The sequence below is a fragment of the Zunongwangia atlantica 22II14-10F7 genome (assembly GCF_002094855.1).
Taxonomy (GTDB): Bacteria; Bacteroidota; Bacteroidia; order Flavobacteriales; family Flavobacteriaceae; genus Zunongwangia; species Zunongwangia atlantica.
In genome coordinates this window covers 57,672-99,684 of sequence record NZ_ARYN01000018.1, presented here as the reverse complement: position 1 = coordinate 99,684, position 42,013 = coordinate 57,672, and the positions used below count along the sequence as shown (strand labels likewise).

The 42,013-nt window shown below is 35.7% G+C and carries 22 protein-coding genes (1 of these 22 running past the window's edge); all 22 read left to right on the top strand.

What is annotated here, in order from left to right; translation table 11 throughout:
- The first annotated feature begins 173 nt into the window (after positions 1-173).
- Positions 174-1,559 (top strand): FGGY-family carbohydrate kinase, encoded by a 1,386-nt coding sequence (locus IIF7_RS17565; protein ID WP_084842992.1) that lies wholly within the window; start codon positions 174-176, stop codon positions 1,557-1,559.
- A gap of 396 nt (positions 1,560-1,955) precedes the next feature.
- Positions 1,956-3,107: an alpha-hydroxy acid oxidase gene (locus IIF7_RS17560; RefSeq protein WP_084842991.1), complete on the top strand. Its 1,152-nt coding sequence runs from the start codon at positions 1,956-1,958 to the stop codon at positions 3,105-3,107.
- A gap of 350 nt (positions 3,108-3,457) precedes the next feature.
- Positions 3,458-4,879, top strand: coding sequence for a purine-cytosine permease family protein (locus IIF7_RS17555; protein WP_084842990.1), 1,422 nt, complete (start codon positions 3,458-3,460; stop codon positions 4,877-4,879).
- Between the two features lie 555 nt (positions 4,880-5,434).
- Entirely contained in the window at positions 5,435-7,660 is a 2,226-nt protein-coding gene (locus IIF7_RS17550) for a fasciclin domain-containing protein (RefSeq protein ID WP_084842989.1), read from the top strand.
- Positions 7,661-7,666: 6 nt separating this feature from the next.
- The gene (locus IIF7_RS17545) at positions 7,667-10,927 is read left to right on the top strand and encodes a SusC/RagA family TonB-linked outer membrane protein (protein WP_084842988.1); all 3,261 of its coding nucleotides are present in this window, start codon (positions 7,667-7,669) and stop codon (positions 10,925-10,927) included.
- A 13-nt stretch (positions 10,928-10,940) separates the two neighbouring features.
- Positions 10,941-12,410, top strand: a complete 1,470-nt coding sequence (locus tag IIF7_RS17540; protein ID WP_084842987.1) for a RagB/SusD family nutrient uptake outer membrane protein — start codon at positions 10,941-10,943, stop codon at positions 12,408-12,410.
- An 11-nt stretch (positions 12,411-12,421) separates the two neighbouring features.
- Positions 12,422-14,095, top strand: a complete 1,674-nt coding sequence (locus tag IIF7_RS17535) for a fasciclin domain-containing protein (RefSeq protein WP_084842986.1) — start codon at positions 12,422-12,424, stop codon at positions 14,093-14,095.
- A 33-nt stretch (positions 14,096-14,128) separates the two neighbouring features.
- Positions 14,129-15,601, top strand: coding sequence for a fasciclin domain-containing protein (locus tag IIF7_RS17530; protein ID WP_084842985.1), 1,473 nt, complete (start codon positions 14,129-14,131; stop codon positions 15,599-15,601).
- 25 nt (positions 15,602-15,626) lie between these two features.
- Positions 15,627-18,830: a SusC/RagA family TonB-linked outer membrane protein gene (locus IIF7_RS17525; protein WP_084842984.1), complete on the top strand. Its 3,204-nt coding sequence runs from the start codon at positions 15,627-15,629 to the stop codon at positions 18,828-18,830.
- 191 nt (positions 18,831-19,021) lie between these two features.
- On the top strand, positions 19,022-20,578 hold the full coding sequence (locus tag IIF7_RS17520) for a RagB/SusD family nutrient uptake outer membrane protein (RefSeq protein ID WP_394335067.1): 1,557 nt from the start codon (positions 19,022-19,024) through the stop codon (positions 20,576-20,578).
- A gap of 47 nt (positions 20,579-20,625) precedes the next feature.
- Complete coding sequence (locus IIF7_RS17515; protein WP_084842982.1) at positions 20,626-21,999, top strand: DUF4998 domain-containing protein; 1,374 nt, start codon at positions 20,626-20,628, stop codon at positions 21,997-21,999.
- A 171-nt stretch (positions 22,000-22,170) separates the two neighbouring features.
- On the top strand, positions 22,171-23,637 hold the full coding sequence (locus IIF7_RS17510; RefSeq protein ID WP_084842981.1) for a glycoside hydrolase family 28 protein: 1,467 nt from the start codon (positions 22,171-22,173) through the stop codon (positions 23,635-23,637).
- A gap of 185 nt (positions 23,638-23,822) precedes the next feature.
- Positions 23,823-26,975, top strand: coding sequence for a SusC/RagA family TonB-linked outer membrane protein (locus IIF7_RS17505; RefSeq protein WP_084842980.1), 3,153 nt, complete (start codon positions 23,823-23,825; stop codon positions 26,973-26,975).
- Positions 26,976-27,014: 39 nt separating this feature from the next.
- A complete protein-coding gene (locus IIF7_RS17500; RefSeq protein WP_084842979.1) occupies positions 27,015-29,114 on the top strand; it encodes a RagB/SusD family nutrient uptake outer membrane protein in 2,100 nt (699 codons plus the stop codon).
- A 212-nt stretch (positions 29,115-29,326) separates the two neighbouring features.
- Positions 29,327-31,723 carry a glycoside hydrolase family 31 protein gene (locus IIF7_RS17495; protein WP_084842978.1) on the top strand — a complete coding sequence of 799 codons (2,397 nt, stop codon included), beginning with the start codon at positions 29,327-29,329 and terminating at the stop codon, positions 31,721-31,723.
- The gene (locus IIF7_RS17490) at positions 31,723-33,099 is read left to right on the top strand and encodes a sulfatase-like hydrolase/transferase (protein WP_084842977.1); all 1,377 of its coding nucleotides are present in this window, start codon (positions 31,723-31,725) and stop codon (positions 33,097-33,099) included. The genes IIF7_RS17495 and IIF7_RS17490 overlap by 1 nt, the downstream gene beginning before the upstream one ends.
- 36 nt (positions 33,100-33,135) lie before the next feature.
- The gene (locus tag IIF7_RS17485; protein ID WP_084842976.1) at positions 33,136-34,140 is read left to right on the top strand and encodes a family 43 glycosylhydrolase; all 1,005 of its coding nucleotides are present in this window, start codon (positions 33,136-33,138) and stop codon (positions 34,138-34,140) included.
- Complete coding sequence (rhaM, locus tag IIF7_RS17480; RefSeq protein ID WP_084842975.1) at positions 34,137-34,451, top strand: L-rhamnose mutarotase; 315 nt, start codon at positions 34,137-34,139, stop codon at positions 34,449-34,451. The genes IIF7_RS17485 and rhaM overlap by 4 nt, the downstream gene beginning before the upstream one ends.
- Before the next feature lie 81 nt (positions 34,452-34,532).
- Positions 34,533-35,810: a rhamnogalacturonan acetylesterase gene (locus IIF7_RS17475; RefSeq protein ID WP_084842974.1), complete on the top strand. Its 1,278-nt coding sequence runs from the start codon at positions 34,533-34,535 to the stop codon at positions 35,808-35,810.
- Positions 35,811-35,816: 6 nt separating this feature from the next.
- Positions 35,817-38,672 carry a glycoside hydrolase family 2 TIM barrel-domain containing protein gene (locus IIF7_RS17470; RefSeq protein ID WP_084842973.1) on the top strand — a complete coding sequence of 952 codons (2,856 nt, stop codon included), beginning with the start codon at positions 35,817-35,819 and terminating at the stop codon, positions 38,670-38,672.
- Between the two features lie 298 nt (positions 38,673-38,970).
- The gene (locus IIF7_RS17465) at positions 38,971-40,485 is read left to right on the top strand and encodes a rhamnogalacturonan acetylesterase (RefSeq protein WP_084842997.1); all 1,515 of its coding nucleotides are present in this window, start codon (positions 38,971-38,973) and stop codon (positions 40,483-40,485) included.
- A 61-nt stretch (positions 40,486-40,546) separates the two neighbouring features.
- A protein-coding gene (locus IIF7_RS17460) for a sugar-binding domain-containing protein (RefSeq protein ID WP_245801668.1) crosses the window boundary here: on the top strand, positions 40,547-42,013 show its 5' portion. The gene runs 1,443 nt beyond the window's last position; 1,467 of the gene's 2,910 nt are visible here — the first part of the coding sequence; the start codon lies at positions 40,547-40,549; its stop codon lies beyond the right edge, outside the window.

Genomic DNA, 42,013 nt, shown 5'->3' with positions numbered 1-42,013 from the left:
TTTGTATCAAGACAAAATGAACAGGTGAATTCAAAAAAGTCCATTTTCTAAACTCTAAAAGCGAAGCGATCTAAAATCTAAGAAACTGCGCGAGGGATTGCAGCGTAAAGCCTGCCTCGCCGGCAGGCAGGCCCGACCTGTAAGGTCGCGCCCCAAATAAGATTACAATTAAAATGAATAAAAAGAAAGTAACTGCTGTTTTTGATATTGGGAAAACCAACAAGAAATTTTTCCTGTTCGATAAGGATTATCAGGAGGTTTTTCGGGATTATACGCGTTTGCCGCTAACGGTAGATGAGGATGGTTATCCTACCGAAGATATTACGCTTTTACGACAGTGGATCAAAGATACGTTTCATTCGATTTTAGAAAGTGAAGAATATGAAGTAAAATCGATCAATTTTTCGACGTATGGGGCGAGTTTGGTGCATTTAGATCATCACGGAAATGTGTTGACGCCTTTATATAACTACACGAAACCGATTGAGAAGGAAATTACCGATGAATTTTATGCGAAATACGGCGGCGAATTAAAGATCGCCAAAGAGACCGCTTCACCACAATCGGGAATGCTAAATTCGGGATTACAGTTGTTTTGGCTGAAGAAAAAATACCCTGAGATTTTTAACAAAATCAAGTATACGCTTCATCTTCCGCAGTATTTATCGTTTTTATTTACGGGGATTCCGGTGAGCGAATATACCTCGATCGGTTGCCACACCAATTTGTGGGATTTCGATAAGGAAGATTATCACGAGTGGGTTTATGAAGAAGGTTTCGATCAATTATTCGGGCCAATTATTCCGACGGCGAGTAGTATAAACACCTCTTACAAAGGGAAAAAGATAAAAATTGGTGTTGGGATTCACGATAGTTCTTCGGCATTATTGCCCTATATTTTAAGTAAGAAGAAACCATTTTTATTGCTTTCAACAGGAACCTGGAGTATTTCATTGAATCCATTTAACGAAGAAAGTCTAGGAGATGAAGATATTAAAAATAATTGTCTGAATTACCTGCGTGTCGATGGAAAACGTGTAAAAGCTTCTCGCTTTTTTATGGGAAATGAATACCGAATTCAGGTTGAAAAACTCGGCGAATACTACGGAAAGGAATACGGATTTCACCGTGATGTAAAGTTTGATCAGCAGCTATATTTAAGATTGATTGAAAAACCATCGATTTATTTCAAATTTGAAGGGATTTCGCTTCAAAGAAAAGAATTACACCAAACCGATTTGAAACCTTTTCCAACTTTTGAAGAAGCCTATCATCAATTAATGATCGAACTGATGGAATTACAGATTCATACCATTAGAAATGCGATAGGAAACTCGCCTATTTATAAAATTTATATCGACGGTGGTTTTACCGATAATGATGTGTTTATGAAATTAATGGCGCATCATTTTAGCGAATTCAAAGTACTATCGACACATTCACCTTTAGGTTCAGCTTTAGGTGCTGCGATGGTGATATCTAATAAAAAAGTAGATTCCAAATTTTTAAAAGAAAACTACCGAATGAAGAAGTTAGTTCCGCTGCTGTTGACGAAGTAGTTGTTAAGTAGTGAGAAGTTAGTATTGAGAGATTAGATGCTAGAAAATAGACTCTAATTTCTATTTATAGAAGAAAGTAAAATGGCCTATCGAAAGTTTATCGTAAAATTTGAAGTGAAAATGCCGTAAAATTTTAGGCTGTTTGAGCGATAGCGAGTTCCTAAAATTTAGGCATCGAACGATAAATTTAGATAAGTGTTTGTAAGCCTTAATTTTTTGGTTCGTTTTGTATCAAGACAAAATGAACAGATTGAATAAATAAGTTTTGATAAGATTTTGAAAAAAGTTCAGAATGACGAAAATAAAAGAATAATTAAAGCTGAATACATTCAGTTTTAAGCCAAAATAATATCAACTGTTAACTAATAACCGTAAACAGTAAACTAAAATAGACCTATGGCCTTTCCATTTAACACCGAATATCCGTCGATCGAATCGCTTCGTGAGCGTGCGCAAAAGCGTATGCCGCGTTTTGCATTCGAATACCTGGACGGAGGCTGTAACGAGAATATCAATATCAAAAGAAATACCGATGAAATTAGGGAAATTCAGCTTAAACCCAGATACCTCAAAAACTACAGTAAATCGAGGTTAGAAACTGAATTGTTCGGTATAAAATACGATGCCCCTTTTGGGATTTCGCCCATTGGTTTACAAGGCTTAATGTGGCCAAATGCACCCGAAATCTTAGCAAAAGCATCGTTGAAACATAACATTCCGTTTGTTTTGAGTACGGTAACTTCAACAAGTATCGAACGAGCGAGTGAATTAACTGAAGGTCGCGCCTGGTTTCAGCTATATAATCCTACCGAAGATTGGTTACGTGATGATATTTTAAAACGAGCTGAAGCCGCTGAAGTTCCGGTTTTGGTGATTTTATGTGATGTTCCCACTTTTGGCTATCGTCCAAAAGAGATTAGAAACGGACTCGCAATGCCACCGCAAATGAATTTCAGAAATGTATTGCAGGTAATGGGCAAACCCGCTTGGGCGATGGAAACTTTAAAACACGGCGCGCCAAATTTTGCGACAATGAAAAAATATATGGAAAAAGGGATGAGCATTAAACAGCTTGGCGCCTGGATGAATGCTACTTTTTCCGGAAGATTAAATGAAGAAAAAATTAAACCACTTCGTGATCTTTGGAAAGGAAAATTGGTGCTGAAAGGAGTCGTTTCCGATGAAGATGCTGAAGAAGCGATTCGATTAGGTTTTGACGGAATTATTGTTTCCAATCACGGCGGAAGACAATTAGACGCAGGGGAATCGACCATAAAGCCACTTTCTCATATTGCTGAAAAATATAAAGATCAAATTACGGTAATGATGGATAGCGGAATTCGTTCCGGTCCCGACATTGCTAGAGTTATGAGTAGCGGAGCCGATTTTAGCTTTTTGGGACGGTCGTTTATGTACGGCGTTGGAGCTTTAGGTGATAAAGGCGGTGATCATACCATCGCAATGCTAAAAATGCAATTGCAGCAAGTTTTAGAACAAGTTTGCTGCGAAAAAGTAACCGATCTTCCTAAGTACTTGGTGAAGGAGTGATTAGAGTTGAAAAGTGAGATTTTAGATTTTAGAAAAGAAATGCTAGAATATAGAAAATAGACGAGTAATTCTAGATTAGAGATTATTAAAACTGTCATCCCGGACTTGATCCGGGATCTCATCCAGTTGAAAGGATTACGATCTTTCTTATTGCGCAAGAAATTATATTTTAAAAACGTTGAATCGAAAAAGTGCTTCGTGGCCTACTTTTTTTGCCAATAAAAAAAGTAACACTGTCAATATAAAATTAAATAGTTTTAAAAGGTTTTAACTTTTACTAAATCGATTGAAATAAAGTAGTAACAAAATAAAAGCTGAAAGCTAATTGCTGATAGCTAACATCTAAAAAAATGAGTCAGGCACAAATAGAAGAAGAAGTATTAACCGAGGAAGTTTCGGGAGAATTTGAACGCGAACGTGTTCCTGAATCCAAATTAAAAAGTTGGAAAAGCTTTTTAGGAATGTATGCCGGTGAGCACGCCGCCGGAACCGAGTTTGTGATCGGTCCACTTTTTTTGACTACCGGAGTTAGTGCTTTCGACTTGATTATTGGATTGCTTTTAGGCAATTTGATGGCGGTTTTGAGCTGGCGTTTTCTTACAGCAGAAATCGGTACCAAATTTAGATACACACTTTACTATCATCTAGAAAAAATCTGCGGAAAACGTCTGGTTACAGTTTACAATCTTGCAAACGGAATTTTGTTCTGTTTCTTAGCCGGAGCAATGATCACCGTTTCTGCAACCGCGGTAGGCGTTCCATTCGATATGGAAATGCCGAAATTAACCGACACAATGCCTAACAGTGCCACCTGGATAATTATTGTATTGGTAATTGGGGCGGTAATCTCGGTAATTGCTGCCAAAGGTTATAGCACTGTAGCGAAAGCTGCTAATTGGATGAGTCCGATTATTGTAGCTGCTTTTGTGATCTGCGGAATTGTTTCGCTAGTGAATTTAGACGTACATAGCTTTTCTGATTTTTGGAACATTTGGGGCGAAGGAAGCGAACCTTTTCCCGGGCAAATAAAATATACGTTTTGGCACGTATTTTTGTGGTCTTGGTTTGCGAATGCAGCAATGCATATCGGGATGTCAGATCTATCGGTTTTTCGATTTGCCAAAAAACCAAGTTCTGGTTGGACGACGGCTGCCGGAATTTATATTGGGCACTATATCGCTTGGATCGCAGCTGCATTATTATACGCCGTCTACTTAAAATCTCCTGAAGCCCAGGCTATTTTAGCGAGTGGCGAAGCACCATCCGTTGCACCTGGACCATTAGCTTACAATGCGATTGGTGTCTTCGGAATTATTGCGGTAATTCTTGCAGGATGGACAACGGCAAATCCAACAATTTACCGAGCCGGGTTAGCATTTCAGGCCATTATTCCGAAGGCTTCTACGGCTTGGGTGACAATTATTGCCGGAACGGTAGCCACTATTGCCGGTCTATTTCCGGCTTTTGCGATGAAATTATTAGGTTTTGTAGCGCTTTACGGATTCATTTTAGCACCTATCGGAGCCATTATTGTTTTTGAATATTTCTTCGGAAAGAAATTTGGCATCCAATCATTCTATGCTGAAAAATCGGGAACTAAATTTAATCAGGCCGTATTTTGGGCCTGGGTAATTAGTTTTGGTGTATTCTATTTTATCTCCATTCAATTTGATGTGTTCTTATCTTTTGTTACACTACCCGCTTGGCTTTGCTGCGGAATTCTATATTTAGTTTTCAGCAAAATGATGCAGAAGAAAACAATTCCAAGCTAATAATTTAAAATTTTCAATATAATCTAAGGACTGTTTTATACAGTCCTTTTTTTTATTATAGAAGTTTAAATTCTATGTATTAAGATTATATATTTTGAAGTAGTTTTTTTAGTAAACTTCCTCGGGGCAAACCCTCGAGACATTCGTTGGAAACAATTTTTTAATTTCGAGGCAGGCCTCGGGGGTATTATTCCCTTTGGCAGTGCCAATAAAATTACGAGAAATTAAAAATTATTCTACAGAAAAATATAGTGATTTACAATCTATCCAATCTTTACGGTTATTTATATAAATTTAAGTAAAAACTTAATTTATGTTAATAAAAACCAAATTAAAACTGAGTTGAAGCTTATTTTCAAAATCAAAAGTAAATAACGAATCATCAGTCATTAACATTAATTAAAACAAATTTTACACATAAAACGATTTATCAATAATAATTTATCACTAAAGCAGCATAGTGCAGGATACGAAAACGTTTTCATTAAGGTAATTTAGATTTACTAAATAATTAACATATAAATATTTCAAAATAATACCACAACTATTAATTACATGAAAGTTTTTAACAGATTAATAATCTTTCTTGCCATCATTTTATTCATTAGTTGTTCTGATAAAGAATTCGATGAATATTATGGTAGACCAGAAAACTTGGAACAACCCATTTATCAAACATTAGAAGAGAAAAGTAACTTTAGTTCACTACTACGTGTTATAGATAAAGCTGGATATAAAGATATATTAGGCAAATCCGGATATTGGACGATGTTTGCCCCTAACGATAATGCTTTTTCGGAATTCTTGGAAGCAGAAAGTATATCAGATATAGAAAGTATCGATTCTATATTAGCAGGTAAGATTGTAAAATATTCCTTAGTATACAATGCGTTTAGAACAGAACGGTTACCAGATTATCAATCTTCAACCGGATGGATAGAAGATCAGGCTTTTAAAAGAAGGACTGCCTACTATGACAGCTTCAGGAATGAAATGGTTGATGGTCAACAAATCGTTGTTGTTGGTTCCAATCGTAATAATACGAACGGAAGTAATTATTATATCAATGGTGATAACAACAATAAATACATTTCATATTTCTCTGAAGATTTTATGTTAGAACAAGGATATACTAGTTATGATTACAACTTTTTTTATCCCAACGAAGAATTAACAGACCTAACTGTTATGAACGCTCAGGCTATAAATGTTGATATTATTGCTGAGAATGGTATTGTACATGAAATTGACAGAGTCCTTTTGCCTCCACAAAATATTGACAATTATCTATCAGAAAACGCCAGTTACAGCCTGTTCTATGAAATAATGGAGAATAATCTAATAAATTATATTTTTAATGAAGACGCAACAAAGAGCTACTATAATTTCACAGGTAATTCTCAAGATGTTTTCGTAAAGGTTTATGACCAAGCGTTGCCATTTTCGCCTAATAACGAAAATTTTTTTAAAGAAATGGATAATGATGGGCAATCTAATGGATATACTTTATTTGCGCCTGAAAATTCTGTTTTTCAAGAATTTGTAAATGAAGTTCTTTTGAAAAATTATTCTTCACTAGAACAAATGCCTAAATATATTTTCGAAGATCTCTATAATGCACATATGTGGCCTAGTAGTGTTTGGCCGTCAAAGTATCAAGCATCCATTAACGGTCTAGACGAAGAGCCTAGATTTGATTTCAACACTGATATAATAGATGTTAAATTACTTAGCAATGGTTTCTTTTATGGAACAAACAAAGTTCAGGCTTCAAACTATTTCTACAGTGTCTACACATCACCTTATTTAGACCCAGATTACACTTTAATGACCCGACTATTGAATGATACTGACGGTTATCGAAATCTAATTAGCAACATAAATAGAAGATGGACATTATTCATGATGTCTGACGATGTAATGAATAATTTAGGATATAGTTATGATATAGATCGATCTGAGTGGGTATACGAGTCACCAGAAAATGGAAATATTGTGACTGGGAACATTGCAAAGCAAAGAGCATTAAGAATATTATATAACCATATTGTTTATACGCCAAATAATGAACTTGAAGATTTATCTGGTTCTGGAATTATTAGAACTGGCGATAATGAATTACCAGGAGAATACATTAAGTATGAAAACAATAGAGTTTATGCTGCAGGAAATGAAGTGCTTGAAAATTATGTGAATATTACAGGATCAGAAACTCAAAATAACGGTATTGTTTATTATACAGACAACCTTTTAGAATTTAGTGAAGAGGCTCCAGGAATAGATTTGAAAAACCTTGCTGAAATAGAAGATTCACCTTTTCAATATTTCTTCAATTATTTAGAAAACTCTCAATTTTATAATCCTGACGGTAGTACTTTATCTATTGTTACATTAGGAACTCGATACACCTTTCTAATTCCAAACAATAGTGCTATTGAGCAAGCTGTACAGGATGGAGCTTTACCAGCGACAGAAACTGGTGAGCCTAACTTTAATCCGAGCACATTCGAAGATCAAGAATTAGTTTCAAATTTTATTAGATATCATATAATTACTGATAGAATAATTTCCGACGACGGAAAAGTAACAGGAGATTACGAAACTTTACTTCAAGATAATTTAGGAGAATCAACCTACTTAACATTCGAGACCTCACCAGGAAATCTAAGTATAACCGACAATAGTGGAAGAGATGCAAATTTTATTCCTTCATTTAGTAATAATCTAGCTGATAGATCTTTGATCCATTTAATAGACAACTATCTCTTATATACCGAATAAACTAGTATGAAACATAAAACTACTCAATTCCTTTACAGCTTTTCATTTATTATCATTTTAATGTATAGCTCATCTATTCTGTTCGCTCAAGAACAACAAATGGTAATAAGAGGTACTGTAATTGATGAAAATACTAAAGAACCTGTTGCAGGCGCTACAATCATAGAACAGGATAAAGAAAAAAGAACAATAACTGGCGTTGTTAGTGATTTTGATGGAAATTTTGCAATAAAAATTAAGAACAGTAGTAATAATTTATCTGTCTCAATTCTTGGATATGAGTCCAAAACCTTACCTATTACAAACGAAAGACAAATAACTATCGAATTAAAATCTTCAATTGATCAACTTGATGAAGTAAGAATCAGTATGCAAAAAAAAGCAACGGAAACAGGTCTTTTAAATATTGCAGAGCGTAATCAAACTACAAGTGTAGTAACAGTCGAGGCTAGTGATATAGAAACTTCACAGGCAGCGTCTATCGACGAGGCATTACAAGGCCGAATGCCTGGTGTAGATATCGTTGCGACGAGTGGTGACCCTGGTGCTGGAATGCAAATCCGAATTCGAGGAACTTCATCCATTACCGGATCTTCAAATCCACTTATCGTTGTCGATGGTATGCCATATGAAACTGAAGTTCCCGATGATTTTAACTTTGGTAGTGCTGATGCTCAGGGCTATGCTGCTTTGTTAAATATTGCACCAACTGACATTGAAAACATTAGTGTTTTAAAGGATGCTGCTGCCACAGCTATGTGGGGGGCTCGAGCAGCTGCTGGTGTTTTAATTATAAATACAAAAAGAGGGTCTGTAGGTAAACCAAGAATAGGATATACTTTCCGAGGAACATATTCTGAATTACCAAAAACAATTCCTATGCTAAACGGTGATCAATATTCACAATTGATCCCTGAAGCTTTTATGAATAGAAACGGTGTTCCCCTAAATACGCTTACTACGAAAGAATTTCAGTACGATCCTCAAGAAGTATATTTCTACAAAAATTATGGAAATAACACTAACTGGATAGATGCAGTAACACAAACAGGACTAACAGGAGAGCATAATCTCTCCTTACAAGGTGGAGGAGAAAAAGCTCGATATTTTACTTCGGTTGGTTATTATGACTCGAAAGGAGTGGTTAAAGGTACAGGTTACCAAAGAATTAATGGAAGATTAAACCTAGACTATGTAGTTTCGGATAGAATAAGATTCAAAACTGATATTGCTTATACTCATAATAATACAGATAGAAATTATGAAAATATAACTGGTGAAGCCTACACCAAAATGCCAAATATGAGTATCTATGAATTCAATGAACAAGGAGAACTTACTCCTAACTATTTTACTCCAGCTCAGAATATTCAGGGATTATACCCTGGTACTTTTAATCCATTAGCCATGGCTGAATATGCTACAAATGAGCAAGTAAGTGAACGAATAGTTCCGCATTTCAACCTTAATGTAGAACTCATACCAAAACGATTGATCTCTACGTTCGATCTACAATTTGACTTTAATAGTACAAAAACAAAAACTTTTCTACCGCAAATAGCTACTGGAAGACCTATTACAGAAACAGTTGTGAACAGGGCTTCTGATGCAGATGTTGACGTTACCAGTGTAACAACAAAAACAAATTTCATTTATACTCCAGACTTTGGTGAAGATCAGGACTTACAAGCAATATTATCTCTGCAAACTAATGATTATAGGTATGAATCACATAATGCAATGACCTCAAATACAGCTTCATCCTTTCTCACAGATCCTTCAGTTCCCTCTAGAACACAAAACTCAACTCTAGATTTAAATGCCAGAAGTTTACAATCAAGAAACGTTGCTGGATTAATTAACGCTCAATATAGCTTATTAGATAGATACATTGTTAATGCTGGAGTTCGAGCAGATGGAAACTCTAAGTTTGGCCCAGCAAACCGTTATGCGGTATTTCCATCTATTTCATCAAGATGGAGAGTTTCTGGAGAACCTTTTATGGAACAATATGACTGGATCGACGATTTAAGTGTTCGAGCGAGTTATGGTCAATCTGGACGAGCTCCCAGTAATGATTATGGATACTTTAGTAACTATACAAATTATAATACACAATACTTAGGATATAATGGAGTCTATCCATCCAATATTCAACTAACTAATTTAAGATGGGAAACTCTAACTGGTAAAAACCTAGGTTTTAACCTTCAAATGTTAGATCGCAGAATTATTTTAGATGTTGATTTGTATCAAAATACAACCGAAGATTTAATATTTAGAAATCTTGATTTAACAACTGTTTCAGGCTACAGCAATATTGACAGAAATGTAGGTACAATAGACAATCAAGGCTGGGAAATTGGTCTCTACACGACCCCTATTAAAACTGATAAATGGAATGTAGACTTTAATTTTAATATTGCTCATAACCAAAACGTTATTCGTGAGATATCGGAATATTTTCCCAATGAAAGTGGAAATGTTACAGTTAACGGTGAGTTCAAAAGGTTTTTACAAATAGATAATCCGTTTGGATCTTTTTATGGATACCGTTTTAAGGGAGTATATCCTGATCTTGAATCAACACAGGCTAAAGATGCTAATGGAAACGTAATAACAGGTCCTAATGGTCAGATAGTATATATGCGCTTTAATTATCCTAACACTGATTATATTTTTCAGCCAGGAGACGCGATATATGAAGATATCAATAAAGATGGTAATATAGACAGCAGAGATGTAGTATATCTTGGTAATAGTAACCCTAAGTTTGTTGGCGGTTTTGGTCCAACAGTTACATTGAACAATCAATTCAAACTGCTATTGTATTTTACATATAGACTTGATTTCGATGTTGTAAATGGTACTGATATGGTCACTACTAATATGTATAATTGGGATAATCAAAGTACAGCAGTACTTTCCAGATGGCGCAACCCGGGTGATCAAACAGATATTCCCAGAGCTATTAACGGAGCAGGCTACAACTGGCTTGGTTCTGATAGATATGTAGAAGACGCATCTTTTTTACGTTTCAGATCTGTCACATTTAGCTATAATTTTAGTAAATCTTTTCTGAAAAATTTAAATATGAATGATGCAAGAATATATATAACAGCAGATAATCTTCTAACATTCACAAAATATAGAGGTCAAGATCCTGAAGTAAGACTACCCGGAGGTGATCCTTTTGATATGTCTATAGACTACTCTAGAACTCCTCCTACTCGTCGCTTATCGTTAGGTATTACTACAAGGTTTTAATAATAATAATGTTATGAAAATAAAAACAATACTCATATTAGTTATCGCTTTATCCACTATATCATGCAACGACTATTTAGATCTTAGGCCCCCAAATGGTACTGTAAGACAAGAATTCTGGAAAACGAAAGAAGATGTTCAAGCAGCTGTAATTGGTATTTACTCTGAAATGGTAAGTAATCAAGACTTTGCCGAACGCCTTTTCATTTACGGCGAATTAAGGGGAGATATGGTTATACCAGGACAAAATGCATCCGATAACCAAATTTTTCTAAATACAACAAACATTCTATCAACCAATGCGTTAACAGACTGGGGAATGTTTTACAGAATAATTAATTTTTGTAATACGGTAATAGACCTTGCGCCTCAGGTTCTAGAAGAAGACCCAACACTAGATGAAGAAGAGCTAGAAGGTTATCTTTCTGAAGCTTTAGCTATCAGAGCATATTTATATTTCACATTAGCGAAAACATTTAAAGATGTACCGTTAAAATTAGATGCCACTTTAAATGATAATGATAACTTTCAAATTCCAACTTCATCACAAGAGGAAGTTTTTCTTCAAGTAATCGAAGACCTTAACCAAGCTGAAGAATATTCTATATCAGACTATGGAAATTTAGCAGAAAATAAGGGACGAATTACCACATATGCAATTAATGCTATGCAGGCAGATGCTTATTTATGGCTTAATGATTTTACAAATGCTCTTGATGCAACCAATAAAGTTATAGAATCTGGTAACTTCGAATTAATCCCTGCCAGTAACAGCTGGTTTGGAACCGTATTTGGCGAGGGTAACTCTAGTGAAAGTATTTTCGAACTTCAATTTAGTGATGAAAATTTAAACTCATTCATTAATGTATTTTTACAAAGAGCAGAATATAGAGCTTCAAGTAGAGCTGTCACTGAAGTCTTTGGAATAGATAGACAAAACCCTGAAAACCAAGACATAAGAGGCGAGAGAGCTTCTATAGTAGCCAGTGGTGCTGAAATCTATAAGTTTATAGGATTAAACAGTGAGCAGCGTAAAACAACTACTACTTCAAACACACACTGGTTTTTCTATAGATACTCAGAGGTTCTTTTAATGAAAGCTGAAGCTTTAAATGAATTAAATCGCGGAGAAGAAGCAATTGCTATTGTCGAAGAAATAAGAGAAATAAGAGAGGCTATAGAAATCACAGAGCTTAATCCTGCAGCTAATGATAAAACAAGTATTTCAGATTATATTTTAGCTGAAAGATCTAGGGAACTAGCTTTTGAAGGAAAACGCTGGTTTGATGTTTTAAGAGTTGCTAGAAGAGATAATTATGCGCGACTTGATCTAATCTTAAGTATGGCGCTCTCTAGCGCCCCACCTAACCAGCAACAGTCAATACTAAATAAACTGCAAGACCCTAATAGCCACTATTTACCAATTAACCAAAATGAGCTTTATACGAATAAACAATTGGTGCAAAATCCATTCTATAACTAAAAAATTTAGCCATGAAAATATTAAAACATAAGATCTTTTATATTCGACTTCTATTAGTTATTTTTTGTTTAGTTCATTCAAGCTGCACGAATGAAAAATATAAAGAATCTACAGACGAAACAGTTAATATCACAGAGTATCTTAAAAACAATGAGGAAAATTATTCACTCTTTCTAGATATTCTAGAAATTAGCAATTATGCCTCATTTCTAAACACTTATGGCACCTATACATTATTTTTGCCTACAAATGAAGCTATTGATAATTATATAGAAGAATCTGGAGCTAACACTCTTGAAGAGTTAAACATAGAAAACTTACAGGAACTTGTAAAACTTCATATCCTTGAAACTAAAACATTTACAACAAATTTTAATGATGGTAAAATAGCTACGGCAACAATGCAAGGGCAATTTTTGGTTACTGGCGCTACTAATAATGAAGGGAACTCCTCTATTGTTGTTAATAAGGAATCACGTATAATACAATCAAATATTGAAGTTGGAAATGGTATAATTCATGTAATTGACAAGGTACTACCAATTGCGACCAATACATTAGCTCAAGAAATTGAATCCAGAGAAGAACTATCTATATTTACACAGGCATTAAAAGAAACTGGATGGTATGACTTCCTCGATCAACCAATTACTTACGACCAAGATAGTATTTCTAGCCATCTTTCAATAATTGCTCAAACAAATAACGTTTTTGCTTCTTCAGGTTTCAATACCTATCAAGAGTTAAAAAATCGTTATAGCAACTTAGATAATCCTGCTAATCCAGAAGACAGTTTAAATCTATTTGTAGCATATCGTATACTACCGGGACTTAAATATGTAGCAGATTTAGTCACTTCACCTGCACATAATACTGAAGCTCCTCAAGAAGTAATAGGAATAAAATTAGCCCAAGATACGGTTCTAATTAACGAGCAAACCTTTAATGGTATTTTAGAAAAAGGTGTGCCTTTAAATCGAGATCAAAGCGATATTACAACAACTAATGGAGTTATTCATTTAGTTAAAGAAAATTTTGAAATAAAAAAGCGATTCCCGTATCCTGTTTACTTTGATCCTGGTGATCAACCTGAGATAAGAAGATTAGCTTCTGTTTTTAGAATTCCTGGACAAAATGCTTCATTCTCTCAAGAAGATCTACAAGATGTTGACTGGGAAGGAAGTAATGAAATTTCTTATCGAGTAGACACACCAGGAGGAGGAACTTATGGTCATGGTTATTTTGCTGATGTCATCGAAATACATAGGCTTAGAGATGGGTATATTAATAACCTTACATTTACCACTCCGGTTATTATAAAAGGAACTTACAAAATATGGGTGTCCTATCGCGCTGCTCCTAGCGCACCAACAAATGTTCAGGTTTATTTCAATGATGAAGCACTTTCTAGACAAATTAATTTTACTGAATACGGTAATACAAGTCAGCCAGAACGCGTACTGGAATCACAAGGATACAAGATCCCAGTTTCCCCACAAACAAATAGGTTTAATTCCAGACTATTAGGTATTGTAAATGTTGAAAGTACAGGAAGGCATAAAATTAGGTTTAATTCATTGTCTTCTGCTGGTCAACAAACATGGATCGACGTGATCGAATTTAGACCAATTGAAATGGATCAAATTTACCCAAGATTTTCGCCCAACGGTCTAGTTGAAGAATAAAAGTACTATAGATAAAACTATAATTAAAAAAGAATGATAAATTCAAATAACTATATTAAACTAATCTTTATTTGGTTTCTAGTGATCATAATTTCTGGCTGTTCAGACCCATGGAATGATCGCATAGATGATTCAGAAAATAATCAGATAAAGCAGAATCTAAGTGAACAACTCGTTAGTAACCCTGAAACATCTCAATTTGGACAATTGCTTAGAGAAACAGGCTATGATAGTATACTTAACTCTTCAAAGACATATACAGTTTGGGTTCCTAATAATGAAGCAATGAATCAAGTAGATGAAAACCTTTTATCTGATATAGAACAAAGTCGCTTATTCATAAAAAACCATATTGCTTTATCTACATTTACATCTACGAGCAATTTAGATACAGTGACAGTTCATATGCTTAATGATAAATATTTGCAATTCATAAATGGAAATAAAATCGATGAATCTCAACTAATTACTTCAGATCATTACGCAAGTAATGGAATCTTTCATATTATTAACCAAGCATTAGTACCTAAATTAAATATTTGGGAATATCTAATGGAAAATATAAGTGAATATGAAGTAAGTAATTATCTAGAGACTTTAGATGATTTTAATATTTACCATAGAGCAGATAGTATAGCTAAGGCAAATCCAGAAGCTCAAAATATTTTTGCAGACTCACTTACTAACTCATATCTTTTTAATGTATACAATCTAAATAATGAAAAAAATAAGTATACATTTTTTTTAATGGAGGATGATATTTTCATTGAAGAAACGAACAAGTTAAAACCATATTTAAATAAAGGACAGACAGATTCTACTGAAGTTTTTGCAAAATATTTCAATCTTCGAGACTTGAGCTTTCAGCAAATTTTTGCTAGAGAGAATCTGCCTGATACTCTAACTTCCCAATTTGGTGTAAAAATACCTATTAATAAGCAGCAAATAATTGAAGAAATACCATTAAGTAACGGAATAATTTATCGCATGAGCTCTTTGAATATTCCTTTAAATTCAAGATTAGTAACAACAATTATACAGGGAGAAGAACCAAATAGTTTTAGTAGAAATGATCGAGAAGAATTCATTTTCTATCGGGAAAAATCAGATCCTAACGGAAATATAGTTAATGACATAATGGTTAGAAATCATGGTATTGCTCGATTTTCTATTAACTATAGTGCTAGAGATATGTACAGTACAACCTATCAAGTTTATTGGAGGGCAGTAAACGATATTCAGAGCAATACCTTTCAACAACAGTTAAGAATAGGTGGAAGGAGGTCTAGCGTAGAAGGGGAGGAATCTAATATTATTGATCCTATCACAACTCTACCTTATACAAATGTTCCTCCAGACGTTTACGAAGAAGTTTATGTAGGTGAATTTACACTCGAACAAGCTGGTAATATTGATTTTATATCTCTGATTGCCGCTAATACAGGTTCAAATGGTAATAACACTTTAACACTGGATTATCTTAGGTTAGTTCCTGTAATTCAATAAATTCATTTTAAATAAATTAATTATTATGCAAAAATTTTTACAACTAACCTGCTTTATAAGCATGTTTTTTGTGGGAACACTTAGAGAAAATCTCTATGCACAAATAACTGAGAATACCAGCAATACTGAAGACACTCTTTCTTCTCCTGGAAAAGGAATTTTAGTTAAAGGTATTGTAAGGGATGCTAAAACAGGAATAGGAATTTCAGGTATTAATTTAGCATCAGCTACTTTTGCCACGGCAATAACCAAAGATGATGGCACATTCAGTATTAATGTTCCACATCTGGATGCATTATTGAGCATAAACGGACAAGAGTATCAATCGAAAGTACATCCATTAAAAAAACAAACGAATAACATTGAAATTTTTCTTTTTGAAAAAAATTACTCGCAATTTTATCAAAAACCTGACCTACAAGTAGCTGAAAAATTTCAATTTGAAAATTCAAATGCAACAACTGTAACAGCTTTTGAAGATACTCAATGGGGTAATCCAGTACAAGAATCTGTTAGCAATTTTCTGCAAGGAAAAATAGCAGGTTTAAATATTGTTAGAAAATCTGGTGTACCAGGATCAGGAAGCTATCTTACATTACGGGGTATCAATTCAATTTATGGATCTAATAAGCCTTTAATTATAGTAGACGGGATGATTTATGATGATGAAGACTATGGCTCAGGGATTATTCAAAATTATAGTTCTTCACCTTTATCTGACATAGATGTTAAAGATATTGAAGATGTTACAGTAATAAAAGACGGCTCTGCATTATATGGTACCAAAGGAGGTAATGGAGTAATAATTATAACTACTACTCGACCTAATCAACTAAGTACAAAAATAGATTTTACCATGTATGGTGGGGTAAATCAAAGTCCAGATGAACTGCCTATTCTGGAAGCTTCAGATTATCGCACCTATCTCTCCCAAATATTTTCAACTCAAGAAAATGGAAGAGAATTACTAGAAAATCAGGTTTGGATGATAGATGATACGGAAAATGAAAACTACCATCGCTATCATAATAATACCAATTGGCAAAATAAAATATATAGAACCGGTGTAAATCAAAACTATTATTTAAAAATTAGAGGAGGTGATGATATCGCTAAATATGGGTTATCAGTAGGCTATCTTAAAAGCGATGGCGTTATGGCTAAAAATGACTTAGAGCGCTATAATATGCGTTTAAATGCATCTCTACGTCTTACAGAGGCTCTTTCTATGGATGCTAGATTTTCTTTTGTTCGAAATATTCAAAATCAGTTTGATCAAGGATTAGCCTATAAAACAAATCCACTATATCTAGCATTAACTAAAGCTCCTTTTACAACTACTAATGCGGTAAATGATGAAGGAGAGGTCTCTCCTAACCTTGCTGATGTTGATACGTTAGGAGTAGGTAACCCAATCTCTATATTAGAAAATGGTATAGGTAGAAATGAAAATTACAGATTTTTTGGAAACTTGCATTTTAAATATACTTTCAACGAAAATTTTGCTGCTAATACAATTCTTGGTCTAACCTATGATAAAGAACGTGAGAACTTTTTTATTCCAGGCCAGGGAATTGCAGATATTACTTTGCCTACTGCAATCGCAGATAACAGAAGTGGTAGTGAGGTTCAACGTCTTTACACTCTTTTTACAGACACTTATTTAGATTATAATAATATATTTAATCATAGAAATTCTATTGATATTAGACTAGGATTTCGTACTCAATCAAATGAATCTGAAAGTGATTTAGGATTGGGATATAACTCGGCTACAGATGATTTTACGAGTGTGGGAGCAGGAAGCAACTTACTAAGATACGTAGGCGGGCATTTAGGAGAGTGGAATTGGCTTAATGCATATTTTACTACTAAATATAACTATCTCTATAAATACTATTTAACACTAAACGCATCACTTGATGGCTCAAGTAGATTTGGAAATGAAATCCAAAAGAGTAGTATTACAATAGGAGAAAATAGCCTCTCCACTTTAGCATCGATATCAGGCGCATGGATCTTATCTTCAGAACCTTTCTTTAAAAATGCTAAAGCTTTAAATCTACTAAAATTAAGAGCTACGCTAAGCTTTAGTGGAAATGATGATATTGGAAATTTTACAGCACAAAAATACTATATATCACAAAACCTCCTTGGATTACAAGGCTTGGTAAGAGGAAATATCGGGAACCCAGAGTTGAAATGGGAAACAGTAAGAAAATTAAATTTCGGAACAGATATTTCAATTTTTAAAGAACGATTGAATATCAGCTTTGATATATATAAAAATCAAACAAAAGATATGATTACTTACGAGTCATTAAATAATGCAACAGGTTTTGAATATATGGTAACCAATAGTGGGGAAATGAAAACTACAGGTGCTGAATTAAGTTTGAATGCTCGAATCATTAACAATAGTGAACTAAATTTTGACCTGGGAGTAAATATCGGTAAATATGAAAATGAAATAACTGCACTTCCTGGCGATCCTATTCTTACCAATTTTGGCCAGGCTACGTACATTACAGCAGTAGGTTACGAGGCTAATCTATTTTATGGATATAAAACAAATGGTGTGTACTCCTCTACTTCTGAAGCTGAAAATGAGGGCTTATCAAAAAGAATGAGCAATGGGGAATTAATACCATACAGTGGAGGAGACATGCGTTTTGTTGATGTTAATGGAGACATGATTATTGATGAGAATGACCGTACTATAATCGGAAATCCAAATCCTGAATTTTCTGGTAGTATAAGCACAAACATTAGTTGGAAAAAATTTGATCTTCAAGGATTATTCACATTTTCAGTAGGAAATGATATATATAACTCATTGAGACATAATTTAGAAAAAATGGACGGCTATGAAAATCAAACTGTTGCAATTAATAATAGATGGAGAACTGAAGGACACCAAACAAATATTCCTAAAGCTACATGGGGGGATCCATTAGGGAATTCCAGTTTTTCAAATAGATGGATAGAAGACGGTTCATACCTTAGATTAAAGACACTAGTCATAGGTTATAATTTCAATATAAATAACGAAGGTTATATAAAATATGTAAGACTTTATGCTACCGGAAATAATCTCTTAACATTTACAGATTATCTTGGTTACGATCCAGAATTTAGTGCTACGAATTCCATTTTCGGCCAAGGAGTGGATATTGGTTTAACACCACAATTTAGAAGTGTTCAATTAGGATTACGCCTAGGATTATAAAAAATAATATTATGAAACTTAAACAAAAATATAATCTCTTTAGTTTTTCTACATTAATTATATCAGCTGCTTTATTTATTTCTTGTAGTGACTATTTAGAAGTCGAACCAAAGGATAGACTAGTAGAAGAACAGGCTTTTCTTGATGTTTACGACGCAGATGCTGCCGTAATAGGCATATATGGAAAATTTTTGACTATAGCGGATAAGTATGTTATTTTAAATGAGTTAAGAGCAGATCTTTTGAGCACCACTATGAATTCTGAACCTCAATTGAATGAAATTCAGATTCATGAAGTAAGTGAAAATAACTCTTATGCTAATCCCAGGGAGTTCTACGAATTGATAAATAATTGCAATGATGTACTAAGAAATTTCGATATTATGCTGTCTCAAAATCGTCTCACAGAAAACGAATATGAGCAAAGGTATTCCGATATAGGTGCGCTTCGATCTTGGTTATATTTACAAGTAGGAATTCACTATGGTAACATACCTTACATTACTGAACCAATAGAAAATATTGATGATGTAAAAAACAGAAGTAGATATCCGCGAATTTCATTTGATCAGCTGTTAGATGAGTTGATTAATTTCACGAATACACTGTCTTATTTAACTCCCTATTCATCAGAAAATTCTATAATTACAGATTTAGACGGACACAATACCAGTAAATTTTTTATTAATAAGGAATGTTTATTAGGAGATATTAACTTATGGAAAGGTAATTACACTGAAGCTGCTTCGCATTATAAAAATGTAATGAACAGTACTGACGATTGGGATATATATAGAATGCCATTCTCATTTCCTAATGCAGAAGGGATTGCTGTAGAGTATCTTAGATATAGAGATCAGGATACAAGATCTCTTATAAACTCGAAAACAGATGGATGGGGGAGTATGTTTGTACGGGATCGAGATGATCTATGGAATACAGAATGGATATGGTCTCTTCCATTTGATTCTAACTTTAGTCCTGAAAATCCATTCATAGATTTATTCTCAATGCAGGGCGGAGAATATCAATTAAAGCCATCTCAACAAGTCATTAATTTATGGAATAATCAAACTCAGCTTAATGGATTTCCTTACGACGCCAGAGGAAGAAGATTTAGTTATTTCACGGTAAACGAGCAACCTGTAGTTAAGAAATACCTTTATAATTATATAGATTTAGAAACACAAATGCCTGTCGATATATTTAACCGTGATGGTCGATGGTATCTATATAGAGCAGCAAAAATGCATCTACGTTTTGCCGAGGCCGCTAACAGGGATGAGGAACATCGACTTGCTAATGCACTACTTAATAGTGGAATTCAATCAGCTTATACGGTTGAAGGTGCTATAGATAAAACAGATATAGAACAAACACACTTACCATTCCCTTATGATTTTGATGCTCGAAACGGTGATTTTCCTAGGTATAGATCAACCTGGCATAGAAATACAGGTGTGAGAGGTAGAGCATATGTTAGACCTGTACCTGTAGTTGGAGATAGCTTAATCTCAATAGAGAATAATATAATAGAAGAGGCTGCTCTCGAATTGGCTTTTGAAGGCAATAGATGGGGTGATTTGGTTCGTATTGCTTTACGACGGAATGATCCTTCATTCTTGGCAGATAAAATTTACTCAAAACTGGCAGCTGAGAACAATCCGCAAGCTACTTCAATTAGATCTAAACTAATGAATCCTAATAATTGGTATTTACCCTTTGAATGGGAAACAGAAGAAGAATAAAAAAGACCAAAGGAAAGTTTTAATACAACAGACCTAATAAAAAGAATATGAAAACTATAAAAAATAAATTATTAAAATTGCTATTGATCTCTTTGGTATTCAATTTATTGTCTTGCGATACCGATGATTACCCTTTATCAATAAACAGTGATAATCAATCGCTATCCCCTATAAAATCTCTAGAATTACGATCAGGAAACAGCATGGTGCTTTTAGAAGGATTTATTGATGATCCCGATGTATCTGAGATCAAGATCTCATGGAATGACAATGCTGGCTCTATAACAGTACCGGTTAGTACATCGACAGAAATTGATACTATTCAAGAAATAATTCGTGACTTAGAAGAGCGTCTATATATCTTCGAAGTTCAATCTTTTGACGAATCAGGTAACAGTTCTAAAATTATTTCAGGAGGAGTAGAAGTTTATGGGGCTCAATTTATTAGTCGTTCTACAAATAGAGAATTGAGTTCCAGTGCACTTCTAGATGAAAGATTAGAAATCAATTATGCTCCTGTAGATCTTAGTAGTGGAATAATTGGAACAGAATTAATTTATGAAAATACATCTGAAGAAAACATAGAAATTTTCATAGATCCAAATCAAAATTCACTAATTATTCCAGATTTTAAAAGCGGTTCTTCATATAGCTATCGAACTGCTTACGTTCCTTCACTAACAGCTCTTGATACTGTCTATACTGAATACACTAATTTTACACCTGTACCTATTCCTATGATCACTTTTATAACAGATGATTCTAATGATGATGAGCAAATTAATTGGCTTAGGGATCAAGGTTTTTATGTTTCTACGTATTATAATTCAACATTAAGTACAGCATCAAAGGAAGATATAGATATGTTAAACAATGCAGATTTAATTATAATAGGACGTAGCGGTAGTTCTGGAGACTTTGGAGGTGATCAAAAAACTTATTGGAATTCTTTAACTGCTCCGTTAATTCTTAATACTCAATGGGCTGCTCGTTCTAATAGACTTAATTGGTTTGACAATGCAGGGAATCCAATAGCATATACTCCTGGAAATGATGATATTGTTAATGCACATCTTCCTATACCTACAGATTTAGTATTTAACGATATTAATATAATGGAAAATAATTCAATTCCTTGGTTACACACGCCTGTAAACCTACTTTATTTAAACAACCCCACTAACGGTGAAATTTTAGCGTCAAGTTTACCTGGTGATGCTGATAATGAAAATGGTGGAGCTATTCTATTTGTAAGATTTTCAGCAGACACAGAATTTTATGATGGTGCTGGTGAGTCGGCGGCTGGAATCAGAACATATTTTGGATTTGGAAGTGATGTAGATGGTACATCATATTACTTCCCACTTACTGAACAAGCTAAACAGGTATACCTAAACGAAATAAATAGAATGCTCCAATAAAATAAAAACAACAGTGTCTTGATATTTGAGTTGGCTAATGAACTAATATTTGATAAAATCTTCCAATATTAGTTCTTATTTTATTTTTCTTTGATAGCATGAAATATATTCAGGCAAGTACAGGACACAAAAACTTAATTTTTACAGCATTTTAGTGTAAATTTCACTACTATGACATTAAGAACTTTACGACAGTTACTCATATTATCGATTTTTATCATCTTTTCTTGTAAAGAAGCTGATAAAAAAACTGAATCAGAAAAAACGAGTGATCCCCTGGCCTGGATTGATAAGGTTGGGGCTAAAAATGTAGATTTTCAGGATAAAACCTATTGGGTAAACGATTTTGGCGCTAAAAACGACTCTACTTCATTGAATACAGAGGCTATTCAAAAAGCAATTGATGAATGTGCTGCAAATGGAGGCGGAAAAGTTTCTTTTAAACCTGGTATTTATCTTTCAGGATCGATATTCGTTAAAAAAGGGGTTCATTTTAATATTCCTGAAAGTGCAGAATTAAGAGGAAGTGAAAATATAGAAGATTACCCTGAAATTGATACCAGAGTTGCCGGCATTGAAATGAAATGGCCTGCTGCATTAGTGAATGTTAACAATCAAAAAGATGTTCTTATAGACGGCGCCGGTATTGTAAATGGCCAGGGAAAAGTTTTTTGGGATTATTATTGGGATCTTAGAAAAGAATATGAGCCAAAAGGTTTACGTTGGATTGTAGATTACGATGCAAAGAGACCAAGAACAATTCTAATTTCAGATTCAGAAAATATAACTCTTAAAGAATTAAATATTCAAAAAGCCGGTTTTTGGACGGTACAGGTTCTCTATTCAAAATATGTTACAGTAGATGGATTAACCATCAGAAATAATATTGGTGGGCATGGCCCAAGTACAGATGGTATAGATATCGATTCGTCTGAATGGATTTTAGTTGAAAACTGCGATATCGACTGTAACGACGATAACTTTTGTTTAAAAGCTGGTCGTGACTGGGATGGGCAGCGCGTAAATAAACCAACCCAATATGTTGTAATTAGAAACTCTATTGCAAGAGCAGGCTCTGGATTATTTACCATAGGAAGTGAAACCGCTGGTGATATTCGTCACGTTTATGCTTCAAATATAAAAGGTTTAGGCACTAAAAACGGGTTAAATATCAAATCTGCAATTACTCGAGGTGGTACAGTAGAAGATGTTCATCTTGAAAATATTGAAATGGATAGTGTTCGAACTTTTGTGGAAGTTTCTATGAACTGGAATCCAAGTTATAGTTACTCAAAACTTCCCGAAGCTTACGATATAGATTCAGTTCCTAAAAGATGGAGAACACTTTTAAAAGAAGTTGAACCATCTAAAGGGATACCTACTTTTAAGAATATCACTCTTAAAAACATAGACGTAAGCGGTGCAAAAAGAGCAATTAATGTTAACGGTTTAGAAAATTCTTATATCACAGATGTTAGCATGGAGAATGTACACATACAGGCTGAAACCGCAGGACAGATAAATTACAGTAAAAACTGGCAATTAAATAATGTTAGTTTAAAAACAAATGATACTTCAAAAGTTAAAATTGAGAACTCACCAGGCGTTTCTATTGCAGATTCTCTTTATGTAAAATGAGTTTTTGAAACATTCCCTAATCGGTACTATTAGTGGTTTAAGCTAATAATAGTACCGATTTTTAATTGTAAAAAACACATTTTTACACCTGCTTTCTTAAATATATCGCAGTACAGTACAGGATACGTGAACTTTATTTTAAAAATATATTTGAAATAAGAGAATATAAAAATCACCTATCCAAAATGAAAAATTACTATGCTAAAAGCTTTTTAATAGTTTTGATGCTTTTCCTCAGTGCGATAAGTTTTGCGCAGGAAAAAACTATTAGTGGGATTGCCAGAGATGCTAACAATCTCCCAATGCCGGGTGTAAATGTTTTTATAAAAGGAACGGATACTGGTACTCAAACCGACTTTGATGGACAATACACATTAACCGCCTCTCCCGGCGATATTATCGTGTTTTCTTTTATCGGAACGAAAACGATTGAAAGAACTGTAGGATCTGAAGACGAGATAAATGTAGTTATGGAAGATGACACAGATAGTTTGGAAGAAGTTGTTGTAGTTGGTTACGGTACTCAGAAAAAATCTGATTTAACAGGTGCTGTTTCCAATGTAAGTTCTGAAGACTTAATGACACAACCTGTTAGTAATGCTTTTCAGGCCTTACAGGGTAAAGCTGCGGGTGTAGATATCACCAGTAGTGAAAGGCCAGGTACTATTGGTTCTATTAGAATTCGTGGTAACAGGTCTTTAACCGCAAGTAACTCCCCTCTTTATGTGGTAGATGGTGTACCATTGCTTTCTGCTTCGGCAATAGAAACAATTAACCCAAGGGATATCGAATCTATAGATATTTTAAAAGATGCATCTTCTACAGCAATATATGGATCCAGAGGTGCTAATGGGGTAATCATTGTAACCACTAAGCAGGGAAAAACTGGTAGATTTACATTAAACTATGCAGGTACTGTTACTACTTCGAATATTGTAGACAGATCACCTTCTATGAGTGCTACAGATTTTATTGAATTTAGAAGATGGGCTGCCTATAATCTGGATTCTGATACTTATGCACATCCTAATTCACCAACAAGAGATAACGATGCTTTAATCTTCGATAGCCCATTAGATGGGCAAACCTCAAGAGATAATGTTTTACAAGGATGGCAAAACGGAAGTTTTGATGCTTCAAGAGTTAGAAATACAGATTGGACAGATTTTGTAACCCAAACAGGGATTTTGAGTGAGCACACTATTAGTGCAAGTGGAGGTACTGAAAAAATGAATGCCTACGCTTCCTTTGGATATCTTAATAACGAAGGAACTCAAAAAGGTCAATTTTACGAAAGATATTCTACAAAATTAAGTGCAAGCATTACTCCGGTAGACTGGTTTACTTTTGATGCTAATCTTAACCTTTCTTGGAGCGAACAAGATTATGGTTTTTCTACTCTAGGAGGTAGAAGTGGGTCTGTTCCTAATGCAATTTATGGAGCTTCGAAAAGCATTTATAACTTCGCTGTACCTTATGATGCTGAAGGCAATCTGGTAATAAATCCTGGGGGAGAAACAACCATTTTTACCATTATAGACGAATGGAATAAAAGCACACAGCAATCTGAAACCTTAAGAGCATTAGGAAGCATTTCTGCTACATTCGATATTGGCGAAATTATATTTCCACTTGAAGGTTTAAGTTATCAATTTAGATTTGGTCCCGATTTTAGACATTTTAGAGAAGGTGTTTATATCGACGGAACCTCATCTCACCGCATAAATTCAGATGGTAGTGAAGGTACAAACTTTGCAAGATTAAATAACCGTAGGGATTTTAGCTGGACCTTAGATAACATTATTAATTATAACCGCACTTTTGCTGAGAAACATAACCTGGGATTAACATTATTACAAACTGCATCTTCTTGGGATATAGAGAGCTCTAGCATGAGCGCAAATAACATTCCTTTAGATACTATGGAATGGTATAACTTTGGTGCAATAGATATTAGTAACCCAGATAATAATGTAGGTATAGGTTCTGGTTTAAGCGAACGCCAATTAAGCTCATACATGGTAAGAGCTAACTATGGTTTTGATGATAAATACCTGCTTACTGTTTCTGGCCGTTGGGATGGAGCTTCACAGCTTAGTGAAGGTAATAAATGGGACTTCTTCCCTTCTGCTGCTTTTGCCTGGAAATTAGACAAAGAAAACTTCCTTCAAGACAGCGATTGGGTAAGTAATTTAAAACTAAGACTTGGTTTTGGTACTACGGGTAACTCGGCCGTTGGACCTTATCAAACATTGGGAGATATTACATCAATTTTCCTTCCGTTTAACGGGATGTCTAATCAAATGGGATATACCACAAACGAACCTTATTATTCCAGAGATCAACTTTCTATGGCCAACCCAAATTTGGGCTGGGAAAAAACCACACAGTATAACTTAGGTGTAGATTTTGGTTTATGGAAAAACAGGGTTTCAGGTAGTATCAACGTGTATAGATCCTTTACTTCAGATCTTTTAATGTCTGTAAATATTCCAACTCTAACAGGATTCCCTTCCACAATTGCCAATATTGGTAAAACTAATAACCGCGGATTTGAAATTTCCTTAGATGCAGTTCCGGTACATTCTGGTGATTTTTACTGGGAAACCAATATTAATGCCGCTTGGCAAAAAGATGAAATCGACGAGTTAGCCTATGGTGAAAATGATATGGTAGATAACCGGTGGTTTATTGGAGAGTCTATCGGAGTAATCTTTGGATATGATAATGATGGGCTTTGGCAGGATACACCAGAGGATCAGGCAGAAATGACGAGATGGAATGAAAACGGCTATAATTTTTCACCTGGTAATGTACGTCCAAAAGATCAAGACGGAGATTATGATATGACGGTTGACGATCGGGTAATCTTAGGAAACACTGCTCCTAGATGGACTTTAGGTTGGAACAACTCCTTTAGCTACAAAGGTATCGAGCTATCTACATTAATAATTTCAAGACTTGGGTATACAGCATCCTTAGGTGGTGAAGCTTTAACCGCTCATGCCAATCAAAGAGAAATAGATTACTGGACGCCAGATAATCCAGATGCAGAATTTCAAAAACCAATTTTAGGACAGGCTACATCAGGATCTCAGGATGATTTTTCTGGCCTTTTAGGTGTTAGAGATGCAAGCTTTGTTAAGATTAGAAATATTTCTTTAGGATATAATTTCTCGTCAGATTTCTGTTCAAAAATAGGACTAAGCAATCTTAAAATATATGCCCAGGCCGTAAACCCAGGTAGTATCTATCAGTCGGTAGACTGGTATGACTTTGATGTAAACTCAATGACCTTTAATAGAAGCTTTTCTATAGGCTTAGATCTGGGAATCTAAATTATTATTTGAAAAATGTCGAAGATTAATCTTACAAGTATGAAAACTAAAAGAACTTTAAATATATATAAAATCACTGCGATACTTATGGCTTTTGCCTTTGCATCCTGTGCAGACGATTTTTTAGAAGAAGAATTAAGAACCCAATATTCTACTGAATATTTTGAAACTGCTGAAGGCCTGGAAGATCTAACCCTTTCCCTTTACGGAAATATTAGATGGCACTTTGGATATGAATGGGCTTATGGTATCACTCTTTATGGTACAGATGAATTTACAAATGCCAACGACTTAACTAACGAAATGTGGAACACCTATGATAGTCGCTTAGGGCCACAGGGTGCCACTCCAGAAACCGGAGCCGCCAATGGTAATGCTACTTCTCCAGCTGCACTTTGGGATCAGTTATACTACGGAATTTCTTCTGCTAATATTATAATTGCCAATGCAGATCTTATAGATAACACTGAAATTCGTAATCGTTGCCTGGCGCATGCATACTTTTTAAGAGGTTACAACTATTATCGCCTTGTTGCTCAATATGGCGGAGTGGTACTTCAACTAGAACCTGCAACCGGTATTGTTAGAAATTTTGAAAGATCTACTGAAGAAGAATCCTGGGCTCAGGTAATTTCAGATTTCAGAAATTCTTACGAACTTTTTGAAGGTGAAAATTTCACCTATGGCCGTGGGGTAACCTGGACAAAAGCTACCGCTGCTCACTTTCTGGCAAAAGCTCTTTTATTTAGAGCATCAGAAAGAAATGACGACTGGAACTCTTCTTATGTAGAATCAGATCTTAATGAAGCTATCGAAGCTACAAGTTATGCTATTGGCGCAAGAGGCGGTTTAGCAAACGATTACCGTGACCTGTATGCTAACTGGACGGGTATAGATAGCGAGGCAGAACAACTGGACGAAATCTTAATGGCAGCAGCCCATAACGGAGATGCCTCTACAACCGGTAGATTTGGTAACCGTACCTATAGTTATTTTACACCACAATTTTCTGCATTCTCTGGCGGATGGGTAAGAAGAGGCGTTTGGATTGGAAGTATGGATTTTCAAAGATGCCGTCCTACAGAATATAGTTATGCAGTCTTCGATCATGTTAATGATTCTAGAATGTGGAAAACTTTTAAAACCGTTTATGGAATTAACAATATTGTAAACCCAGATTTAGGTTTAGAACTTGGTGACCCTGGTGTAGTAATGATCTTAAATACTCAGGATGATAACACGTACAACAACTATACTTTTGGTGCTAACGTACAAAACCCAAACTGGACAGATGATGCCGGTAGATTAGCAGAGTGGGATTTAGGTTCTCGCCAAACTCCTACTTCTGGTTCTTTAACTAACGAAGTTGGACAATTTGTACCAAACTCTTTAGTGCTTTATCAAAATGGTGAATATGTATCTCCTAACTTTAAAAGTACAGCAATATCTAACTTCTTTGCAGGAATTAATAAAACCGATGATGGTTCTCGTTTTGCTGAAAGAGGAGACGCACACAGAGATGTTACCATGGCAAGACTTGCAGAAACCTATTTAGTTAGAGCAGAATGTTATGCCAGATTAGGGCAATATGCCAACGCCATGACAGATCTAAATACGGTAAGAGAAAGAGCAGAATGGAAAAGTGGTGAGAACAGATCTTATTATGTAGATGGATCTCAGGCTTTTGAAAATAACTCTTTAAATACGGGTACGGCAGCAGATAATTATATCAATTCTAACCTGAATATGAATACATATTACCTGTCTAATCCAGATATCGATGTAACTACAGAAGCTTCAGACTTAACATTAACATCATTTCCTAGCACTCTTCCAGAAGAAGACGAAAGGATAATGACGGCATTAGGAGTTTCTGGAGATTATCAACGTGCGCTTCATTTTATTTTAAATGAACGTACAAGAGAATTATTGGGTGAATGGCAGCGTTGGGAAACTCTATCCAGAACAGGAACATTAATTCAGCGTGCAAGAGCTTTTAATCCTCAAGCAACAGGAATTACTCCTAATAAGCATGAATTAAGACCTATTCCGCAAACATTTATTGATGGTTTATTAAATGATGACGGATCTAATTTATCACAATCTCAAAGAGATGCGTGGCAAAACCCAGGGTATTAATAGATATACTGAATAACTTTTTAGTAACGATTACAAAAAAGTTTACACCATAAAATTAAAATAAAACACCCAATTTTATTGGGTATGAAAAAAAATCTCGTTCATCGAGTAATTTGATTCAGTTAGTAGTGTGTAACGCGGTAAGGTCTCAAAAGGACCTTATCGCTATTTTAATCCTAAGCAGTGAAATGCTGAAATTATAACTTTTCTACATGAAAGATTTATACTTAAAATCCCAAGATTGGTCATTTTTCTTTATTCTTTTATTTTCAGGAAGTGTTCTTGTAAATGCACAGAGTAATTCTTTTAAAAGTATTGATAGCAAAAACAATACGTTAACGATAGAAACTTCTATAAATAACCTGAAAATTGAGTTTTGCACACCTTCAATACTTAGAATAAGATCTTCTAAAACCAAAGATTTTAAAGCAAACGAGCCATACATGGTAACTCGCTACAATTGGGATAAAGTAGATTTTAAGAAAGAAGAAAATTCAGCAAAAATAAGCTACAAGACTTCTAAAATTAAACTTGAAATTCAAAAATCTCCATTCAAATTATCGATTTTCGATCTACAGGGAAACTTACTTTCAGAAGATGCTGTAAATCAAAAATCATCTTCAGAAACGATTACTAAAACTTCTAAAAAATTACAGGCTAACGAACACTTTTTTGGTTTTGGAGAGCGTATGGATTTCTTGGATAGACGCGGAAAATCTGTACATCTGGAAGTGGGGCGCGGTATTGGGAAACCTCACATTATTGGTGCTTACAATGTTTTAGAAGCCAACTACTCCCCTGTTCCATTTTTTATGAGTACTAAAGGCTACGGAATTTTTTATCACACCAGTTATCCTTCAGATTGGGATATGGGAAAAACAGACCCTGAAATTTATTCTTTTTCTTCTGAAGATCCTGAAGCAGATTATTACTTTATTTACGGGCCAGATCTTCCTAAAATTTTAGACCACTACACCTCGATTACCGGTAAATCTCCCATGCTGCCAAAATTTGCCATGGGACTACATGTTGGGACCTATAGCGGCGGAACCTGGGGACACGAAGAAGAAACTTCTGCAAATTACCCGGTTAGTTTAATTGAAAAATTTAGAGAATTTCAAACTCCTGTAGATGTACTGCATTTAGATTCTACCTGGCGAATGTTTGGCGAAAATGGCGGTAGCGGTGCGACAACTTTCGAGTGGCGCGAAACTTTTACGAATACTGAACAAATGTTCGATAGTCTTTATGCATTAAATCTAAATGCTGTTGGTTTGCACGTGCGTCCTAGATTTGATAATGGTAAAAAATTAAGATTATTAGATGAAGCGCGCGAAGCAGGTTATGTATATCCTGAACCTAATAATAGCGGAGAATTTGTAAACTTTTTTGATGAAGATGCTGTGAATTGGTGGTGGGAAAATGGTGCTATGCGTGTAGCCGAACAAGGCGCTATGTTTTTTAAAACCGATGAAGGAAGCGCCTTTGGAAGAAAGGCAAACGAGAGTGAAAAAACCGGTCCACAAGGCGAAGAAATTAAATCGCTACATAATATTTTCCCTGTAGCTTACGCAAAAGCGCCTTTCACAAAATATCAAGAATATAATGGGATTAGAGGGATGAACCATACTCGAGAGGGTTATGCCGGCATTCAACGCTACCCATTTATCTGGGCTGGAGATTGGCCAAGCGAATGGCAATATTTTGAACCGGTAATAAAAGCAGGATTAAACATCGGGATGTCTGGCGTTGGTTATTGGAGTCATAATATGGGCGGATTTGAACATGTGGCAGATCCAGAACTTTATATTAGATGGTGCCAGTTTGGATTTTTTAGCCCAATAGCTCATCTATTTGGAATGGAACATCCTAATTACAAAGAGCCTTGGAATTATGGTGAAGAAGCACAAAAAATATTCAAACAATACGACGATTTTCGATATAGTTTAATTCCGTATATTTATAGTACCGCTTACCAAAATCATAAAACTGGTTTGCCATTAATGCGTGCTTTGGTATTGGATTATCAGGAGGATCCTAATGTTTACGAAATTACAGATCAATATCTTTTTGGAGATTCGATGATGATTTGCCCGGTAACCACAAAAGGTGCGCAAACACGAGTGGTGTATCTACCAGAAGGCGAATGGACAAATTATTGGACCGGCGAAACTTTTAAAGGAAAACAATATTTAAATGTGCTTTGCCCTATTGAAGAAATGCCGATTTTCATTAAAAGTGGCGCTATTATTCCATCACAGGAATTACAGCAATTTGTTGGGGAGAAAGAAATTGAAACAATTACACTAGATGTTTATCCCGGTGTAGATTCAAAATTTTATCTTTATGATGACGACGGAAAAAGCCTAGATTACCAAAATGGAAGTTTTAGTCTGACTAAAATTGAATTAGAATCTAATCCAGATTCAACAAAAATAAGCATCAATCTTCCTGAAGGGAATTACAAGATCGAAAACAGAAACTACCTGGTAAAAGTTCATGGAAGCTTCAGCAAAACTAATGTACAAGCCGAAAATTCTTCCGAAGAAAATATTACTAGTTTTAAAATTTCAGGAAATAAAAATACTATTCTGGAACTCTATAAATAATGAAGTTTAGCACTAAGAATATCATTTTTGGATTATCTTTTTTGATCTTAGCTTTAGTTGCAAGCTGTAAAGAAAAAACTTCAGCAAAAACTGAAGAAAATCAAGATCAAAAAACACCAAATTTTGTAGTCATTATTGCTGATGATGCAGGATGGAATGATATGAGTTTTCATGGTTCAGAAATCAAAACTCCGAATATCGACAAACTTGCTAAAAACGGAATTCAGCTTAACCGATTTTATGTAAACCCCACCTGCTCACCTTCTCGTGCCAGTTTCCTAACCGGGATGCCCGCCAGCCGAATGGGAATTGTAGCACCAATTAGCGGGCGTAGTGAAAAAACCTTACCAGATAGCCTGGTAACGCTTCCGCAGGCATTGAAAAAAGCAGGCTACAAAACTGCTTTAATGGGAAAATGGCATCTGGGTTTAAAACCAGAAAGCGGCCCAAAAGCTTATGGTTTCGATTATTCTTATGGCTTTTTACACGGGCAAATAGACCAGTATTCTCATCACTATAAAAATGGTGATCCTAGTTGGCATAGGCATGGAGAGCTTATCGAAGAAGAAGGTCACGCAACAGATCTTATTACAAAGGAGGCTATAAGTTGGCTAAATGAAAACAAGTCACAAAATTTCTTTTTACAATTAGCATACAGCGCACCACATGTGCCATTGCAGGAACCCGAAGAATGGAAAAACAAGTATAATTTTATCGAAAATGAGTCCAGAAGAGATTATGCTGCTGCGATGTCGCATTTAGATGATGCTATTGGAAAAGTGCTGAAAAAATTAGACCAGTTGAATCTAAGTGAAAATACCATCATTTTATTTTTAAGCGATAATGGTGCTCAGGAAAATTGGTTTCCTAACGAGCAATATGACGGTAAATATGGTCCTAACGATAAATTAGGGAGTAATGTACCGCTTCGAGATTTCAAAAAAAGTAATTATGAAGGTGCTATACGAGTGCCGGCGATTCTTTCATGGAATAAGAAATTTACTCAGGAAAAAATAGAATCTTATACCAGTATTATCGATTTAATGCCAACTTTTTTAGAGCTGGCAAATACTGAAATTCCGCAGCAGGTGGAAGGAAAAAGTATACTCAAAAACATCCAAAATCAGCAAAATAATAATCACGAAATCTATGTACGTGGGCATTTACAGGAAAGTTTTATTGAAAAACCCTGGAAATTGGTAAGAACAAGACATTTGAATGCTGAAACTGAATTTGAATTATTCAATATTGAAAAAGATCCTTCAGAAACGTCTAATCTTATCGAAAATGAGCCAGAAATTGTAGAAAAACTGAAGAAAAAACTCGAAAATGAATTCAGTAAAGACGCAAAAGAAGTAAATGTGCCTTTAAAATAGTAAACTACCTATTAACTACTCTCTTAAAAATTAAAAATGTATAAAAACCTTCTATTTTTATTGATTTTGGGCATTTCAACATCAATTTTTGCTCAAAAAAATATTGCTGAAAAACCACTATTTAGAGATCCTGTTCAGGACGGCGCGGCAGATCCAGTTATTATCTTAAATCGTAAAACCAAAAAGTATGTGATGTTTTATACCAATCGAAGGGCCAAAGCAGATTCGCTGCCAGGTGTTTCCTGGGTTCATGGTACTAAAATTGGTTATGCGACTTCTAAAAATGGTAAAGACTGGACATACGAAGGTACTGCTAATTTCGAAGGCCAGCCACAAGATCAAAACGACTTAACTTTTTGGGCGCCAGATGTAATTTATCACGAAGGAACCTATCATATGTATGTTACAATTGTTCCCGGAGTTTTTGAAGGCTGGTATCATCCAAGATATATTTCGCATTATACTTCTAAAAATCTAAAAGACTGGACGTATCAATCTGATCTTGATCTATCATCGAAGCGATGTATCGATGCTTATGTTTTCGAAATGCAAGACGGCACTTTTAGAATGTATTATAATAATGAAAATGATAATAAATCTATCTATTTTGCAGATAGTAAAGATTTATATCATTGGGAAGATAGCGGTAAAAAAGTAGTGAGTACCCGCGGAGAAGGCGCAGTAGTTTTTCAGTGGAAAGATACCAATTGGATGATTATTGATTCGTGGAATGGTTTAAGCGTTTTTCAATCTGATGATCTTGTAAACTGGAAAAAACAAGAAGAAAGAATTCTGGAAAAACCCGGCACAGGAAAAGACGATAAAGTAAAAGGTGGTCATGCAGATGTTATTGTTCAGGATGGTCAAGCTTATATCTTCTATTTTACTCATCCCGAAAGAACACCTGAGAATAAAGGTGTAGATGAATATCATACAAGACGAAGTTCTATTCAGGTGGCCGAATTGCAATATGAGAACGGAAAAATAACCTGCGACAGGGATCAACCTGTTCGTTTAAATTTAAAACCAAAGCGAAAATGAAAACAGTAGCTTTTAAAATGAAATTAAAGCCAGGCTTTGAAGCTGAATATAAAAAAAGACACGATGAAATTTGGCCAGAGCTTTCTCAACTTCTTAAAGAGGCCGGTATTTCTGAATACCACATCTTTTTAGACGAAGAAAATCTAGATCTTATTGGTATACAAAATCTCAGCGAAAATTCTACTGAAGCTAAACTTCCAGAGCATCAGATCATGAAAAAATGGTGGGATTATATGGCTGATATTATGGAAACTAATCCAGATAACTCCCCCAGATCAAAGATGTTAAAGTCAGTATTCTACATGAAATAGCTAATATATCATCATAGTACAGGATACCATTCAAAATCTTAATTCATAATTTAGTGTTTCCGAAAATTTAAATAACCAAAAATGAAATCAAAATTAGGGTGTAGCCTTGTTCTTTTCTTATCCGCAACATTAGGTTTTGCGCAATCGATTTCATTTTCAAAAACCCGTAAAGCAGACATAAACTTAACCGAGAATAAAACCTATTCTGAAGATATTGGCTATGGTTTCGATTTAAATTCGGAATCTCAGGTAAAGTTCGAAAAACAAGGTTTTACTGCTGATACTTCAGTTTATTTTTCAGTAAAACTTCCGGAAGGAAATTATAAAATAGACGTGGTTTTGGGTGGCGAAAATGCTTCTGAAACTACCATAAAAACTGAATCTCGAAGATTGATGCTGGCGCAGGAAAAAGTGGATGCGCATCAAACCAAAACATTCAGTTTTAATGTGCATTTACACCATCAGGAAATCGCTAATACTTCAGAAAAAGTCAATTTAAAACCACGAGAATTAAATGTTTTAGATTGGGATAAAAAATTAACGCTGGAATTTCTTGGAAACTCGGCGGTTCAGCAAATAACGATTACTCTGCCAGACCATTTAACGACTATATTTTTAGCGGGAGATTCTACGGTGACCAATCAGGACTTAGAGCCCTGGGCTTCCTGGGGACAATTATTACCGCTGTATGTAAATCAAGATGCCGTAGTCGCTAATTATGCGGCTTCCGGAGCTTCTTTATCATCGTTTAAAGCTCGAAAACGACTAGAAAAAATCTTGTCTTTGCTGAAAAGAAATGATTATCTAATTATCGAATTTGGGCATAACGACGAGAAAATTAAAGGTGAAGGCAATGGCGCATACGGGTTATACACTAAGCTTTTAACCGAATTTATCGAAGCTGCCCGAGCTAAGGGCGGAATTCCTATTTTGGCGACACCAACGCAACGAAGAGCTTTTAAAGATGGAAAACTACAGCCTACGCACGGTGATTTTCCCGATGCAATGCGAAAAGTTGCCAAAAAAATGGAAGTTCCGCTAATCGATATTACCAAGGCGACCACCAAAATGTACGAAAATTGGGGCGATGAGATCTCCAGAAAAGCTTTTGTGCAGTATCCAGCAAATACTTTCCCGGGACAAACCGAAAAATTAGAAGATAACACGCATTTCAGCAATTTTGGAGCTAACGAGATTTGTCTTGCATTTATGCAGGAAATCAAGCAGAAAAATGTGTCGCTTCAAGACTGTTTTAAAACCAATTTACCAAAATACGATCCTAAAAAACCTAATCAACTTTCTAGCTGGACGGTTCCTAGAAGTCCGCGTTTTGAAAGCATAAAACCTTACGGAAATTAAACAACAATGATCAAACTAAAACATACTTTCTTTCTCTGCTGTTCTTTGTTTCTTCTGAATATAAACGCTCAGGAAACGCAAAAAATAATGCTTTCAGGTCCCGATTTTGAACATCAAAAAGAATGGGATTTTAAAGTAACCGACGGACAAAATTCAGGCGAATGGACTAAAATCGGAGTTCCATCGCAATGGGAAACCGAAGGCTTCGGAACCTATACTTACGGGCGTTGGTACAAAGAATTGAATCAGGAAGAACCTAGCAAAGAAGAAGGTTTTTATAAATATGAATTTGAAGTTCCGCAGGAGTATGAAGATCAGCAAGTAATCATCAATTTTGGTGGTGCAATGACCGATACTGAAGTAAAAATCAACGGAAAACTGGCCGGTGAAAAACATCAGGGTGGTTTTTATGAATTCAGCTACGATATTTCAGATTTAATCAATGAGGACGGAAAAAATCTACTAGAAGTTCACGTTTGGAAACATTCAGAAAATCATAATGTAAATAGAGCCGAGCGTTATGCAGACTGGTGGTTATTTGGTGGCATTTACCGTCCCGTTTGGTTAAGTATTTTACCCAAAACTAATATCAAACATGTCGCCATTGATGCAAAAGCTGACGGAAATTTAACGGCCGATTTGGAGTTTGAAAATCTTCCTAAAAATGCCGAAGTTGAAATTTCGCTGATCGCAGATGGCGCTTCTTCTTCAAGCTTCAAAAAATTCACAAAAGAGCTCGATAAAAAAGCTGAAAAACAACGAATTTCGGTTCAGTTTGAAAATATAAATCCGTGGAATCCGGAAGATCCTAATTTGTATTGGGTGCAATTCGATCTTAAGAAAAACGGAGAAGTTTTACATTCTATCAAAAAACGTATTGGATTCAGAACTTTAGAATTCAGAAAGCGTGATGGAATTTACGTGAACGGCACCAAAATAAAAATGAAAGGAATCAACCGCCATACTTTTTGGCCAGAATCCGGGCGAAGTACTAGCAAACGCATCAGCTTGATGGATGTAAACCTCATCAAAGATATGAATATGAATGCGGTACGTTTTCATTATCCGCCAGACACGCATTTTCTGGAAGTTTGTGATTCGCTAGGACTTTTTGTGTTAGATGAATTAGCCGGATGGCAAAATGGATATGACACCGAAACCGGACAAAAACTGGTAAAGGAAATGGTGCAGCGCGATGTAAATCATCCTTCCGTCATCATTTGGGATCAGGGCAACGAAGGCGGCTGGAATTATGAATTGGATGACGATTTCGCAAAATACGATCCTCAAAACAGAATTGTGATTCATCCTTGGGCAGATTTCAACGGTTGGGATGCGCACCACTACCCTACTTTTCAAACAGGAGTGCACCGTTTTGGAAGTGGTGAAAATGTATTTTTCCCCACGGAAACGATGCACGGAACTTACGATAACGGAATCGGTTCCGGATTACGTGACTTTTGGGAGCATTACAGTGAAAGTCCACTTTTTGCTGGAAGTTTCCTTTGGGTTTTTAGTGATGAAGCTGTCTTAAGAACCGATTGGACAGGAGAACAAAAATATGATTCGAAAGGAAATTTAGCCCCCGATGGAGCTTTAGGCCCTCACCGTGAAAAAGAAGGTAGTTTCTACGCTGTGAAAGAAGTTTGGGCGCCAATGCAGTTTCAACCTTTACAAATCACACAAACTTTTAATGGTGAGTTCTTAGTTGAAAACACCTACTTATTCACCAATTTGAATGAGTGCAACATCACTTATAAAGTACAACAGGCGCCGAAAAACTTCTTGTATGCTAATACTGAAGTGGAAACCATTTATAAAGGAGACTTTGAAGTTTCAGACATTCAACCAGGTGAAACGCGTAAGTTGAAAATGCCTGTAAAAGACAATTTCTTTGAAGGTGATTGGGTTGAAATTACCGCTACCGACAAGCACGGAAGAGAAATTTATACTTGGACGTGGAAAATTCACCACGCTGATGCATTTGCTTCAAAATTCATTCAAAAAAATAATGGAGAAAAAGCTAGCGCTACAGACAATGGAACTTCAGTTGTTTTAAATGGCGGAAACGTAAGTGTAACGCTCGATAAAAAGACAGGTGAAATTACTAAAATCACCAACGCTAAAGATGAAATGCCATTTGTAAACGGTCCTCGCCCAATTGGAATGCAAGCCGAAGTGGATAAAATTGAACTTGAAAACAACAAAGAAAATGCAGTAGCTACTGTATTTTACAATGGTGGAATCGATCATATTACATGGACGATCACCAACGACGGAAGAATACATATGGAAGCGATTATGCTGAAAAACGCCGGACGCAACAGTGGTTTTGATGGTGCATTTTTCCAGGGAGAAATTAGCAAATTCGGACTTACTTTTGATTTTCCGGAAGAGATTGTTGAAGGTTTCAAATGGTTTGGAAAAGGTCCGTACCGCGTTTGGAAAAACCGTTTGGACGGTGTGGAATACAACGTTTGGCACAAAGACTACAACAACACCATTACGGGAGAAAGTTTTGAAAATCTTATCTATCCAGAATTTAAAGGATACCACGCCAATTTCATAGCTGGAAAACTAAAAGCAAAAGACAAAACTTTTAGAATTTTCAGTGAATCAGATAAACTATTCCTACGTTTATTTACGCCAGATAGTCCTAAAAATATTGTATCCAGAGCCAAAGCACACCCAAGTTTTCCAGAAGGAAATATTTCGTTTATGTACGAGATTCCGGGAATGCACGCTTTTAAACCGCTTTCGCAACAAGGACCAAGCAGTCAGCCTACCAATATCCGAATCAAAAATGGTGATGATGGTATTTCCATGAAATTATGGTTTGATTTTAGGGATTTTGAAGAATAGATTCTAGTAGTGAGTAGTTAGATATGAGATTTTAGAAATTAGACGATAGATTATAGACTAAAGAAGTGATGAAATGTCGTCCTGAACCTGCCTGCCGGCGAGGCAGACACGGAATTACGAAGAAATATGTTAAATCTAGATTCTAAACTCTAATAGCAAAGCGGTCTGGTATCTAGAAAAAAATAACCGCGCAAGGGATTGAAGAGTAAATCCCGTATTGCGACCGAAGGAAGCAAACGGAATTGAAACGGAAAGCCCGACCCAACAGGGGTGCGCCCAAAAAAACATCAAATTAAAAATGAAAACAACCAAGTTATTTGCTGTGTTATTACTTATGGCAAGCTTTGTGAGCTGCGAACAAAAACCAGAAGGCAAACCCACCGTTTACATCATCGGCGATTCTACTGTGAAAAATGGTAGCGGTAAAGGTGACGGCGGACTTTGGGGCTGGGGTGATTATATGGATCAGTTTCTGGACACCACCAAAGTTGATATTGAAAACCACGCTTTAGGTGGCACTAGTAGCCGAACTTTCCAGAGTAAAGGTCTGTGGGAGCCGGTGAAAGATAGTCTGAAAAAAGGAGATTATGTGTTGTTGCAATTCGGACATAATGATAGCGGCGCGTTGAACGATGATTCTCGTGCGCGTGGTACTATTAAAGGAGTTGGAGAAGAAAGCGAAGAAATTGACAATATGCTTACCGGCAAACACGAAGTAGTACATTCTTACGGTTGGTATTTGCGTAAAGTGATCAAAGAAGCGAAAGAAAAAGGAGCAATTCCGGTAGTTATGTCGCCTATCCCTCGTAATGATTGGACGGACGGAAAATTGTCTAAAAACGATAAATCGTACGGTGGTTGGGCAAAACAAGTTGCAGAAGAAGAAGGCGTTACCTTCATCAATTTGAATGAAAGAATGGTCAACGCTTTGAATCCAATAGGAGAAGAAAAAGTAACCGGAACATATTTTTACAAACGTGACCATACGCATACTTCGGCACGTGGAGCGCTGCTTTCGGCTACTTTAATTTCGGAAGGTTTAGCTGCGTCTGATAATGATTTGAAAACATATTTATTGAAAGACCCTAAAACGCATTTGCCTGAAAAGAAAGATATTTTCTTAATTGGAGATTCTACCGTTGCCAGCAATAACGATACGATTGTGGGTTGGGGTGTTGTTTTCGAAAAATATTTCGACACTACCCGAGTTCGCATTCATAACAAAGCCAGAGGTGGTCGCAGCAGTCGTACCTATCGTGGTGAAGGTTTGTGGGACGAAGTGAAAGATTCGCTAAACGAAGGTGATTTTGTATTGATGCAATTTGGTCATAACGATGGCGGACATATTGATACGCCAAAATATCGTGGTTCTATTCGCGGAATGGGCGATGAAACGCAGGTAGTAGATTTTGGAAACGACAGTACCGAAGTGGTGCACACCTATGGATGGTATATGAAAAAATACATTGAAGAAACCAAAGCCAAAGGCGCCACTCCAATCGTATTGAGTATGGTTCCTAGAAATATTTGGCATGGAGATAAAGTAGAGCGCAATGACGACGATTATGCTGGTTTAGCAAAACAAGCCGCAGAAGAAATGGATGCCATTTTTGTAAATCTGAACGATGCTGTAGCCCTCAAATATGAAGCTATGGGAAAAGACCAAGTAAAAGAGTATTTTCCAAAAGACCATACGCACACCAATATAGAAGGTGCTGAAGTGAATGCCTTAACAGTTGCTGAAAACTTAGAGCAAATTAGAAATTGCTACATCCGCGATTATATTTATTTGCCGAAAGAAGCGAAAGAATAAGCCTATGCATTTCCGAAAATCAATACCAAGCTTAGTCATTCTTTTGTGTTGTCTATTAAAATTGAATGCGCAAGGATTTGACCGACAAGTATTCAATTTTAATCCTGATTGGAAATTTCAAACAGGCGATGTTCCAAAAGCATCACAAATGAATTTTGATGATGTCAATTGGACCAGCGTGAGTTTGCCGCACGCCTACAATCAAGAAGAAGCTTTTCGGGTTTCTATTGAAGAGCTTACCACCGGAATTGTCTGGTATCGAAAGTCGTTTAAAATTCCGCAAGAATTTGAAGATAAAAAGGTATTCATTGAGTTTGAAGGCATTCGACAGGGAGGAGAAATCTATCTGAATGGCGAAAAAATAGGACTGCACGAAAACGGAACAATGGCTTTTGGTTTTGATCTTTCGGAAAAAATCAAGTTCGGAAATCAAGAAAATGTGATTGCATTGCGCATTGATAATTCGTGGGATTATCGCCAGAAATCAACCAACGCTACTTATCGTTGGAACGATAAAAACTTCAATGCCAATTACGGCGGTATCCCGAAAAATGTAAAATTGCACATCACGGCGAAAACTTATCAAACACTTCCACTCTACTCCAATTTAGAAACAACCGGAGTTTATGTGTATGCGAAAGATTTCAATATTGCCGATCAAAAAGCGACTATTCACGCCGAATCTGAAGTTAAAAATGAATCAAATGAAGGCAAAACACTTCAATATGAAGTTGTGTTAGAAGATGCTGACGGAAACGAAATTGCAAAATTTGCATCCGAAAACATTCAATTTCAACCTGGAGAACAGAAAATTATTCAAGCTGAAAAAGCAATTGAAAACCTTCAATTTTGGAGTTGGGGTTACGGGTATTTATACACGGTAAAAACCAGATTGCTTGAAAACAACCAATTACTTGATGAGGTAAAAACCCGAACTGGATTTAGAAAAACAGCTTTTAAAAACGGGATGGTGTACCTCAACGATCGCGTGTTGCAAATGAAAGGATATGCACAACGCACCAGCAATGAGTGGCCAGCGATTGGACTTTCGGTTCCGCCTTGGGTGAGCGATTTCAGCAATCATTTAATGTTAGAAAGCAATGCCAATTTGGTACGTTGGATGCACACCACGCCCTGGAAACAAGATGTAGAATCTTGTGATCGTCTAGGTCTCATTCAGGCAATGCCAGCCGGAGATTCTGAAGGTGACAGCAAAGGAAATCATTGGAAACAGCGCACTCAATTAATGCGCGACGCCATCATTTACAACAGAAATAATCCCAGTATTATTTTCTACGAATGCGGAAATGAATCCATCAGCGAACCGCATATGCACGAAATGAAAAGCATTCGTAACACTTTTGATCCTTACGGCGGTAGAGCTATTGGATCGAGGGAAATGCTCGACAGTCAGGAAGCAGAATATGGTGGCGAAATGTTATACATTAATCACAGCGCCGGCATCCCGATGTGGGCAACTGAATATTCACGTGACGAAGGTTTGCGCAAATATTGGGACGAGTTCACT

Coding starts and splice junctions, on each gene's coding strand:
- IIF7_RS17565 (WP_084842992.1), top strand. CDS start 174: ATGAATAAAAAGAAAGTAACTGCTGTTTTTGATATTGGGAAAACCAAC.
- IIF7_RS17560 (WP_084842991.1), top strand. CDS start 1,956: ATGGCCTTTCCATTTAACACCGAATATCCGTCGATCGAATCGCTTCGT.
- IIF7_RS17555 (WP_084842990.1), top strand. CDS start 3,458: ATGAGTCAGGCACAAATAGAAGAAGAAGTATTAACCGAGGAAGTTTCG.
- IIF7_RS17550 (WP_084842989.1), top strand. CDS start 5,435: ATGAAAGTTTTTAACAGATTAATAATCTTTCTTGCCATCATTTTATTC.
- IIF7_RS17545 (WP_084842988.1), top strand. CDS start 7,667: ATGAAACATAAAACTACTCAATTCCTTTACAGCTTTTCATTTATTATC.
- IIF7_RS17540 (WP_084842987.1), top strand. CDS start 10,941: ATGAAAATAAAAACAATACTCATATTAGTTATCGCTTTATCCACTATA.
- IIF7_RS17535 (WP_084842986.1), top strand. CDS start 12,422: ATGAAAATATTAAAACATAAGATCTTTTATATTCGACTTCTATTAGTT.
- IIF7_RS17530 (WP_084842985.1), top strand. CDS start 14,129: ATGATAAATTCAAATAACTATATTAAACTAATCTTTATTTGGTTTCTA.
- IIF7_RS17525 (WP_084842984.1), top strand. CDS start 15,627: ATGCAAAAATTTTTACAACTAACCTGCTTTATAAGCATGTTTTTTGTG.
- IIF7_RS17515 (WP_084842982.1), top strand. CDS start 20,626: ATGAAAACTATAAAAAATAAATTATTAAAATTGCTATTGATCTCTTTG.
- IIF7_RS17510 (WP_084842981.1), top strand. CDS start 22,171: ATGACATTAAGAACTTTACGACAGTTACTCATATTATCGATTTTTATC.
- IIF7_RS17505 (WP_084842980.1), top strand. CDS start 23,823: ATGAAAAATTACTATGCTAAAAGCTTTTTAATAGTTTTGATGCTTTTC.
- IIF7_RS17500 (WP_084842979.1), top strand. CDS start 27,015: ATGAAAACTAAAAGAACTTTAAATATATATAAAATCACTGCGATACTT.
- IIF7_RS17495 (WP_084842978.1), top strand. CDS start 29,327: ATGAAAGATTTATACTTAAAATCCCAAGATTGGTCATTTTTCTTTATT.
- IIF7_RS17490 (WP_084842977.1), top strand. CDS start 31,723: ATGAAGTTTAGCACTAAGAATATCATTTTTGGATTATCTTTTTTGATC.
- IIF7_RS17485 (WP_084842976.1), top strand. CDS start 33,136: ATGTATAAAAACCTTCTATTTTTATTGATTTTGGGCATTTCAACATCA.
- rhaM (WP_084842975.1), top strand. CDS start 34,137: ATGAAAACAGTAGCTTTTAAAATGAAATTAAAGCCAGGCTTTGAAGCT.
- IIF7_RS17475 (WP_084842974.1), top strand. CDS start 34,533: ATGAAATCAAAATTAGGGTGTAGCCTTGTTCTTTTCTTATCCGCAACA.
- IIF7_RS17470 (WP_084842973.1), top strand. CDS start 35,817: ATGATCAAACTAAAACATACTTTCTTTCTCTGCTGTTCTTTGTTTCTT.
- IIF7_RS17465 (WP_084842997.1), top strand. CDS start 38,971: ATGAAAACAACCAAGTTATTTGCTGTGTTATTACTTATGGCAAGCTTT.